The organism is Sandaracinaceae bacterium, assembly GCA_020633055.1.
GTDB lineage: Bacteria > Myxococcota_A > Polyangia > Polyangiales > Houyiibacteriaceae > JADJJE01.
This window is the reverse complement of sequence record JACKEJ010000013.1, coordinates 115344-173014: the sequence shown is the minus strand read 5'-3', so window position 1 is coordinate 173014 and position 57671 is coordinate 115344. Positions and strand designations below refer to the sequence as shown.

Below are 57671 nucleotides of genomic sequence, written 5' to 3'. Positions count from 1 at the left end.
CGCGTGTGCTGTGCCCACGAGTACACCGAGGACAACCTGCGCTTCGCGTTCTCGGTGGAGCCCGACAACGCCGCGCTGGCCGACCGCATCCGCGCGGTGTGGGCGCTGCGGGCGCGGGGGGAGTGCGCCGTGCCGTCCACGGTAGGCGAGGAGCTGCGCACCAACCCGTTCCTCCGGCACCACAGCGCGACCCTGCGCGCGCGCGTGGCAGAGGCCCTGCCGGAGCAGCCACGCGACACGGATGAGCAGGTCTTCGCGGCAACGCGCCTGCTGAAGAACAAGGGGGCCTACAAGGCCGCGGGGGACACGGGCCTGCCGCTCTGAGCGCGCGACGACCCGTGCGCGTCAGGGCGTCGGCGGTGGCGCGTTGAGGCCGCCGCGCACCGTGCGCGCGTAGACCTGGTTGCGCGACACGCCACGCCGCAGCTGGGCGCGCGCCGCGATCAGCTCCGCGTCCACGCGCGTCTGGAACACGCTCAACGGCTGCGCACCGCGCAGGAGCTTGCCGTTCACGAAGATGCTTGGGGTGCCCGTCGCGCCGAGCTGCTGCGCGAGCGCCTGGTCCGCGTCGATGGTCGCGGCGTGGGTGTGGTTGTCGAGCGCCTGGCGGAAGCGCGCCATGTCGAGCCCCAGCTGCTGCGCGTAGCTCTCGAGATCCGCGCGCGTCAGCGCTCGCTGGTTGTCGAACAGCAGGTCGTGGTAGCGGAAGAACATGTCGTCGCCCCCCTGCGCGAACGCCTCGGCCGCGGCCTCGGCGGCCAGCCGAGCGTGCGTGTGGAACGGCAAGGGATTGTGGCGCAGCACCACCCGCAGGTCGCGGCCATACTGCTGCACGAGGGAGTCCAGCGTGGGGCGCAGGCGGCTGCAGAAGGGGCACTCGAAGTCCGTGAAGACCACCAGCGTGACCAAGGCGTCGTTGCGCCCCCGCACGGGCTGCGCGCTGGTGACCGGAACGTTGTAGACCAGGTTCGGGTCGACCGTGTTCCGCGCCCCCGGTGTCGGGGCGGGCTCTGGCGGCGCGGTGCGCCCATCACGGATCAGGCGCGCGTACACCTGTCGCCGCGAGGTGCCAGCGCGCACGGCCGCGCGCGCCTCGGCCAGGCCACGGTCGACGAGCTCGACGAAGGCCGCCTCGGGCTGCGCCCCGACCAGGTGGCGTCCGTTGACGAAGAAGTTGGGGGTGCCACGCACGCCCAGCGCGGCGCCCGCCGAGACGTCCGCCTCCACGCGCGCGCGATGTGTCTCGCGATCCAACGCGCGGTTGAAGCGCGTCATGTCGAGCCCCAGCTGCCGTGCATACCCCTCGAGGTCCGGCCGATCCAGCGCGCGCTGGTTCGCGAAGAGCAGGTCGTGCATGGCCCAGAAGCCGGCGTCGCCGCGCTGTACGTAGGCCTCCACGGCCGCTTGAGCGGCGGGCATGGCGTTCTGGTGGAAGGGCAGCGGCGTGTGACGGAACACCACACGCAGGTCCGCGCCGTAGCGCTGCTCGAGCGCGCTCAGGGTGGGGTTCACGCGCGCGCAGAACGGGCACTGGAAGTCGCTGAAGACCACGATGGTGACCAGCGCGTCGGCTGCGCCACGTATGGGCTGGTCGCGCCCCACTGGCACGCGGTACACGTCGTCGTCCGTCGGCGCCGCGTCAGCGGTTGGTGGAGGCGCTGGGCTCTCCGCTGCGGCCGCCATCGCCAGTCGGTAGATGTCCTGGCGTGTCGCCCCGCGCGAGAGCGCCTCGTTGGCGAGCGCCAGCTCCGCATCGATCAGCTGCGTGAAGGCCGCGAGCGGCTGCGCACCCGAGAGGCGCATGCCGTTCACGAAGAAGGTGGGGGAGCCCGTGGCGCCCACCCGCGTCGCAGCCGCCTCGTCCGCCGCGATCACGGCGTCGTGACGCCCGTCCGTGAGCGCGGCGCGGAAGCGAACCTCGTCCAGCCCGAGCTCCCGTGCGTGCGTCACCAGCGACTCGACGTCCAGCGCCGACTGAGAGCCCAACAGACGATCGTGCATGGCCCAGAACCACGTGGGGCCTCCCTGCGCCAGCGCCTCTTGGAGGGCGCGGGCCGCGTCCCGCGAGTGCGCGTGCATGTCCAGTGGGCGGTGCCGGAACACCACGCGCAGGTCGCTGCCGTAGCGCGTCTCCAGCTCGGCCAGCGTCGGCTGGGCGCGGGCGATGAAGGGGTCTTCCAGCTCGGCGAAGACGACCAGCGTGATGGGCGCGTCTGCCGGGCCGCGCGACGCTGTGCTCGAGGCGTCGACGCGCAGTCGCCCCTGCGCGTGGCTCTCGTAGACCTCGCTCGGGGTGCGCGGCGCGGCTCGCCTGGCGAGGGCGCTCGGCCCACCCAGCGAGGTCGACAGCGCCAGCAGGGTGGCGAGAGACACGACGACGCGCCCAGGACGCGCCCTCGCGAGCCCCGGACGCCTACGCGTGTCCTCCGAGACGTCGGCGTCCCTCGCGGGCGTGGCCTCCGCCGGGCTCACGACGGCTCCCGCGCGCACGACAGCCCCCGCGCTCATGACAGCCCCCGGGCCACGGTCTTGGCCGCGTAGGTGAGGATGCCGTCCGCGCCCGCACGCTTGAACGCCATCAGGCTCTCCAGCATCACCTTCTCGGTGTCGAGGAAGCCCAGCTGCCCCGCCGCGGCCAGCATCGCGTACTCCCCGCTCACTTGATACGCGTAGGTGGGCACCGCGAAGCGCTCCTTCACGCGCCGCACGATGTCCAGATACGGCATGCCGGGCTTCACCATGACCATGTCCGCGCCCTCCTCGAGGTCGAGCGCCACCTCGCGCAGCGCCTCGTCGCCGTTGGCGGGGTCCATCTGGTAGGTGCGCTTGTCGGCGCTGCCCAGGTTCTTGGCCGAGCCCACCGCGTCACGGAAGGGGCCATAGAAGGCGCTCGCGTACTTGGCCGCGTAGCTGAGGATCAGCGCGTCGTGGTGCCCCGCCTGCTCGAGCGCCGCGCGGATGGCCCCGATTCGCCCGTCTTGCATGTCCGATGGGGCGAGCACGTCGCAGCCCGCCGCGGCCTGCACCAGCGACTGCTTGCACAGTGCCTCGACCGTCAGGTCGTTGACCACGTAGCCGTCGCGCACGATGCCGTCCTGCCCGTGGGTGGTGAACGGGTCGAGGGCCACGTCGCAGATGATGCCGAGCTCGGGCACCGCGGCCTTCACGGCGCGCACGGCCCGGCACACCAGGTTGTCGGGGTCGAACGCGTGCTCCCCGTCCGGGGTCTTGTGCGCCGCGTCGATGACGGGGAACACCGCGATGGCCGGGATGCCCAGCGCGTGCGCGTCGCGCGCCTCGCCCACCAGCGCTTCGATGGAGAGCCGCTCCACGCCGGGCATGGAGGGGATGGCCACGCGCTCCGGGCCGTCGCCCGGGTCGTGCACGAAGACGGGCCAGATGAGGTCGGCGGCGGTCAGCGTGTGTTCGCGCACCAAGCGGCGGGACCACTCGTGGCGGCGGGTGCGGCGCGGGCGTGTGTGCGGGTACTGGGGCATGGATTCAGTGCTTTCCGACGAAGTGGAACAGGCGGTCGAGCACGCCGGGGGCGAGCTGGTTGAGGCGCCGCGTGAGGTGGCTGCCGAGGTCCACCAGGAGCAGGTCCTGGTCGCGCTCGAGGCCACGCAGGGCGCTGTCGACGATCTCCTCGGCGCTGAACATGCGCGAGAGCTTGTACACGGGGGGCACCTGCGCGAGGTTGCGCACCATGGGCGTGTCGCCCGGCGGGGGGCACAGCACGCGCACGTCGATGGGCTGGTCACGCAGCTCCACGCGCAGCGCCTCCGCGAACCCGACCACCGCGAACTTGCTGGCGCAGTAGCCGGCCAGCTGCGGGAAGCCGCGCAGGCCCGAGATGCTGGCGACCAGCAGCAGCGTCGCGCGCCCGCCCCGCGCGGCGGCCTCCTCGAGGTGCGGGAGCAGCGCCTGGGTCACGTACACGGTGCCCAGGTAGTTGATGTCCATCATCAGCTCGTAGTCAGCGGGTGACACGTCCGCCGCGGACCCCACGCGCAGCACGCCGGCGCAGTTGGCCAGGTGCCCGAGCGGTCCCACGGCGTCGCGCGCGCGCTGGGCCGCGGCGGCGAGACCGGCGGCGTCGCGCACGTCCACCACGTCGGTGTACACGTCTCCGCCGAGCTCCTGGGCGGCCCGCGTGAGCGCCTCGCCGTCGAGGTCCCACAGCACCAGCCGCTCGCCCCGCTGCGCCAGCCTGCGCGCGAACTCGCGGCCGAAGCCGCTGGCGCCGCCGGTGATGACCCACGCGCCCGCGCAGCGCGCGCGCTTCTCTCTGCTGCTTGCCATGGGCGCACTCTATCAGCGTGACCCGCGGACGCGCACCCGGAGGCGTCGCGGTCAGGCGCCCCGCTCGGACGCACGCGCCCCGGGCACAGCACCCGAGCGGTTCGAACCGCACCGCGATCGTGTTCCAGCTGCGTATGCGCGGGGCTCAGCCGAGCTCGACGCGCACGCCCTTGGCCACGGCCTGTGCCTTCTCGCGCGCCTCCTCCAGCGACGCCCCACGCGCCAACGCGACGCCCAGGCGCCGGTGGCCGCGCACCTCCGGCTTGCCGAACAGGCGCAGCGAGGTGTCGGGGGCGCTCAGCGGCCGCGGGTCCACGTGGAACACGGGCGCGTCGCTGTCGCCGTCCCCGAGGATGACGTGGCTGGCCGACGGACCGTGCTGCGCGATGTTCGGGATGGGCAGGCCTAGGATGGCGCGCACGTGCAGCGCGAACTCGCTCAGGTCTTGCGAGATCATCGTGACCATGCCCGTGTCGTGAGGCCGTGGAGAGACCTCGCTGAACCACACCTCGTCGCCGCGCACGAAGAACTCCATGCCGAACAGGCCGCGCCCGCCGAGCGCGTCGGCCACCTTCTGCGCCATGCGCTCCGCCTCCGCGGCCGCGGCGGGGCTCATGGGCTGGGGCTGCCAGCTCTCGTGGTAGTCGCCCTTGACCTGCCGGTGCCCGATGGGCGCGCAGAAGCGGGTGCCGCCTGCGTGGCGCACGGTGAGCAGAGTGATCTCGTAGTCGAAGTCGACGAAGCCCTCGACGATGACGCGCCCGCCACCACCGCGCGCGCCGCTCTGCGCGTAGGCCCACGCGGCCCCGATGTCGGCGTCGCTGGCGTCCGCCGCGAGCGCGCTCTGGCCCATCCCGGACGAGCTCATCACGGGCTTCACCACGGCGGGGAGACCCACCTCGCCCAGCGCCGCGCGGTACTCCGCCTCGCTGTCCGCGAAGCGATAGCGCGAGGTCTTCAGCCCCAGCTCTTCGGCGGCCAGGCGCCGGATGCCCTCGCGGTTCATCGTCAGCTGGGCGGCCCGGGCCGTGGGGATCACGCGCACCCCCTCGGCCTCCAGGGCGACCAGCGTGTCCGTCGCGATCGCCTCGATCTCCGGGACCACGAAGTCGGGCTTCTCGATCTCGATCACCTCCCGCAGGCGCGCGGCGTCGCGCATGGGGAAGACGTAGCTCGAGTGGGCGACCTGCATGGCCGGCGCGTGGTCGTAGCGGTCGCACGCGACCACGTAGATCCCCAGGCGCTGTGCCTCGAGCGCCACCTCTTTGCCCAGCTCCCCGCTGCCGAGCAGGAGAAGCTTGGTCTGTGTTCGAGTGGTGGCGGTGCCCAGGCGCAGCGAGTCGGTCATGCCCTGGGCTCTACCAGATCACGTGCGGCCCCCGCAGCCAAAACCGCTCCGGCGTGGAGCGCGCGCCAACGGGAGCGCGCGGCGGGGGTCAGGCGGCGCGTGCGTAGTCCGCCGCTTCGAGCGCGCCGCGCAGCTGCGCCCGGCCGCGGTGCAGCAGCACGCGCAGGTGGTTGCGGGTCACGCCCAGCTCCTCCGCCGCATCGTCACGGTCCACGCCCTCGACGTCGACCAGCGTGACGGCCTCACGCTCGCGGCCGTGCAGCGCGTTCAGCTCGCGGGCCACGACGGACATGGCCGCCACGTCGTCCATGTGCGCGACCACGTCCACGCTCTCCACCTCGCCGTGCGCCTCCTCGACGAAGGCCACCTGCGGGCGGTTGCGGCGGTACTGGTCCACGATCTTGCGACGCAGGATGCTGATGACCCACGTGCGCAGCGACGAGCGCCCGGCGAAGCGCGGGAGCGACACCATGGCGGCCAGCCAGGTCTCCTGCACCAGGTCGCGCGCCAGCTCCTCGTTGCTGATGCGCTTGCGGGCGTAGCCCAAGAGGACGGGCTCGAGCTCTCGGATGGTGTCGGCGGTGATGGTGGGCGCGGTGGTGGTCATGGGGCTGTCCCGGTTAGTTGTTGGAACAGCTAATATCTGCGTCAGGACAATGGTTGTGTCAACGAGTATTGTTCGCACAGACGAAAAAAGGCCCCCGCAGGGGCCTTTTCGTGAGTGATTCCGTGTCGGGTGCTCAGGCGAGGCGCGTGAGTAGCGCCGTCAGCGTGGTGACCTCGTCTTCGGTCAGGCCCTCGCTGAGCTTGTCGTGCAGGGCAAGCAGCGGCGCGTCGATGCGCTCCACCAGCTCGCGCCCCTTGGCGCTGAGGCGCGTGCGCACGATGCGCCGGTCGCCCTCGCAGCGGCAGCGCTCGACGAGCTCGGCGTTCTCGAGCCGGTCCAGCAGGCGCGTGATGTCCGGGACCCGTGAGATCAGGCGCTCGCCGATGCGCGAGCAGGACAGGCCGATGCCCGGGTCGTTGACGTACAGGATGCGCAGCACGTTGTATTGCGACGCCGTGATGCCGAACTCCTGGCACAGCGTGTTGGTCTCGCTGACCTGACGATCACTTGCCCGCACCAGCGCCTTGAACAGCTCCACGCGCGGGAGCGGCTCGGGGTGCAGGGCGCTCCGCTCGGGGACGGGCAGCTCGATACATTCGTCGGTCATGTCGAGAGGGAGTCGGCGCGCATGCCGTGCCGTTTCAAGATGGGCCCCTGTAGCTGGTCCGGGGATTCGAGGCCAGCGGTCCGCTGTCGGCCCTGCTCATCGGGCGCCCCGGGCGGCCTGGTTCAGCTCCCGGAAGCCAGGGAGGGCCCGCACGCTCGCGAGGTCCGGGTCGCGCCGAGCACGGGTGAGGCGCTCGCGGCAGCGTGTGCAGCCAGCGCCGGCCTGCCGTTGCAGGTCGCGCAGCAGGTCCAGCGCGCGCTCTGGCTGATCCAAGCGCGCGAGCGCACAGGCGAGGTTGTACCGGACGTTGGCGTCGTCGGGGGCCGCTGCCAGCAAGCCCGCCCAGCCGCGGGCGGCGCTGGCGTAGTCACGCGCGCGATGCGCCGTGAGCGCGAGACGGTTGAAGCGCGCGACCGTCCCGGGCGCGTGGGCCTCGTCCACCTGGGGCGCGGCATCGGGGCTGGCTACCGCGAGGGCTGCAGCAGGGACCGTGGTCAGCAGCCGCGCGCCGTCCAGCCCCCGCGCGACGCCGGGGCGCACCTCCGTCGGGAAGTGACCCATCCCGGGGGCCGCGTCGAAGCCCTTCACCAGCACGACGAGGTTGGCCCCTCCGGGCGAGACCGCGACGCGGACCTCGATGGCGTCGGGGGGCGGCAGCCAAGGCGCTAGGTCCTCGTCGGTCGGCTCTTCTTCCTCGTCTTCCTCCTCGTCGTCGAACCGCTCGGGTGCGCCGACGCTCAGGTCCATGCTCGCGACGCGCTGAAAGCCGGTCGCCGTGCGCACCTCCACGATCAGCGTGTGGGTGAAGCTCACCTCGTCGTCTTCTTCGTCGGCATCGCCCGAGCCGGCTGCGCCCGGTGCCGTCGCCGTCGCGTCGTAGCGCGTCAGGGTGGCGCGGATGTCGTCTGGTGACACGTAGCGTGGCGCGCGAGGGAACACGCGCAGTCGCGGGTGACCCGTGGCCGCGGGCCGGTCGAAGTTGTCGGCGTAGGCCCAGTCCTCGCAGCGTCGTCCGCGGTTGGGGTCGGCCCCCTGCAGGTCGAAGCAGCGCACGGGCGCGGTGCTCTCCGCGCGCCACACCTCGAGGCGATCGAGGGCTTGGCACGACTGCATCCCGTGCCGCTCGACCAGCGCGGCGTCCGTGTCCGTGAACCCCAAGACCTCTGCGTCGTCGCCACCGTCGCAGCATGCGCACGCGTGCGCGCGGTCGGGGGCGGCCAAGCCAAGAAACGAGAACACGACGCTCGCGAACACGAGCGGCTGGAGTGGGGCGGGGCGAACGGTCATGCGCCAAAACTACCAGGGTGTGTGCGCTTTCGGGGCGTCTCGTGTGTCATGTGACGATGTCGGGACACAGCCGCGCGCTCGTGTGAGAGGCTGATACCCTCGCGAGAGGAGTCGCCCCATGCTCGAGACCACCCGCCGCACCGCGGTCCGCCCTTCGCCGTTCTTCCACGTCACCCTCGTCGCGGGCCTGCTGGCTGCGGCGACGTTGCTCGGTGTGGGTCCAGCGCGTGCGCAGCTGTTCGACACGGTCGATCGCAGCATCGCGGCGGGCGTGGCGTCCGCACCCACGCCTGTGAGCGTGGGGCGCGGGGATGGCGCTGGTGGCGTGATCGGAGAGGACACGGGGGCGGGGCGCGCAACGACGATGGCGTTCGACTCCGACGTGCTGGGCCGCGTCCGCATCGCCGTCGCTGGAGGCGGCTGCACAGCGCCCGGCTCCTTCGCCGTCATCTACTTCGACAGCGTCCAAGGTGGCGTCGCGTCGACTCTCGAGCTGACGGACATCGACACGCCCGAGGACGCCGCCATCTCCGGCGGAGGCCTGCTGATGCCGTCGGTCTCGGACCTGGCGTTCGGACCAGGCTTCGACGCGGACTTCGCCATCGCCTTCACCAACACGATGGCCGGCGCCAGCGCGACGTTGGTGGCGCTCTCGGCGGGCGCTCCCCACACGCCCATCGGCTCCCTGGCGGCCACGCAGTCGGTCGCTGGTGTGTGCTCGCGGCTGGAGATCACGGGCCTCACGCTCGCTTCGCTGGGTCTCACCCAGGGGGACTCCTTCGACTGGCTCGCGACGCTGCTCGACGGCGTGAGCGGCGCGCGCACCAACGAGTTCCAAGGGGTCGTGTCGCCGCCGGCCACGAACCCCGGCCTGTCGTCAGTCACGCTCACTCAAGGTGACTTCAATCGCTTCGACAGCGTGGATCGCGTGCTCGTCAACGAGGTCGACTCGGACAGCCCGGGCTCCGACACGGCGGAGTTCGTGGAGCTGTTCGGCGCGGGCGACACCGCCCTCGACGGTGCGCTGATCGTGTTCTTCAACGGCTCGGGAGACGTGAGCTACCGGAGCATCGACCTCGACGGATTCGCGCTGAACGGCGCCGGCTACTTCTTCACGGCGAACCCGGGTGTGGCTGGCGCAGGCATCACCTTCGCGAACAGCACGCTCCAGAACGGGCCCGACGCGGTGGCGCTCTACCTGCTGCCCAGCATGACGAACGGCACCACCGTGAGCAGCGGTGAGCTGGTCGACGCGCTGGTCTATGGGCACACCGCGCCCGCCACTACGCTGATGGTCGACACCCTCACGCCGGGTCAGATGATGATCGCCGAAGGCGGGAGCGCGGCGGAGCGCGAGGCCAAGAGCATCCAGCGCTGTCCCAACGGCGCGGGCGCTCCACGCGACACCAGTGCGTTCCAGATCAGCGCGCCGTCGCCGGGCGAGGCCAACATCTGTGCCTTCTGCGGCGATGGCTTTGTCGACATGGACGAGGAGTGCGACGACGGCACGGGGGTGAACGGCACAGGCAGCTCGTGCTGCAACCTCGACTGTTCGTTCCGGACTGCGGGGGACGTCTGCACCGCCACCAGCCTCGACACCTGCGACGCGGAGGACACCTGCAACGACGCGGGCGTGTGCGTCGACAACGTCCTCGGCATGGGTACGGTCTGCAACATGGCGATGGGGGACTGCGACGTCGCCGAGGTGTGCGACGGCATGAGCCCGAGCTGCCCTAGCGACGCGGTCGAGCCCATGGGCACCGAGTGTCGACCCGCGATGGGGGACTGCGACGTGGCCGAGGCGTGCGACGGGATGAGCGCCGAGTGCCCGGTCGACGTGGTCGCCATCGGCACCACCTGTCGCATCTCGACGGGCGAGTGTGACCCCGCGGAGGTGTGCACCGGCGCGGGCGTGGACTGTCCGGTCGACGGGTTCGCCACGGATGGCGCGCTGTGCGGCGACACGCTCACGTGCAACGGCCAAGACATGTGCATGTCGGGGATGTGTGTGGCGGGGACACCGCCTAGCTGCGACGACAGCAACGCGTGCACGACCGACGCGTGCAGCGAACCCCTCGGGTGCGAGAACACGCCCGTAGCCGACTGCTGCAACGTGGACGGCGACTGCGACGACGGTGATCTGTGCACGGCGGACAGCTGCTCCGGCCCGGGCGGTACGTGCGGCGCGAGCCCCATCACGGACTGCTGCGAGCAGGACATGGACTGCGACGACGCCAACCTGTGCACCTCCGAGACGTGCAACCTGCTCACGAACCGCTGCGAGCGCGCGGCGGTACCCAACTGCTGCACGGGCGCCGCCGACTGTGACGACGCCAACGCCTGCACGGTGGACAGCTGTGACGTCCCGACAGGGACGTGCAGCAACACCGCCGACCCCGGCTGCTGCCTGACCGACGGTGACTGCGGTGACGGCGACACCTGCACGTTCGACGAGTGCGACGTGACCACCAACACCTGCTCCAACGCGCCCGTCGCCGGCTGCTGCGTGGACGACGCCGAATGCGACGACGGGGACGTGTGCACGGTGGACAGCTGCGTGCTGGCGCTGAGCATGTGCTCGAACCTGGGCGTGCCCGGCTGCGGCGTGCCCGACGGGGGTGTACCCGACGGGGGGCTTCCGGACGGCGGCGGGCTCGACCTGGGCAGCCTCGACCTGGGCAGCCTCGACCTGGGCGGCTTCGACGACGGTGGCCCCGCGGACGCCGGAGACACGGACGGCGGCGGAAGCGATCAAGGTGCCGACGAGGGCGTCTCGCCGGTGGACCTGGGTGGGCGCGACCTCGGCGTGCCCGACGCTGCGGGCGTGGACGCTGGCGTGGGCCCCGGCGGCATGTCGGGTGGCGCCTGCGCGGCCGGTCCGGTGCATGGTGCGGGTGCCGTTCCGCTCGTGCTGCTGGTGCTCGGTGGGGTCGTCGTCCGGCGTCGGCGGCGCGGCGGGCGCACCTCCGGCTGACGCCGCGTCAGGCCGTCGGTCCCGTTGGTCAGGGGCTTCCGTCGACCGCGTCGCGCACCGCCACGCGCCAGTCGGTCAGCGGTGGGCGCTGGCCCGCGCGCGCCAGGTGGGCGTCCAGGGCGTCGGTGGGGAACTCCCCGCCGAAGCGGCTCATGCCGTACAGCAGGAAGTATTCGGACGCCCGCCCGCGCAGGACGTCTGTGGGCAGCGGTGGGCGCTTGACGTCGAACGGCAGCTGCGCCGCGGCGGCGTACTCGGCGAGGAGCGCGCGCCACACCACGTGGTGATCGGCGAAGTTGAGCGGACCCTGGGCAGGCCCGGCGCTGACCACGGCCTCGGTCAGGGGCCCCAGGTTGGGCACCCCGATCATGCTGGTGCTCACGTCGCCGGGTCCCGACATGAAGAGCGTCCCCCCGCGCAGGCCGCCGAGCACTGCGGGGGTCGTGAACACGTCGCCCCGCCCGATGACCATCGGCAGGCGCAAGAGGGAGTACGGCAGCCGCGCGTGCTCCACCCGCACCTCCGCGAGGGCCTTCGAGCGCCCGTAGGCCAGCGCGGCGAAGCGGATGCGGTGCGTGCCCTCGACGCGCCCTTGCCCCAGCGCGCGCGCGCCGTAGACGCTGACCGAGCTGATCTGCACGAAGTGGCCGCAACCCTGCGCCTCGCCCCAGCGGAGCATGGCCTCCGTGCCTCCCGTGTTGACCCCGAACATGACGGCGTCGGGCACACGGGGGTTCACCACCCCGGCCGCGTGCACGATCGCGTCGACCGGGCCCCTCGGGAGCACGTCCTCCACGCGCTCACGTGTCAGGTCGAGGCGCACTTCGCCCCGCTCTGGGACGGCGGCGCGCCCGAAGACCTGGGCGACGACCTGATGGCCCGCGGCCCGTAGGTGCTCGGCGATGGCGCCGCCTACGCAGCCATCCGCGCCCGTGACGACGATTCGCTTGCTCGTGACCATGGCTCGGCAACGGTAGTCCACGGCGCTGCACGGGAGGAAGCGCTCAGTTCGCCCTCCTCACGCGTGGTTGGCAGCGGGTTGGACACGTCCGAGGCGCGCTCCCGTCGGAGACAGCAAGGTCGCGAGACGCTCGGCCGTCTGCGCGAGGCGCACGTCGTAGATGCGCGCCCACTCGCTGTCTGGCAGGCGCCCGTGCGCGCGCAGGGCGGTCGCGTCGGCGCGCGCCACCAGCGCCTGCTTCTCCGCCGAGACCGCCGTGGGGCGTGGGATGGAGCCGAGTCGCCTGGCGGCTCGCTCGAGCGCCTCTCGCACTGGCCGCCCGCCTCGGGTGAGGCAGAACGTCAGGATGGCCCACGACAGCTCGGCGTGCGCGCGCTCCTCGCGCGCGATGGCCGTGAGCACCGCGCCCGTGACCGGCTCCTGGCACGCGTCGCGGCACGCGGCCGCCACGTCCGCGTTGTAGTCCTCGAGCAGGCAGCCGTCGTTCAGGCTCTCGAGCGCGAGGTGGACGAACGCGTCGCCGCGGAGCTCGAGCCCGTTCAGCAGCAGCTCGGGCATGCTCTCGACCGAGTGCGAGCGACCCCCGTAGCCCGCCGCCAGCGCGAAGCACAGGCGCGTGTGGGCGATCTCCTCCTGAGCGGCCGTGAACGTGCGCTCGACCAGCTCGGCAGGCGCGCCCACGGCCACCAGCGTCCAGGCGACGCGCGCGAAGGCCGGCACGCTGGCGTGCTCCTTCTGAGCGTCGTGCAGCCACAGCGCCTCGAGCGCGGCCCGCGTGGGTTCGTCGAGCCCGCTCACGTCGGGCGCGTCGCCCTCGGTCCAGTCACTGCCTTCGCGCAGCTCGGGGTGCCGCACGCGTCCACGCACCCGCAGCGGACGGCCCCAGGCGCCGCCGCTCGCGCCCAGCGCGAAGACGCCGACCCCGAGCACGCCCCCGACTACGCCGCCGCCGGAGCCCAGCAGCCCCATGAACGCCATGCCCAGCGCGGTGAACATGGACTCACCCGCGCGGCGCATGCGCACCGCGTAGACGATGCCCGAGATCAGCGTGGCCAGCCCCAGCAGGGTCTGGACCGCGGCCACGATGAAGAACGTCAGCAACGCCATCGCGAGGTCGTCGCCCCGCAGCTGCAGCACCAGCGCGAAGTAGAACACCGCGTTCAACGCGCCGGTGGCCAGGGTGAGGAGCAGCAACACGCGCGTGACGTTCCGCGCACGTAGGACGGAGGGGCTGTCTGTCGGCATGCCCACGATGAAAGCACGTCGAGGCGGTCGGACGCGAGGCCAGCGGATGTCACGGCGACGGGGAAGTCCCCGTCGCCGCCAAGCTCAGGGACCCCGGAGCGCTCGCAGGCCACGCTCCGCGGCGCCGCGAAAGCACGAGTAGCAGTCGCGTGTGCCGAACGTGCCGCACCCTCGCCGTGACGCGTTGACAGTTCGCTCGAGGGACGCGGTGGCGCTCGGGTGGCGCACCGCGACGATCCCATCGACGGCGGCGCGGCGCTCGGTGCAGCCGCTCGCCCCTTCGTATGCGGCGACCGCGGCCACCCAATCCGGCAGGGCGTCTCCGCTTGCCCGCAACGCGCGCGCCGCAGCGCGCCGGTCGCTGGCGCTGTTGGCGTGCAACATCTGTCGCACCAGCGGCGAGGCCACGATCTCGTCCGTGCCCGGGGTCGGATCGGGCGCCTCGGCCACCTCCTCCTCGAGCGCGGCTTCCTCGGCCGCCACCGCTTCGGGGTCGTCGTGCTCGCTCGTGCTGCCCATCGCGTAGCCCAGACCCAGGCCGACCACCCCCACCGTGAGCGCGAACATGAGCGCGACCGCACCCCCCATCGCGAGTCGTTGCCGCCAAACGGCGGGCAATGCATCCTGGCCCGCCACGGGAGCGCTCATCGGGAGGCTCCCGCGCGCGCTCCCCGCGTACGCGATCTCCCGCAGCTGGTCGCGCACCAGGGACGCGCTGGCGGGACGGTCCTCTGGGCGCGCGGCGAGCAGCTGGGCCAGTAGCGCTTCGAGTGCGGCCGGCACGACCTCTCGATCGGCCGGGATGGCGACGCGGGGCGCCGCGGAAGTCAGCTGCTGCGTCAGGATGCCCGTGAAGTCGAGGGCCTCGTCGAACAAGGGCTGGCCGCTGACCATCTCCCACAGGAGCGCGCCCAGGGCGTACAGGTCGGCCGCTGGGGTCACCGCCTGGCCGGCGCCCTGCTCCGGGGCCATGTACCCCGGCGTGCCCATCACCACGCCCACGCGCGTGAGCGTCCGCAGGCGCTCGGGGGCCGGGGTCTCGCGGCCCGCGTTGCGGACACGCGCGATGCCGAAGTCCAGGATGGTGGCGCGGTAGCTGCCGTCGTCCTCCGTGGTGATGAGCACGTTGTCAGGCTTCAGGTCGCGGTGGACGATCTCGTCGGCGTGCGCGGTGGCCAGCGCGTCGGCCACCTGGGCCGCGATCAGGCACGCGCTCTGCCACGGGAGCGCGCCGTGCTTCTCGATCAGGCCGTGCACGCTCGAACCGCGCACCAGCGGCATGACCATGTAGCTGCTGCCGTCGGGGAGCTCGCCGAAGTCCAGCGCGGAGATGATGTTGGGGTGGTCCAGCTGGGCCATCGCCAGCGCCTCGCGCTCGAAGCGCTCCTGCACGACGGCGTGGTCCTCGAACCCGGGCAGCAGGATCTTCAGCGCCAGCCGGTGCCGCAGCCGCAGGTGCTCCACCGCCAGGACCGCACCCATGCCGCCCGAGGCGACCAGCTCGATGACCTTGTAGCGCCCGTCGATCTCGCGCCCGATCCACTCGCTGGCGTCGAAATCGGAGGCGTTTTGCGGCTCTCCGGCTTCGCGCGCGGTCTGCGTGGGGGCGGTGGCCATGGACATCGCGGCCAAGCTTAGCAGCAGTTCGCGCGCGTGACGGGCGCGACCGAGAAATGGTGCGCGAGGTAACGGTCGCCGGCTTGAACTCGGGGGCCAGGGACGCTACCCGTACGCCCGTGAGGTCACGTCTTGCAACTCGATAGCCGAACACTCAGTCATCTCCAGCAGCTGGAAGCGGAGAGCATCCACATCATCCGCGAGGCCGCAGCGGAGTTCGAGAAGCCCGTGATGCTGTACAGCATCGGCAAGGACTCGTCGGTGCTGCTGCGCCTCGCGGTGAAGGCGTTCGCGCCGGGGCGCATCCCGTTCCCGCTGCTGCACGTCGACACCACCTGGAAGTTCCAGGAGATGATCCGCTTCCGCGCGGAGATGCAGAAGCTGTACGACTTCGAGCTCTTGGTGCACACGAACCCGGCGGGAGCGAACGGCGAGATCACGCCGTTCACGCACGGCAGCAACAAGTACACGGGCATCATGAAGACGGACGCGCTGAAGCAGGCGCTGACGCAGCACGGCTTCGACTGCGCGTTCGGCGGCGCCCGCCGCGACGAGGAGAAGTCCCGCGCCAAGGAGCGCGTCTACTCGTTCCGCGACCGCTTCCAGCAGTGGGACCCGAAGAACCAGCGGCCCGAGCTGTGGAACCTGTACAACGGGAAGATCAACCAGGGCGAGAGCACGCGCGTGTTCCCCATCTCCAACTGGACCGAGCTGGACGTCTGGCTCTACATCTACCTGGAGAACATCCCGGTTCCGTCGCTGTACTTCGCGGCCAAGCGGCCGGTGGTGGACCGGCAGGGGACGATGATCATGGTCGACGACGACCGCATGCCCTTCGAGCCCGGCGAGCAGCCGCGCGAGGAGCTGGTGCGCTTCCGTACGCTGGGCTGTTACCCGCTCACGGGCGCGGTCCACTCCGAGGCGGACACGCTGCCCAAGGTCATCCAAGAGATGCTGCTGAACAAGCACTCCGAGCGCCAGGGGCGCCTGATCGACTCCGACGAAGACGGGTCGATGGAGAAGAAGAAGAAGGAAGGCTACTTCTGATGTCCGACTTCCACGAAAAGGACCTCATCGCGGCGGACATCGAGGGCTACCTCGAGAAGTACCGGGGCAAGGAGCTGTGCCGCTTCGTCGCCATCGGCTCGGTCGACGACGGCAAGTCCACGCTCATCGGACGGCTGCTGTACGACACGGGCATGGTCTTCGAAGACCAGCTCGAGGCGCTCGAGAAGGGCAAGCGCCTGGACGACGGCAGCATCGACCTCTCGCTGCTGACCGACGGCCTCACCGCCGAGCGCGAGCAGGGCATCACGATCGACGTGGCCTACCGCTACTTCTCCACCGAGAAGCGCAAGTTCATCATCGCCGACACCCCGGGCCACGTGCAGTACACGCGCAACATGGTCACGGGCGCGTCCACGGCCAACGTGGCGCTGATCCTGATCGACGCGCGCAAGGGCGTGCTCGAGCAGTCGCGTCGGCACGCGTTCGTAGCGTCGCTGCTGGGCATCCCGCACCTCGCCGTGTGCATCAACAAGATGGACCTGGTGGACTTCTCGGAGCAGGTCTTCGAGCAGATCAGCGCCGACTTCCGCGCCTACGCCGAGAGCATGAAGCTCTCGTTCAAGACCATCACCTGCTTCCCGGTCAGCGCGAAGCTGGGCGACAACTGCGTCGAGAAGAGCGCGAACACTCCTTGGTACAAGGGTCAGAGCGTGCTCGAGCACCTCGAGACCGTGCCCGTCGCGCAGGACCGCGACATGGAGCACTTCCGCTTCCCGGTGCAGTACGTCATCCGCCCCAACCTCGACTACCGCGGCTTCGCGGGCGAGATCGCGAGCGGCGTGGTGAAGAAGGGCGACACCCTGGTGGCGCTGCCCTCGGGCAAGTCTTCCAAGGTCAAGGCCATCGACGTGTACGAGGGCGAGCTGGAAGAGGCCTTCACGCCTCAGTCGGTCACCATCCGCCTCGAGGACGAGATCGACATCAGCCGCGGCGACATGCTGGTGCACGCGGACGACCTGCCGCACGTGAAGCGCACCTTCGACGCGCACGTGGTGTGGATGCACGAGACGCCGCTCGACCGTCAGAAGAGCTACCTGATCAAGCACACCACGCAGCACGTGCGGGCGGAGATCCGCGACGTGCAGTTCAAGGTGGACATGGCGTCGCTCGAGAACGTGCCGGCCGAGACGCTGGGCCTGAACGACATCGGGCGCGTGACCCTCGCGTGCCGCCGCGCCGTGTACTTCGACCCGTATCGTCAGAACCGGGCGACGGGGGCGTTCATCATCGTGGACTCGCTCACCAACAGCACGGTGGGCGCCGGCATGATCGTCGGCGAACGGGGCGAGGCTTCACAGGGGCTCGACGCCGCGCTGGCGGAGCTGCGCGCCGGGTCCAGCATGATGCCGAAGACCCAGGTCAGCCCGCGCGAGCGCGTGGAGCGGCTGGGTCAGAAGGGCGCCACCGTCTGGCTCACCGGCCTGCCCGGCTCGGGCCGCTGGACGCTGGCGTATGCGCTCGAGCGGCAGCTGTTCGACCAAGGCCGCGCGGCCACGGTGGTGGACCCGACCGACGCGTCGCTCGAGACCATGATCACGGCCTGCAAGGCCTGCACGGACGCGGGCCTGGTGACGATCTGCGCCTACCCGGCGTACTCGTCGGGCGACCGTGACACGCTGCGTGACCGCATCGGCGCGGACCGCGTGGTGCAGGTCTTCGTCGACACGGACCTCGAGCTCTGCAAGCAGCGCCGCCCGGGCGCCAACTTCGAGGGCTTCACGGCCCCGCAGCAGCCCGACGTCACCGTCGGCCTCGACAAGGTCCGCATCGACGAGGCCGTCAAACTCATCCTCGCAGCGCTCGCGGCCCGCGGGCAGTTCCCCACCTGAACACGTTGGCTCGGCGCAGGTCGCGTCGGCTGCTCGGGCGCCGACGCGCGTCAGGCCGCCGGGACGGCGCTCGGGTTGACCTCATCGGGCGAAGCGTGCAACGTCGCGCACGTTTCGCCCTCCACCGAGCACTACGCTCACGTACGCTCTTCGAGCCCCGGTAACAAGCATCATGGCAGGACAGCTCTTCACCTCCGAGTCCGTCACCGAAGGACACCCCGACAAGGTCTGCGACAAGGTCAGCGACGCTGTCCTCGACGCGCTGCTCGCCCAGGACCCCCGCGCGCGCGTGGCCTGCGAGACCATGGTCAAGACCGGCTACGCCATCATCGCGGGTGAGATCACCTCGAAGGCCGTCGTCGACTACCCGACCATCATCCGCAAGGCCATCCGGGAGATCGGCTACACCAGCTCGGACATCGGCTTCGACGCCGACACCTGCGCCGTCCTGTGCGCCGTCGAGCAGCAGTCGCCCGACATCAGCCAAGGCGTGGACGTGGGCAAGGGGCTCGACAAGGAGCAGGGCGCTGGCGACCAGGGCCTCATGTTCGGCTTCGCGGTCAACGAGACCAAGACGCTCATGCCGCTGCCCATCGACCTCAGCCACAAGCTGACCAAGCGCCTGACCCAGGTGCGCAAGAAGGGCGTGCTCCCGTGGTTGCGCCCGGACGGCAAGAGCCAGGTCACCGTGGAGTACGACGGTGCGAAGCCCGTGCGCATCGACGCCGTGGTCGTGTCCACCCAGCACGCGGAGAGCATCAAGTACAAGGACCTGCGCCAGGCCATCCTGGACGAGGTCGTGCTGCCGGTACTGCCGAAGTCGATGGTGGACAAGAAGACCAAGTTCCACATCAACCCCACCGGGCGGTTCGTCGTGGGTGGTCCCTGCGGAGACGCGGGCCTCACGGGTCGCAAGATCATCGTCGACACCTACGGCGGCATGGGTCGCCATGGCGGCGGCGCGTTCAGCGGCAAGGACCCCAGCAAGGTGGACCGCAGCGCGGCCTACTTCGGGCGCTACGTGGCCAAGAACATCGTCGCGTCGGGCCTCGCCACGCGCTGCGAGGTGCAGGTGGCGTACGCCATCGGCGTGGCGCGCCCCATGGGCGTGTACGTGTCGACGTTCGGCACGGGCGTCATCGACGACGAGAAGATCGCCAAGGCGGTCCGCAGCCTGTTCGACTTCCGCCCGGCGGCCATCATCGAGACGCTGGACCTGCTCCGCCCCATCTACAGCCCGACGGCGGCCTACGGTCACTTCGGCCGCACGGAGAAGACCTTCACCTGGGAGAACACCGACCGCGCCGAAGAGCTCGCCGCGCTGGTGCCCAGCAAGGCTCCCAAGGCCCCCAAGGCGCCGAAGGCAGCGAAGGCCAGCAAGGCCGCGAAGGCCTGAGCGGGCCAGGCGCCGTGGCCGATGGTAACCTGTTGGCGATGACGCCTCCGCCCTCCGGACAGATCGCAGGCTGGGGCCGACACAGTGTCTCGGGCGTCGAGCTGCGCTCCGAGGACCTGGAGTCGGCCAGCCAGCAGGTGCCCCTCTCGCGCGGCCTCGGCCGCAGCTACGGCGACGCCTCGCTGCCCCCCGCAGACGCGCCGCGCGCGCTGAACACCACGCTGGCGGACCGCATCCTCGGGTTCGACGAGGCCACTGGCCTGCTGCATGCCGAGGCGGGCCTCTCCCTCGAGGAGATGAACCGCCTGTTCCTCCCGCGGCGCTGGTTCACCCCGGTCACCCCGGGCACCAAGTACGTCACCCTGGGCGGCATGGTGGCCTCCGACGTGCACGGCAAGGGACAGCACCGACAGGGCTGCTTCGGCCACCACGTCACCGCGCTGCGCATGCGCGTGGCGGATGGGCGGGTGTTGGTGTGCACCCCCGAGCAGCACGCGGACCTCTTCGCCGCGACCATCGGCGGGATGGGCCTCACGGGGCACATCCTCGAGGTCAGCGTGCGCATGCAGCGCGTGCCCTCGCCGTGGATCAAGCAGCGCTCCGAGCGCATCCCCAACCTCGATGCGTTCCTCCGAGGCCTCGAGCGCGCGGCGCATGACTGGCCCTACACGGTGGGCTGGATCGACTGCCTCGCGACGGGCGCCTCGATGGGCCGCGGCAACCTCATCTCCGGGCACTGGGCGCAGCCGGACGAGGCCCCTCCGAACGCACCGCGACCCGCGCGGCGCTTCCAGCTCAGCTTCGACTACCCCAGCTGGGTGCTCAACCGCGCGAGCATCGCCGCTTTCAACGAGCTCAAGTACCGCAGCCAGCTGCGCGCCTCGAGCGAGTCCGTGGTGGACCCCGAGGGCTTCTTCTACCCCCTGGACCGCATCCGGCACTGGAACCGGCTGTACGGCACGCGCGGCTTCACGCAATACCAGTGCGTGCTCCCCCGCGAGGCTGGCCCCGATGCGGTGTACCGGGTGATGGAGACCCTCACCGCGCGTGGGGGCGCATCGTTCCTGGCGGTCATCAAGGACTTCGGGCGCGACGGGGCTGGCATGCTGTCGTTCCCGCGACCGGGCACGACGCTCGCTCTCGACATCCCCCTGCGTGACGGCACCCAGGCGCTGGTGGATGCGCTCAACGAACAGGTCATCCGCGAGGGGGGCCGCATCTACCTGACCAAGGACTCCCTGACGCGCGCCGAGCACTTCCGCGCGATGGACGGCGCGCGCGTGGACGCGTTCAACGCCGTGCGCGACCGCTGGGACCCCGAGCGGCGCTTCAAGAGCGCGCTCTCCGTGAGGCTGCTGGGCGATCGCCTTTCCTGAGCGGAACCCGGTACACTCGCGGCTGGATGCGCACCTGCCCTCGCTGCCAAGAGACCTTCGGCCCGACCTTCATCGGGTGCAAGCAGGTGGGCTGCCCCATGCGGATGCCCATGGATCCCAACCTGGGGAAGACCGTCGGCGGGCGCTATCGGCTGATCTCACGGCTGGGGAGCGGCGGCATGTCCACCGTGTACCTGGCACGTCACGTGCTCATCGAACGACTGGTGGCCGTGAAGACCCTGCGCCGCGACCTGGCCCGGGAGTCCATGCAGCGCGACCGCTTCCTGCGCGAGGCGCGCGCCGTCAACCGCGTGAACCACGAGAACATCGTGGAGATCACCGACTTCGGCGAGACGGAAGACGGGCTCGTGTTCCTGGTGATGGAGTACGTGCCTGGAGACTCGCTGCTGTCGGCCATGGCCAACGGGCCGATGTCCGCGCCCCAAGTGTTGGACCTGGCCCTGCAGGTGGGCAGCGCCCTCGCCCGCGCGCACCAAATGGGCGTGGTGCACCGCGACCTCAAGCCCGAGAACATCCTGCTGGTCCCGCGCAAGGGTGCGTTCCCGCACGTGAAGCTGCTCGACTTCGGCATCGCGAAGATCATGGACGCGCCGTCCCTCACCGGCAGCCAGCAGATCTTCGGCACACCGGGCTACATCGCGCCCGAGTACATCAAGGGCAACGAGCTGGACGGTCGCGCCGACCTGTACTCGTTGGGCGTGATCCTGTACGAGGTCGCCACGCTCGCGCTGCCGTTCGACTACGAGTATCCGGGTGATCTGCTGGTCAAGCACGTGACCGACCCCCCGGTGCCGCCCCGCAAGCGTCGCCCCGAGGTGGACGCGTGCCTCGAGACGCTCATCCTGCGCTGCCTCGAGAAGGATCCGGACGCGCGCTTCAGGGACGCGTACCACTTCATCGAGGAGGTCGGCCGATGTCGGGAGCGCATCGGGGACGAGCACTCGTGGGGCGCCCTGGGTGTGCGGAGCGAGCCACCGGCGTCTTTGGCCGAGGTGGAGTCGAGCGCTGGGGCCGCGAGTGGTCCGCTCGCCTCCAGCGACCCCCACGAACTCCGCGAGGAGGAGCCGACGCGCGCAGGTGCGCGGGTTTCGGAGGCTCGTGAACCGCGCCCGTCAGGGGCCGCGCGGGGTGGCGCCTTCTCTCTGGATGCCACCGTGATCGAAGGTGGGGCTGGTGTGCCCGTGACAGGCGCGCCCGTCGCCGTCGCGCCGAGCGCTCTGGTCCCCGGCGGGTCGCCATCCAGCGGTGTCGCGCCCGTGGTCGGTGGCGCGTCGAGGGGACCTTCGCCGACGAACGTCTCTGAAGGTGCGGCGGCAGGTGCGGCGACCACCTCGGACGAGGGCGAGCACGAGGTCCTTCCGACCCCGGTCCTGAAGACGGACAATCCCCTGCTCAGCACGTTGGTGGGCCCCGCCACGGCGCCCCCTGCGCTGGGGCCGGAATTCGAGCTGGACCAGTTCCTCGACCGCACCGTGGGCTTCGACACCATCGACGACACGGTGGTGGAGCCGGTGGCACCCCGTGGCGGCGCACCGCGTCCGGAGCGACCGCCAACCAGCACGTACACGCGCCCGGCGATCCCCTCCGAGCCGAACGACGTCGCGCTGTCCATCGAGATCGAGCTACCTCCTGGGGTCGAGGTGCCGCGCACGGCCGACAGCGTCGAGAACATCGGGCTCCTGGGCACGCGCCGCTGGCGCGAGCGCTTCACGGCGCTCTCGCATGCGGTAGAGGAGATCGGCGTGCAACAGAAGGTGCCCGTCGGCGTGGCCGAGTGCTTGTCTCAGTCGCGGGAGGCCCTCCAGGAGATCTCCTCGCGGGTCGAGAGCGCCGAAGAGCGCCAGCAGCAGATGGAAGATCTGACGGAGCGCGCGCGGCACGTGAAGGCCGACTTCGGCGCTCAGCAGGACCGTGTGGCGCAGGAGCTCTCGGCGGCGCGGGGCGAGCAGCTCGCCATCAAGCGCCGCTTCGCCGAGCTGGCAGAGGAGCACGAGCAGGCCGCCGAGTCCGAGAACCGTGGCGCCGGGACCCCGGGCCGCGCGCTGGGTCTGCGGCACGCCATTCGGGACGTCGAGGACGCGCTCGGGGTGAAGCAGCGTCAGTGCATGACCCTCGAGGCCGAGCTGCGCGCGGTCCACGCCGAGATGGAGCGGTGGAGCGAGGGGCACGAGGCCGAGCTCGCCGTGCTCGCGGAGCAGAGCAGCAAGGAGTTGGTCCAGCTGGAGGACCTCATCGAGCGGCTGCGCGGCCCCCTCGACCGCGTCGAGGCGTTCGTGCGCAGTGTGTGGAGCAGCTGACAGGTCCGCGCGCCATGCGGGGTGTGGCGTTGGCTGCTACCCTCCCGCTGCATCCCATGACCTCGTCCACTCGCTCCTCCCATCTCGCTCCGCGCGCCATCCGCCGTGCGCCCGCCCGTTGGGTCCTCTCGGTGGCGCTGCTCGCGCTCGTTTCGGGCCTCGCCGTGGCGCCAAACGCCCACGCTCAGCGCGGGAGGCGTCGCCCCGCGGAGCCCGTGGTCGTCCCCGGAGACGCGGCGCGCGTCGCCGCGCAAGGGGCCTTCGCAGCCGGGCAATTTGCGGAGGCCGAGCGGCTCTACGACCAGGCCTACGCCGAGTCGGGCAACCCCATCATGCTCGTCGGGCTGGCCGATGCGCGTGAGCGTCAGGGGAACGCGGCGGGTGCCGTGGCGGCCCTCGAGGAGTATCTGTCATTGCGCAGCGAGGCGCCCGACAGGTCCGCCGTCGAGGCGCGCATCGCCGCGCTGCGCGCGCAGCGTGGTGTGGTGCTGGTCACGGCCGAGCCGCCCGGCGAGGTCTGGCTCGACGGCGAGCGCACCGGGTACGTGACCCCGGTCGAGCTGACGCTGCCGCCCGGCACGCATGCCATCGCCGTCACGCTGCGCGGCGAGCTGGTGGGTGAGCATGCGGTGGAGGTCCCCTACGGAGGCCGCACGACCCTGGCGCTGCTCGAGGGCGCGCTCGCGCCAGCGGACGGTGCGCCCGTCCCTCCCGGCGTCGAGGTCCCCGCGACGGATCACCAACCTGGGACCGACGTACCGGCCGACGCGACCGCGCCGGTCGATCCCCGTGAGCCCACCGACGCCGCGCCCGCGTCGGACCCCGGTGTCTCCCTCGAGGGAGACGGCGTGCCTCTCGAGGAGCCGAGCGCCGAGGACACGGCCGAGCCCGCGAGCAACTATCAGCCGCGTCGGGCGGCGGCCATCACGGCCGGCGTGGCAGCGGGCACCCTCGTGGTGGGCACCGTGCTCGGCTTCATGGCGCTGACCGAGCAGTCCGACTTCGACGATCACCCGACAGCCAGCGCCGCCGACCGGGGCGAGCGCTTGGCCCTCTTCTCGGACGTGATGTTCGGGGTCGCTGGGATCGCCGCCGTCACCTCCATCGTCCTCTACGTCACCGACCGCCGCGCACAGCGGGACGCCGACGCCGACGCCGAAGCGACCCGGTTGCGGCTGACGCCCCTCGCCGGACGACGCGGGGCAGGCCTGGGCGCCACACTCCAGTTCTAGGGATGTCCCGCATGTACCGAACCACTCTCGCCGTGGGCCGCCTGTCGTTCGTGCTGGCCTTGCTCCTCCTGCCAGCGTGTCAGCTGGTGGTGAACTTCGACCGCGACCGCATCGTGGAGGACGCCGGTCTGGACGGCGCCACAGCCGATGGGGCGGCGGCGGACGCGACCCCGGACGCCGAGCCCGACGCGGCCACGGACGCCGGCCAAGGAGACGCGAGCGCCGACGACGCTGGCAGCGCTGACGCGAGCCTGGATGCAGGTGCAGACGACGCAAGCGCCGACGACGCAGGCGCGGATGACGCGGGCGGCGCGGACGCGGGCACGAACGATGCTGGCCAGGATGCGGGCTGACGTGCGCCGCCCCCTCGAGCACGGGCACGTCGCGCGCCCATGAGCGGAGGGCGACAGACGCTGCTGCTGGTCGCCATGTGGGGCGGCGCGCTCATCAGCGTGGCGGCGCTGACGGTCTCACGCATGCGCTCGGGGGACGGCGACGTGCTGCCCGACGAGGTCGTGACAGGGCTCCCGTCGGGTGCTCCCTCGACACCGCTCCCACCGTTGGGTGAGGTCCAGGGGGGGCGCGTGCCCTTCCGCAGCTACCGCGGTGACGCGCGTCACACGGGGCGCACCGCCATCGTGGGGCCGCGCGAGCCGCACCTGCGCTTCGCGTTCGAGACGGGCGGCATGATCAAGTCGCAGGTGGTGGTGGACGAGGCGGGGCGCCTGTGGTTCGGCACGCTCGGCGCCCCAGGGGTCGGGCTCGATGCTCCGCCCCAGCCAGGTGAGCTGATAGCCCTCGACCGACGGGGCCAGGTGCTGCTGCGCCGCGCGCTCGGCGCGGACGTCTACAGCACGCCGCTGGTCACGAGCGACCGTGTGTACGTCGGCTCGGACGCGGACCGCTTCTACGCGTTCACGTTCGCGGGCGAGCGGCGCTTCGAGCTCGAGACTGGCGACGACGCAGACGTGGGCGCGACACTCGGCGCGGACGACCTCGTCTACTTCAGCGCGGGCCGCTGGCTGTGGGCGTTGGAGCGCTCGGGTACGGCGCGCTTCCGCTTCGAGGCGCTCTCCAAGATCTACACGTCACCAGCGATTGCCCCGGACGGGACGATCTACGTGGGCTCCCAAGACGACTACCTGTATGCGCTCAGTCCCACGGGCGAGGTGCGCTGGCGGGCGCGGGCGGGCGACGACATCGACTCGAGCCCGGTCGTCGGGGACGACGGCGCCATCTTCTTCGGCTCGGACGACCGGCGCGTCCACGCGCTCGACCCCTCCGGTCGCGAGCGTTTCTCGGTGGACGTCGGCGGCTACGTGCGTGCCCCAGTCGCGCTGACTCACGACGGCGGGATCGTGGCCGCGGTGATGGGTCCCCGACCGCGCATCGTGTCCCTCGACGCACACACGGGCGCCCTCCGCTTCGCGTTCGAGCTGCCCATGACCGAGTCGCCCGAGATGGGCGTGCTGTCCGGGCCACTGGTAGACGGCGAGGGCTCGATCTACTTCGGCGGGCACGACGACTTCATCTACTCGCTCAGCCGCACCGGGGGCCTGCGCTGGGCGTTCCGCGTGGAGGGGGACGTGGACGCGCCGCCCATGCTGGACGCGGACGGCACGCTCTACGTGGGCTGCGACGACGGCCGGTTGTACGCGCTCGCGGGCAGCCCGGCAGGCGAGGTGCCCGACGCGGGGGTCGATGACGCGGGGGCCGCACGGGCCGAGCCGACTGACGCGGGGGCCGCACTGGCCGAACCGACCGACGCAGGCGCCAGTCAGTCCCCACCGCCCGACACCGCCAACGAACCCTGAGGGGTCACTTCTTCTTGGAGCCGAACAGCTTCGCGAACACGCCGGCCGGCTTGTCCTCCGGGGGAGGCTCGCTGGTCTGTCCACGCATCCGCGCCAGGCGCAGCTCGCGGGCCGCGTCCACGTGCTTGGGGTTCGCCTCCACGATGCGCTCGAAGTGCTTCACCGAAGCGCGTGAGTTGCCCGTGCGCTTGTACAGGAACGCGAGGGTGAGGAGCGCCTGCTCATGCGTGTCCCGCAGCGCGAGCGCCTGCTCGGCGAGCGAGACGACCGCGTCCACACGCGCGTCCCCGTCACGCTGGAACAGGGCCCACGCCTTGAGCGCCAGATAGTCTGGCTCGTCCGGCGACAGCTCGATGCTCTTGTCCAGCAGCGCGATGGCCTGGCCCCACTCCTTGCGGCGCACCAGCACCTCGGCCTTCTCGTACTCGAGCGCCGCCGTAAGGATGGCCGCCAGCTTGCGATCGGCTGCAGGCGAGCCCCCCCCTGCCTGGACGGTCTTGAAGTAGGCGTTGCGCTTCTCCTTGTCCAGCAGCGTCTTCTTCGCCTCCGTGAGGTGCCTGAAGATGGTATCCACGTACGACCGCAGCGAGGCGAGCTCTTGCGGCAGGCGGTCGGGGTGGAAGCGCTTGATCCGCTCCACGTAGGCGTCGTTGATGGCGTCGTCGTCGACCGAGTTGTCGATGCCGAGCATCTGGAAGTAGTTCTCGGTGTCCATGGCCGCGAACCGCTCACGCACCGCCTCCCAGAGTGACTCGTGGGCGGGGCTCAGGCCCGCCGGCGGTGCAGGCGGCCCGCTCGGGGCGTCCGTCATGCTGGCGCGCGCCGGGGTCGCGGGTGCCGCAGGCGGGGGCTCGGTGTCCAGGGTCGGCATGTCCGAGAAGCCCGCAGGGCGGTTGGACGGGGGGGGCGGTGCGAAGCTCGGCAGGGGCGGCAGCGACTTCCCCCCAGACGCGTCTTGGTTCTCCAGCGCCTCCACGGGCGCGGGGGCCAGACAACGCGTGATCGCCAGGAGGTAGAGCGTGCGGGTCGCCACGCGCGCGTCTCCTGACATCTCGATCCACTCGCGGATGGAGCGGTGGCTCGCCTGCACCAGCTCCACGACGGCCTGCTCTTTGGGGATGAGCGCGAAGGCCGCGAGGTCCGTCGTGCGTACGAAGCGGTAGGCCGGCTCTTGCAGCCGCGCCAGCACCTGCTCCATGGTCTCGCGCCGCGCACCGCCGCGCGCCGCTGCGGCGATCATGGCGTACACGTGGTCCTTGCCGAAGAGCACACCCTCGGTGCCCGTGACCAGGTCCTGCTCGTAGAACGCGAACGGCGCGCGGGTCCGGTGGAACACGGAGAGGATCCCGCGCGAGAGATCGGTGGCGGGCTCGATGAGCTTGCCGGCGATGATCTGCCCGCGTCGGAACAGCAGGCGGTCCTGACCTGGCTGACCCTCGTCGTCCGGCCAGACGGCCAACGTGCCCGACATCTCACGCTCGTGGATGGACAGCAGCACGTGCGCGAGCGGCTTCTGCGACAGGTCGCCTTGTGCGATGGGGGTGGGAGCGGTCACGGGTCCGCAGCATACCCGAAAACGGGCCCGGAGCCTGGCGTCACGATGGGTTGGCGGGGCCGTGCAGCCCCCCTGCGGGACGGCCCGACACTCGTCAGTCGAGCGTCGGGCGTCCCAGCTCGAAGAAGCGCTGCGTCTCGGCGGCGACGTGCGCCTCGTGGTCGGTCAGGGCGTGGTCCGCGTCCAGCTCGATCAGCTCGACGTGCGGCAGCGACTCGGCGTACGCGCGCGAGCTGGCGATGGGCACCACGTCGTCGTGCACGCCGTGCAGGAGCAGCGCGGGCATGGACACCTGGGGGCGCTGGGGCAGGGCGCACGCTTCGCGCAAGAACGCCGCGTGGACGGGGACGTGCGCGCCCTCCGCGTTCGGGAACAGGGCGTGGCCGGTCGCCAACCAGCGCTCGATCCCGTCTTCGCCGAGCCGGTCGTGCCAGCGCTGGGCGAAGTCGAACGCGGGCGCGATGAGCACCAGGCGGTCCACCACTTCGGGGCGCTGGGCCGCGTAGACCGCGCCCAGCCAGGCGCCCAGGCTGGAGCCGATGACCCGCCACTTGGGCCCCGTGGGGTCGCGCCCCAGGGTGGCGTCGAGCTCGCGCAGGATGGCGTCTGGGCTCAGCCTGGTGAACGAGGGGCGGTTCAGGTCGGGCAGCGCCAACTCGATGCCGAAGCCCGCGAACATGCGCTCGAGGTGCTTGCCCTTCTTGGAGGCAGGGCTGGAGCCGAAGCCGTGGAGATATGCGTAGCGGAATTCGTAGGACACGGTGCCGTCGGGGGGATGGCGAGCATGACACGAACCCGTGGCCGCGAACCAGACGCGAACCGGGGTTGGCCCGCCGAGGCGGGATGCGGCAGACTCGCCAGTCCATCATGTCGCTGCAGCTCTACGACACGCTCACGGGCCAGAAGGCCCCGTTCTCTCCGGCCGACCCCGACCACGCGCGCATCTATGTCTGCGGTCCCACCGTGTACGACTACGCGCACCTGGGCCACGCTCGCTGCTACATCGTGTACGACGTGCTGACGCGGCACCTGCGCGCCTCGGGCCTGCGCGTGACCTATGTGCGCAACGTCACCGACATCGACGACAAGATCATCAAGCGCGCGGCCGAGCGCGGCGAACAGCCGGACGAGCTGGCGGCCCGCTTCACGGACGCGTTCGGTGAGGACATGGCCCGGCTGGGCAACGCCACGCCCGACGTGGAGCCGCGCGTGAGCGGTCACTTGCCGCACATCATCGCGCTGGTGCAGCGCCTGATCGCGTCTGGCAACGCCTACGAGGTGGATGGCGACGTCTACTTCTCGGTCGAGTCGTTCGAGGGCTACGGCAAGCTCAGCCACCGCGACCTGAGCGCGCACGAGTCGGGGGCCAGCGGGCGCACCGACGCGGAGCAGATGGCGCGCAAGCGGCACCCCGCGGACTTCGCGCTGTGGAAGTCGGCCGAGCGCTCGGAGGTCGGCTGGGACAGCCCCTTCGGCTGGGGGCGGCCGGGCTGGCACATCGAGTGCTCCGCCATGAGCATGGAGCACCTGGGCGAGACGCTGGACCTGCACGGCGGCGGACTCGACCTGGTGTTCCCACACCACGAGAACGAGCTCGCCCAGAGCGAGGCCGCCACGCAGAAGCCGTTCTCCCGGTGCTGGATGCACAACGGCTTCGTCGAGGTGAACAAGGAGAAGATGGGCAAGAGCCTGGGCAACTTCTTCACCGCCCGCGAGCTCTTCCGGCACATCGAGCCGGAGGCCATCCGCATGTTCTCGATGACGGTGCACTACCGCGCGCCCCTCGGGTTCGACGTCGAGGACGAGGGCGGTCCGGCCGGTCCGCGCTTCCCGGGGCTGGAAGAGGCCGAGCGGCGGCTCGAGTACCTGTACAAGACTCGGCAGCGCCTGGCCGAGCTGCCCGAGGCGCGCGTGGTCCCCGGAGGCCAGGCCCCCGACGCGCTGGTCGGGTTCCCCGCAGCGCTCGCCCGCGCGCTCGACGACGACCTGAACATGCCCGTTGCGCTCGCTGCGCTCTCGGAGCTGCTCTCGGCGGTGAACGAGCTGTGCGACGGAGCGCTGCGCAAGAAGGGCAGCGCTCCCCAGGCCGCCGTCGACGCCGCGCTCGCCGGGTTCGAGGCGCTGCGCACGCACCTGGGTCTCGGCTTCCAGGAGCCGCGCGAGGTGCTGGAGCGCGTGCGCGACCGTCGCGCGCAGGCCCGCGGGGTGAGCCGCGAGTGGGTGGAGCAGTGCATCGTCGACCGCGCCACCGCCCGCGCCAACAAGGACTTCGAGGCGGCGGACAAGATCCGCGTGGGGCTCACCGAGGCCGGCGTCGAGCTGCTGGACAGCCCCGCAGGGACCACCTGGCAGATCGTCTAACGGTCGCGGATGGCGCGTGGTCGAGGAGCCGCGGCCCGGCGTGACCCGCTTGACGCCGGGGCGCTGAAGACTAAACCCACCGCATGCTGCAGATCCACGAGCACGGCCGGGCCGGGTACGACCAGACGTTGGCCTCGCTCTCTCGACGCGGCGACGCGGACCTCGAGCGCGTGGAGCCGGCCGTGCGCGCCATCCTCAAGCGCGTGCAGGCCGAGGGCGACGCCGCCATCGTCGCGCTGACGCAGGAGTTCGAGGGGCGCACGCAGGAGGCCATCCGGCTCTCGGACGAGGCCTTCCGCGAGGGCGCGGCCCAGGCGCCGGCCGAGGTGCGCGCGCTGCTAAAGGAGGCCGCCGAGCGCATCCGCCGCTACCACGAGCATCAGCGCGACCCGGGCTTCGCCTACCGCGAGGACGGCGTCGAGCTCGGCATGCGCGTGCGCCCCGTGCGCTCGGCGGCGGTCTACGCGCCGGGCGGCAAGGCGCGCTATCCGTCCACCGTGCTCATGACGGCGGTCCCCGCGGCGGTGGCTGGCGTGCAGCGCATCGTGCTGGTCACCCCCCGCCCGACGCCGGAGATCCTCGCCGCCGCGGAGATCGCGGGCGTCACCGAGGTCATCGACGCGGGCGGGGCCCAGGCCATCGCGGCAGCGGCCTACGGGACCGAGAGCGTGGGGCGCGTCGAGAAGATCGTCGGGCCGGGTAACATCTTCGTCGCGTGCGCCAAGCGCCTGGTGTTCGGGCTGGTGGACATCGACAGCATCGCGGGCCCGAGCGAGATCCTGGTCGTCGCCGACGACGCGGCCGACCCGGAGGTGGTCGCGGCGGACTTGCTCTCGCAGGCCGAGCACGACGAGGACGCGTACGCGCTGCTGGTCACACTCTCTCGTCAGCAGGCGGACGCCGTCTCGGCCGCCGTGGAGCGGCAGCTGGCGGCGCTCCCCCGTCGTGACATCGCCGAGGCCTCCGTGCGGCGCAATGGGCACTGCTTCGTGGTTCCGTCGCTGGCCGAGGCCGTGCGTGTGGCCGACGAGCTCGCGCCGGAGCACCTCAACCTCTCCGTGGCCGACGCCGACGCGGCCCTCGACGGCATCTCGGCCGTGGGTGCGGCCTTCCTCGGCTACCACACGCCCGAGGCCGCTGGGGACTACGCCGCGGGCCCCAGCCACGTGCTCCCCACGGGGGGCTCCGCGCGCTTCGCCAGCCCGCTCGGCGTCTACGACTTCGTCGTGCGCACTTCCGTCATCCGCTACGACCAGGACGCCATCACGCGGCAGGCGCCGCTGCTCGAGGGTCTCGCCCGGCTCGAGGGCCTCGAGGCTCACGCGCGCGCCGTGGCCATCCGCCGCGGTCGCTGAGCGCGCCATCCGGGTGGGGCCGTCAGTCCTCGTCGAACGCGCGCGTCGCGATGAGCGCACGGATGGCGGCGCTGTGCTCATCCGTGAGCTTGCCGAAGCGCACGCCGAACCCGGGCGGGGCTGCGTTCCCGTGCTCGTCCACCCGCGGGCCCGTCGAGCTCCACTGCACGACGCCCGCGAGGATGATCGGGTCCCACGACGTGGGCGAGTCGATGCGCAGCGCCACGGTCGCGCCTTCCGCTGGCGGGCGGGGGGTCTCCACCGAGGCGCCTCGCACCCCGAGGTCGCGCGTGGTCCCCGTGTGCTCGAGCCCGTCACGCGTCTGGAAGGCGACTCGGAGGCTGAGCTCGGCGCGCGGGGTCGTTCGTCCGTGAGACTTGTTCGCCACGGGTCACAGGGTAACACCCCCTCGTAGGTCGTCAGCGCATCGTCGAGCGCCCGACGACGCGTCGCTCCCGTCTTTCGCTTCTGTTTCCAAATCGGACACGTTTTGGCCGATACTCGGCCCCGATGTTGGTGCCACGACCACCGCCGCCGGATCGCAGCGGAGAGCGCATCCGGGGCAAGTACCAGCTGGATTCGCGCATCGCCGTGGGCGGCATGGGCGAGGTGTATCGCGCGACCAACACCCTCGTGGGGCGCGAGGTGGCCATCAAGATCCTCTTGCCCAGCCTGGCGCAGAGCGAGAACGTGCGCGCGCGCTTCCTGCGCGAGGCGCAGATGGCCCACTTCGTGCGCCACGCGCACGTGGTCGAGATCCTCGACATCGACGAGGACGAGCGCGGCTTCCCCTTCATCGTGCAGGAGCTGCTCGAGGGCGAGGATCTGGGCGCCTACATCGACCGTTCGGGGGGGCGCCTGTCCCTCGAAGTGACGCTCGCCGTCATGGTGCCCGTGGCGGAAGCGCTCGGCGCCGCGCACGCGAAGGGCCTCGTGCATCGGGACCTCAAACCCGAGAACATCTTCCTCTCGGGCAACCGCGACGTGCTCATCCCGAAGATCCTCGACTTCGGCATCTCGAAGGTCACGAAAGCGGGCGAGGTGGCTGGAGAGGCGGAGGGGCGCTTGATCGTCGGCAGCCCTACCTACATGTCGCCCGAGCAGATCCGGGCGCCCGCGGAGGTGGATCAGCGCACCGACGTGTGGGCCGTGGGCGTCATCCTGTACGAGTGCTTGGCCGGGCGCCGCCCCTTCGACGCGGCGTCGGTGGCCGACCTGTTCGTCCAGATCTGCCGGGACGATCCCCCGCCCATCGACGACTACGTCCACGATCTCCCACGGGCCCTGCGCGACTTGATCATGGGCTGCCTCAACCGCCGCGCCGACCGCCGCCCGCAGGACGGCGCCGTGCTCGCCCGCGCGCTGCATCGTGTCTCATCGCGGCTGTCGGGCGTGCTGAGCGTCCCCGGAACCATCAGCTCCCGTCCGCCTGTGCCGGTGGTGGTGGGCGGCCGTCGCTCCGAGCGGCCGCTGCCCAGCAAGGCGATGGAGCCCACCGCGCCCGACCTCAGCGAGTACGGCGCGTTCCAGGTGCCCGACGAGCTACGCCTCGACTTCGGCGAGCTGGGTGCCCACGACAACCCGGAGAGCATCGCCAACGCGGTCGCGCAGGTGGCGGCGTCGCGGCCCTCCAACCCCGGCGCGTTCCCTGCCGCCGGTGGGGTGGGCCACGTGCCGACCCGCCCCAGCCGCCCGCTCGACATCGACCCACGCGACCTGGCCCCACCCGCAGGGCGTCGCAAGACCACCTCGGGCACCGCCACGCCAGCGACGGGCAAGGGGCGCCACCCCGCGGCCCCCGCGCGCGAGGCCGTGCGCCCGGGTCGCCCGCCCCGCACACCGGACGTCCCGTCGCTGGGCTCCATGCTGGGCGCCGCCGCGTGGCTCGGCCTCTCCGCGGCGAGCGTGGCCGTCTTCGCGGGAGAGGCGCTCCCGGCCCGCGTGCAGAGCCTGGGGCCGCTGGCAGGGTTCGGGCTGTTGGCGCTGGTCATGGGGCTCGGCGCGGTCGCCATCGGCGTGGGCCTGCGCACGGTCGGCAGCCCGGGGTACACGCTCGGTGTGGTGGGGCTCGGGGGCGTGGGCATCACGGTCGTCACGCTGTTGCTCGGGTTGCGCCACTTCCTCCCCAACCTCCCAGGCATCCGCGACAACCACGCCCTGTTCGTGCTCGCGGGAGCCGCCGCCGTCGCGGTGCTCGCGCTGGGCCTCGGGCTGCGCGGCCTCTTCGGGGGTGTGGACGCCTTCCGCGTGCGGCCGCGGCGGCCTCTGCTGGGGACCTCCGTGTTGCTCGTGTCCCTCGCGCTGGGAGGCAGCGCAGGCTGGGTGTTCTACGCCCTGGGGACGGGCCATCCGCTCGTCCCTCGGGCCATCGCGCCTGCGTTGGCCCCGCTCGAGGGCACCGCCGACGGTTCGCGCGACGGGGAGGACGCGCAGCCCGCGGCGCCTGCGGAAGCCGAAGATGTCGAGCCCGAGACCTCGGACGACGCGGGAGATAGCGAGCCCCAGACCCCCGCCGAGGACGACCCTGGCGCGGACGCCGTGCGCGGTGGGGCGCCAACGGGTCCGACGGGTGCGCGCGAGCCCACGAGGCATCTGGACGGCCGGCCCGGTACGCACGCGCGCGGGGGCGGGCCCATGGAGCGCGCGGGTTCGGCGCGAGCGTTCCCCGCATGAGCTCGCGGCAGATCGAGATGGTGTGGCGCTGCTCGTCGTGCGGGCACCGCAACCTCGGCCGCCACAAGCTCTGCCAGCAGTGCGGCAACCCGAAGGACGACTCCGAGGCGTACGAGATGCCGGGCGACACGGCCGCGGCGGAGACGGTCACGGCGCCGGAGCTGCTGCGCATCGCGCAGTCCGGGCCCAACTGGCGCTGTGGCTACTGCGGCAGTCATCAGCGCCGCTTCGACGGCGCGTGCGCGCAGTGCGGGGCAGCGCAGGAACACGGGCAGGGTGTGCCCGTCGGGCCTCCCAGTCCGGGGTCCAACGCGGCGCGGCTCGCTGCTCCGCGGCCGGGGCCGGCGGGATCCAGCACGCGGGTCAAGGTCGGGGCGGGGCTCGCCGCGTTGCTCACCAGCGTGCTCGGTTGTTGCGGCTTCGGGTCCTGGTTGGCGGGCACGAGCACGGCGGACGGTCCGAAGACACACTACGTCGCGCGCGTCACCGCACGCTCGTGGGAGCGCGTCGTGACGGTCGAGCGCTTCCGGTTCGTCACGCAGGAGGCCTTCGCCGAGAACATCCCGGCGGACGCGCAGGAGCAGACAGCCCTCGGACAGCGGCACCACCACGACGACCAGGTGCCCGACGGCTTCGACACCGAGTACTACACGGAGCGCGTGCAGGACGGCTACGACACCGAGTACTACACCGAGCGTGTCGCCTGCGGGGAGGACTGCGTCGACACGCCCGAGTCGTGCCACGAGGTGTGCTCGCCGAACGGCAACGGCTTCGCCACGTGCACCACCGAGTGTAGCGGGGGCGGTCGCTCGTGTAGCACGCGCTACTGCGACGAGTCGCGCACGCGTCAGGTCCCTCGCTATCGAGACGATCCACGGACGCGTCAGGTGCCCCGCTTCCGCACCGTCCCGCGCACCGCCGAATGGTACAGCTTCCGTGTGTGGCGCTGGGGCGTCGCCCGAGTGGTGCGGGCCGAGGGCCAGGGTGACTCGCCGCCGCGCTGGCCCGCGGACGACGAGATCCAGCTGAACCAGGGGCTCGCGGAGGGCGAGCGCGAGCGAGAGGTCCGCAGCGAGACCTTCGTCGTCACGCTATACGCGGGCGCTCGCGAGTTCGTCACCCGCCCCAACGACGAAGCCTCCTTCGCGCGGCTCGCGTTCGGCAGCGAGCACTTCGTGCGGGCCCCACCGGGCAGTGGCTTCATCATCGAGGGGAGCGCCAGCGGCGCGTCACGCTGAGGGGCGCTCGGGGTGTCCGTCGGAGCACTCATGCCGGAGGCAGGAGCGGCGCCCGGCGTGGGCGTTGGCGATCCCCACGGCGCGGGGCCTGACCAGTCCCGGTCACGGTTCGTTCGCCTGGCGCGAGTAGGTCATGCCGTCCATCTGCAGCGTGTCGCCGCAGTCCTCGAACACGATCCACAGCTCGCGGTCCTGGTCGGGTTGTCCGTCGAACACCGTGTCGAAGAAGCGCACGCGCTGGCGCAGACCGTCGCGCTCGAGCACCTCGTAGCGGCCCGTGATGCGCAGCGGCGGGTAGCCCTCCATCGTGTATGCCTCGCGTGTGAACTCGTACTCCCTGGACATGCCGAGGGGGCGCTCCCCGTTCGGGCCGACGTCGTCCTGGCCCGGGTAGCGCGTGAGTGTGAAGCGCCCCACCAGCGAGACGAGCGACGGGTCGCACGCGTCGGGCGAACCGCCACCCTCGGGAGCGCTCGCGCCCGTCCGAGCGCCGTCCCCTGCTTCCCCCCCAGATGCCGCCCCCTCCGAGCTCTCGTGCGCGGGCGGTCGCGGACCACAGCCGTGCGTCATCACGAGGGTGAACATCAGGGAGAGCGCTCGGGCAGCGAAACGTGCTCGCGTGTGCTTGGGAGCGGGCGGTCGTCGCGTGGTGTCCATGCGCGAAAGGGTACCACTACCGCGTGGGGTGCCATGCACGGAGGGCGCTGATACAGTGCGCCCGTGCTCGACGTCTCCGCCTCCCGATCGCCCTTCGCTCCCTGGCCTGCGCGGGCGATCCTGTGCCTCGCCGTCGCCCTCGTGTTCGGACCCCAGTCCGCCGTGGCGCAGCGCCAGCTGCAGGTGGACGACTTCCGCCCCGCGCACGACACCGACGGCTTCCTCGGCGTGCAGGGCACGACCACGCCGGGACACCTACGCACGAACTTCGGGCTGTTCACCGGCTACACCTTCGGCCTGCTGCGCGTGAACCCCGACTTCACGTCGCAGCAGGTGGTCCTGCGTCATCGCCTTTCGATGGACGCGTTCATGCAGATCGGGCTCGGTGGCCGTCTGGCCCTGGCCCTCGACGTACCCTTCACGCCCTACCAGACGGGAGCCCCCCGCGCCCTCGCCGACGGCGACGAGAGCTTGGACGGGGCGGCGCTCGGCGATCTGCGTGTGACGGCCCGCGCGCGACTCCTTGGCGACGCGGCGGACGGGACCGACGTGCGGGCCGACGGCCCCGGCTTGGCGGGTATGCTGACCGTGACCCTGCCCACGGCGCAGGGCGTGGGCTTTCAAGGGGCACGGCTGCCCGAGGTCGACCTCACGCTCATTGGGGACATCCACATTTTCGGCTTCGGGTTGGGCGCCAGCCTCGGCGCGCGTATCCGACCAGAGCGGGTGCGCGTGGGCGGGCGCGTCCACGGCTCCGAGCTCCACTGGGGGCTCGCCATCGCGAAGCCATTCCAGGCCTATCCCGACCTCGTCGCCCTGCTCGAGTTCCGCGGCTCCAGCGGGTTCACCGGCCGCTACAACTCCCCTACGGAGATCGACTTTGGGTTGCGGCTACGCGCGGGCGCGTTCCACCTCAGTGTCCTCGGGGGTGCTGGGCTGCCGCACCGCGCGGCTGGCGCCCCCTCGGTGCGCGCCATGCTCGGCCTGCGCTACGCCCCGCCGCACCGCGACAAGGACCTGGATGGGATCCCCGATCACCAGGACCTGTGTCCGCTGCTCCCAGAAGACTTCGACGGATTCGAGGACGAAGACGGCTGCATGGACCCGGACAACGACAACGACCTCATCCCGGACGCAGACGACATGTGTCCGAACGAGACAGCGGAGGAGGGGCGTGACGACGACGAAGACGGGTGCACCGACCCCTGACGAGCCCCGTTCAGGTGTCGCACCGAGCCGAGCGGAAAGTTGATATAGTGGCGCTCCGGTCACGTCGCGCTGAATCCTCGTCCTGCGCGCCCCGTCCGAAGCTGCTGATGCGCCCCTCCCCCCGAACGCTGTTTCACGTCGCCGCGCTGTGCGTGGCGTTGCTCGCCGCCGTGAGCGGAGCCCACGCGCGTGTCTCGTCACGCGAGTACCTCGAGCAACAGCTGGCGGAGTCGTCGGACTTCCGCAATCGCACGCAGGCTGCGCTCGCGCTCGGTCGCTTGGCCGACGCCCGTAGCCGCCTGGCGCTCGAGCGCGCGCTAGCGTCCGACAACAACCCTGCGGTGCGCGCAGCCGCCGCGGCGTCCCTCGGCAAGCTCGGGGATCGGCGCGCCATCGGCGCGCTCCGCCGTGCCTCGCATGACGACTCCGCGTCCGTACGGCGGCAGGCCGAGTCCTCCATCGCCGAGCTGCGTGGTGAAGGCGGGGCGTCCACAGCACCGTCCGCCGCGGCGGTCGACTGGCGGCGGGTCCGCCATGTCGTCTCCGTGGGCCAGGTGAGCAACACCTCCAGTGTGGGTGGGTCTGCGCTCGTCGGGCCTCTGCGCGAGGCGGTGATGACTGGCCTGGCGGGTGTACCGGGGGTGGCGCCCTTTGGTAGCGCGGACGCCATCGGTGCGGCGGAGACGCAGCAAATCACCCGCCGCCGCATCCCTCGTTTTCGCGTGGACGCCGTGTTGAACGGGGTGCAGCGCACCGAGCAGCATGGCGAGGTGCGTCTGCGCGCGAGCGTGAACCTGACGCTGTTCGAGGAGCCCTCGCGCAACGTGCTGGGCATGCTCAGCGGTGCGGCCACGGCGGCCGAGCCACTCGGGCAGGGCCGCGACCAAGATCTACGCATGACCACGGCCGCGCTCGGCGCCGCGGTGCGCAGCGCGCTGAACGGGGCCGGAGGGGCGCTGGAGCGCGCGAGTCGCCGCTGACGTCTCGTGTGGCGCCCGCAGCCAGCTTCCTCGCGACTACTTCGTGACGGGCTTGAGGCCCACGCGTCCGTCGCGCACGACGACCTCGAAGTCGATCGACTTGCCGACGTGCTTCTCGCGTAGCTTGGGCATCATGTCCTGAATGCTGCGCTGCAGGGTCTCGTACTTGACGTTGTCCACGCGCTCGTTGTTCCGCCTGCGCGCTGCCACGTAGTCGTCGTAGATGCGCTTCATGCGCACGTCGTCCACGTCCCCGCTGGGAGGGCGCGGCGGTGCGGCCGGACGCGCGGCGCTGGGGGCTGGGGGTGGAGCGGGCCGAGGGGGCGGCGAGGATGGAACGTTCGTGCTGTCACTCGAGCGCCGGCGGCGCTCCGTGGGCTTGCCGAAGGTGGCGACGCGCGGGCCGGCCGGCGTCGCGGCGCTTGGGGGAGCGGGCGAACCGGCCACAGGCCGCGCTGGGCCACCGCTCGTCAGTCCGGCGATGGCCGCGTCCAGCTCTGGGTCGTCGAGCAGGTCGCTCAGGTCCGTGTCCACGTCCAGATCCAGCTCGTAGGCTCCCTTGTCGTCGCGTCCTTCGTCTGCTTCACCCCGCCGCGCTGCCCGCACGGCATCTTTGCGCTTCAGGCGCTGGATGTCGCGCTTGTACGTGCCCTCTTCGATCTGTCGGGTGATGCGGCGCCAGTAGGTCTGCAGCGTGGTGTAGCGCTGCAGCAAGGACTGGTAGCGGAAGCGCAGGTGTGTGCTGCGCGGCTGCTCGCGCCGCAGCAGCTCGAAGATGCGGTCGACCTGCTTGCGGGGCACGGAGGGCTCGATGCGCTCGATACCCTGGAAGTACATCTCGTAGAGGGCTTTGAGGCGGTCGAGGCGGGTCTCGAGATCCTTCAGCGTGACGTCGAACTCAGCGGCTTCCATGGGGGGCTGGCCGCATCATAGCGGCTGGATGCGAAGATTGTCGAAGGACACGTCGGACTCCCAGTTGTTGAAGCCGAAGTGATCATGCCCACGGCCGTACAGGGGTTCGGGGTCGTCCAGGGTGAGCAGGCGCTCCCCGTCCACCTCGACGGTGAGCACGCTCCCGCGTCGCTCGATGACGAAATGATACCGATGGTCGGGCTCCACGCGTCGCGGCGCGCCCACCACGCGGTCCTCTCCGTGCTCGTCCATGCGCGCCAACACGTTCAGCTGGTTGCCCCAGCCGCCGAAGATCACCACGTAGCTGGTCGCGTTGTACGACTCCCCGAGCGCGTGGGACACGCCGTCGCCGAACAGCTCGACCTTGATGTCGTGCGTCGTGCTGGTGGCGTCGAACTCGACGCGCACGTCCCGCGGCAACGTCCGCCGCAGCCACAGCGGGTGGTTGCGCGCCTCACGGATGCGCAGCGCGCCGTCCACGATGCGCCACGCGCCCCCCGTGGTGTTCCAGTCCTGGCCGAGCTGCGTCCGGTCGAAGTCGTCGGAGAAACCCTCGGGCCCGATGCCGGTGTCCCCCTGCGGCGTGCACCCGGGGGCGCAGGACAGCGCCACGGCCAGGGCCGACGCGAGAGGGAACGCGGCGTGGCGCACCAACGGCAGCGCGGGGGCACGGTGCGTGAAGAGGGCGCGCGGGGAAGGGCGGGAACGAGTCACGGCCGAAGGCTGCCCCGGAACGCCTCGGAGGGCCAGCGCAAGCGCCCGGTGTCCACTGGAGCGACGGCAGGAGGCCCGTCCGCGTGCGCCCCGCGTCGCGTCAGACCGCGGCCCGCGCGTCCTCGAGGGCCTGCAGCTCGCGCTCGAGCCGCTCGATGACGGGCTGCACCCCCGCGGCCGACGTCGCCGCCGAGTGCGCTGCGCCGCGTACTTCGGCCATGTGCGCCACCACGCCCGGGTCGAGCTTGTCGGCCTTGTTGAAGACCAGCACGCGCGGCATGCGGTCGAGCTCGAGGCGTGTGAGCAGCTCCTCCGTGGTGGCCACGTGCTCGTCCCAGGCAGGGTCGCTGGCGTCGATCACGTGCAGCAGGAGGTCGGCGTCTTGTGCCTCCTCGAACGTGGCCTTGAACGCAGCGAACAGGTCCTTGGGTAGGTCGCGGATGAAGCCCACGGTGTCGGTCAGCACCAGCTCCCGCCCCGAGGGCAGCCGCATGCGGCGCGCGCGCGTGTCGAGCGTGGCGAAGAGCTTGTCCTCCGCGATGACGTCGCTGCCCGTCAGCGTGTTGAGCAGCGTGCTCTTGCCTGCGTTGGTGTAGCCCACCACGGCGACGACCGCGACGCCGCTCTGGTTGCGCTTGCTGCGGCGCTGCTTGCGCTGCTTGGACAGCTGCTTGAGCTCGCGGTTCAGCCGGTCGATGCGGTCGCGCGCGCGTCGTCGCCCCACCTCGAGCTTGGTCTCACCGGGACCTCGTCCGCCGATGCCGCCCGTCAGGCGCGACAGGGAGTCGTCCTTTTGCCCCAGGCGCGGCAAGAGGTACTTCATCTGCGCCAGCTCCACCTGCAGCTTTCCGTCGTTGCTCTCGGCGCGCTGCGCGAAGATGTCCAGGATGAGCTGGGTGCGGTCCAGCACCTTCAGGTCGGTCAGGTGCGCGATCGCCGCGGCCTGCGCGGGCCCGAGCTCACGGTCGAAGATGAGCACCTCGGCGTCCAGCTGCATGGCGCGGATGACCACGTCGTCGAGCTTGCCGCGCCCCATCACGAGCTTGGGGTCGATGCGCTCTCGCACCTGCACGAGGCTGTCGGCCACCTCCACGCCCGCCGTGCGCGCCAGCTCCTCCAGCTCGCGTAGCGAATCCTCGGCGTTGCGCGCGTGCTTCTTCTCGCACACGTGCATGAGGATGGCGCGGCCGTCCTTGCCCGTGACGGTGCGTGCCTTGCTCGCCCGCGCGAACTCGGCCTCGAGCGCGGGCACGATCTCGGCCGGGTTGGCGTCCAGCTTGGCGATGGGGATCGGACCGAACGTACGGAAGGGTGCGTCGGAGCTGCCCTCGGCGATCGGGATGTTGTGCCCGTAGTAGACCGAGAGCGCGCGGTCCTCGCCCGGCGCGAGGCAGATGGCTGCCACCATGTCGAGGCGCAGGCGTGTCAGGTCCACCAGGTCGTCGCGGGTCAGCGGCTCGTCGTAGAGGTGCGTGTGCACCAGCCGTAAGCCGCGTAGGCGCCCGCTGCCCGCGCGCAGGCGACCCACGTCGGGCAACATCAAGCGTGAGGCGTCCCCGATGATGACGTGGTGGATGCTGCCGGCGCGGTCGGCCAGCACGCCCACCTGGCGGCCCGTCGCGTGGCTGACGGACACCAGGTCGCGGGTGAGCTCGGTGGTGGTGAGCTTGTCGAAGGGCAGGCGGCGCTGGTAGATGCGCTCGAGGGCTTTGGTCTCTCGGGGCGCGAGGCCCGACGTGTTGCCGTGGATTTGCATGCAGGGTCTAGCGCAGCACCGAGGGGTCGAGCTCGAGGCTGATGGGGCAGTGATCGGAGCCCATCACGTCCGTGTGGATCTTCGCGTCGCGCAGGAAAGGCAACACCCCTTCCGACACGAAAGCCAGATCAATTCGCCAGCCCACGTTGCGCTCCCGGATGCCCGCGCGCTGGCTCCACCAGCTGTAGCGCTCGGCCTGCGTGGGGTACCGGTGCCGGAACGAGTCGGTCCAACCGTCGCGCAGGATGGCCCGCAGGGCCTCGCGCTCCTCGGGCAGGAACCCGCTGGTCTTCTGGTTGGTCTTCGGGCGCGCCAGGTCGATCTCCTCCGGGGCCGTGTTGAAGTCGCCCATGACGATCACCCGCCCACCGTTGCGCCGCGCGGGCTCGAGCTGCTCGAACAGCCGCTGCGTGAAGGCCAGCTTGTAGGGGACCCGACTGTTGTCGCGCTCCTTGCCGTTCCCATTGGGGAAGTAGACGTTGGCGATGGTCAGCGCGCCGAGCGTGAGGATCTGCACGCGCCCCTCGCTGTCGTACTCGGGCACCCCGAGCGAGGTCTCGACGCGCTCGAGCGGGTGCCGGGAGTAGAGGCCGACACCCGAGTAGCCCAGGCGCTCGGCCGCGGCGAAGTGCGTGTGGAAGCGCTTCGGCTTGCGCAGCTCGTCCGGCAGCTGCTCGGGAGTGGCGCGCGTCTCCTGGAGGCCCACCACGTCGGCCTGTGCCTTCGCGAGCCACTCGAGGAAGCCCTTCTGGGCACACGCGCGCAGCCCGTTCACGTTCCAGGAGTAGATCCTCGTCACCTTTGCCGGCATGGGCGCACGAAGTAGCAGGCGCCGGGCGCGGGCGCGAGGCTCACGCGCAATCGTCTGACCCGAGCGGAAGTTTGTGGCTACAATCCCGATCAGTCAGTCAGGCGAGCATGGTGACCGCATACAGCCGCGATAGCGATCCTCTGCTGGGCGCGACCATCGCCGAGAAGTACCGTATCGAGGCGCTCATCGCCCGGGGCGGCATGGGGCGGGTGTACCGAGCGACACAGCTGGCGCTCGAGCGCGAGGTGGCGCTCAAGGTGCTGGACCTGCGCTGGCTGGCGCAGTCGGGCAGCAGCGACGCGGTGGTGGAGGATTTCCAGCGGCGCTTCGTGTTGGAGGCGGCATCGGCGGCCAAGCTGACCCACCCGAACACCATCGTCATCCACGACTACGGCGTGGAGGGCGACGCGCTGCTCTACATGGTGATGGAGCTGGTGGAGGGGCGGACGCTCGCCGAGCGCCTCGACCGCGATGGGCCGCTCTCGGCCGAGACGGTCGTGCGCATCATGGCGCAGGTCTGTGGCTCTCTGGCCGAGGCCCACGGGCGCGGCATGGTGCACCGGGATCTGAAGCCCTCGAACATCATGCTCACCCAGCGCGGCAGCCAGCGCGAGTTCGTGAAGGTGCTCGACTTCGGCCTGGTCAAGCAGGGGGAAGACGTGAGCATGACGCGCAGCGGGGCGCTGGTGGGCACGCCCCGCTACATGTCGCCCGAGCAGGTCGCGAACGCCGAGGTGACGCCAGCCAGCGACGTCTACGGTCTCGGTGCCTGCATGTACCACGCGCTCACGGGGCAGCCACCGTTCGACTCCGAGTCCGCCTACGTGCTGATGGCGGCGCACGTCAACACGCGGCCCCCGCCGATGGCCGAGGTCGACCCCAACCTGCACGTGCCGCCCGAGCTGGAGAAGGTGGTGCTGCGCTGCCTCTCCAAGAGCCCGACGGACCGCTACGGGTCCATGGAGGAGGTCTCCATGGCGATGCAGGCTGCCCTCGGGGAGGACTTCACGCTGTCCGGCTCACGCAGCTTGATCCCGAGCGGCTCCACGCCGCTGGGCCGGTTGCCGTCGAAGGACTGGACCGACTCGCTGACGGACACCCGCGTCCGTTTGCACGAGGCGAGCGTCAGCACGGTCGCGCCACCACGGCAACGAGTGGCGCTGGTCCTCGTCCTCGCGGGGCTGGCGCTGTTGGCCCTGGTGCTCGTGCTGCGGAAGGGTCAGGACGCGCTGCCAGAGGAGCCCAACCCGTCCGCGCCCTCGGAGCGGGTCGACGACGACGTGCCCGGTGGCGTGGACCCCGCGAGCGAAGCTGGGCGAGTGGAGGTCTGGATTCGGTCCACGCCCGCGGGCGCCAGCGTCTCGCGCGGCACCGAGGACCTCGGCAACACCCCTGCGCGCCTCCTGCTCGGACCGAACGACCGCTGGTCGCTGACCCTGGCGGCGCCGGGGCACGTTTCACGCACGCTGCGCGTGTCGGCCGCGCAGCCTGAGGTGACCGTGGTGCTCGAGCCGGCACCCGCGCCCGCCGAGGCGGCGGCGGTACCGTCTTCCGAGCCCGAGCGACCGCACCCGGACGGCCCTCGCAACAGCACCGCGCCTGGGATGGCGTCGGCGACGGCGGGGCGCCGCGGCGAAGACGAAGCTGCCGCCACCACGATGACGTCTGGCGAACCATCACCCGCGGCAGAACACCGGACGGACAACCGTGACCCGTGGGACACCCCGTGACGCACCAGCACCCATCGATGTCTCCCGGTCTGGCGCACCTGTCCCTCGCGCTCTGGTTGTGCGCTGCGCCGCTTGCCGCGCAGTCAGCGGGCGGCGATGAGGCGGACGAACCCTCGGCCCACGCTGCAGACGACGCCCGGGCGCGAGAAGCGGACGACGCCCGGGCGCGCGAGCTGTACGTCCTGGGCGACGAGTTCTACGCCAACGGTCGCTACGAGGCGGCCGAGGAAGCGTTCGCGGAGGCGTATCGCTTGTCGGGGCGTCCGCTCTTGCTGTTCAACTTGGCGAACGCCCAGGAGCGCAGCGGGCGCTGGCGCGAGGCGGCCGAGAACCTCCGTCGCTATCGCGCCAGCGCGCCACCGTCCGAGTACGCGGCGCTCGACGCGCGCCTCGGGGCGCTCGTGCGGCGCATCGCGGAGCGGGACGCGGAGAGCCTGAACGAGCCTGTCGTGGTCGTGCAGCACGAATCCTCGGACTTGCCGCGAGGCACACCGCCGTCCTTCCCCCCGCGGGCGCCGCTCCGACCCGAGCGCCTGCTGCTCCCCACAGCGGGTACCCTCGGCGTCGTGACGTTCGTCCTCGCACTCCGCGTGCGAGCAGCGCGCGACGACGTACGGGCGGCGTGCGTGAGTCACTCCGGGCAGCGCCTCTGTCTCCCCGAGGCCCGTCGTCCCATCGCTCAGGACAGGCGGCTCAGCCTCGCGACGGACCTGCTCGCCGTCGCCACGCTCACCACCACGGCGCTCGGCCTGTGGCAACTGGTGCGCTCGCGGCGCGCCCCATCGGTGGACGACCGCACGCTGCGGGTCGGCGCGTCGCGGACGGGTTTCCAGCTCTCACTCGAGGGGGCGTTTTGACACGGGAGCCCTGCGCCTCTCGTTCAAGCTTCGGCCTCGCGGGCGCCGTGCTCGCGTTCGCGCTCGCGGGCTGCACGCTGTCTCGCGTGGAGTACCGTCGCTGCGACGACCACGCGGCGTGTCGCGACACGTTCGGCGTGGGCTTCGCCTGCACGGAAGAGGGGTTCTGCGAACAGCGACTGTCCGCGCGCTGCACCCGCACGCACCCCGTCGACTACTTCGAGAACCCCGAGGCGTACAGCGGATACCTCCCGCTCGGCGTCATCGTGAACCGCTCCCTCGAGGCTCACGAGGCGCGCGCCAACGCGGTCCAGATCGTCGCGGAGCTCGCCAACACCCAAGGCGGCTTCGGTGATCGCGAGCGGGTGGCGGTCGTGGTCTGCACGTCGGAGGAAGACCCGGCGCTGGACGCCGCCACGCCCGCCGAGGCCGTCGTCCAGACCTCGCACTACCTACACGACGTGCTGGGTGCGCCCGCCATCCTCGGTCCCACCTCGTCGGCGCTTTTGCAGGTGGCCTTCGAGGCGCGTGGGGCGCGCGACCTCCTCTTCATGAGCATGTCTGCGACGAGCGCTGCGCTGACGGCGCTCGAGCCGGACGCATCGGACGACGCCCCTGGGCTGCTGTGGCGCACGGCCGTGCCAGACACGTTCCAAGCCCGCGCCATCATCGCGGACCTGCGCGCGCGCGGAAAGCAGCGCGTGGCCGTGGTGCATCAGGACGACAACTACGGGACCGGGCTGGCGAACGCGCTCCGGGAAGGGTTCGTCGGGGCTGGGGAGAGCGCCGTCTTCCAAGCCTTCTCGGCCGACCCGCGGGGTGCCCTCGAGGCCGTCGCGGCCGACGCGACGCTCTCCGAGGTGGTGTTCGTCGGTGCGGTCGATCAGGTGCGCGGGTTCCTGCAGTTCGTCAGCGGCGACCCTGGCTTCAACGGCCGCGCGTTCTTCGTGACGGACACGGCGGCGAGCGTGGATCTGTTCGCCAGCCCAGCCGCGCCCGACGCCGTCTATGCGCGCGTGCGCGGCACGCGTCCCGGCGCGCCGACCGGGAGCGTGAACGGCTTCTTCCGTGGCAGCTACCTGTTCGCGTTCCAACAGGACCCCGACCTTTTCTCCTTCGTGGCCAACGCGTACGACGCCGCCTTCATGGTCGTGTACGGCGCGGTCTGGGCCGCGGCCAACGACGGCTCTTCACGGAGCGGCCGCTCCATCGCACGCGGTCTGCGCCAGCTCAGCGCCGGTGTTCCCGTCGCACTGGGCGCAACGACGTGGCCACTGGCCGTCGCCGAGCTCGAGGCGGGGCGCTCGGTCGATCTCGAGGGAGCGTCCGGCGACCTGGACATCGACCCGGTGAGCGAGGAGCTCACCGGCGACATCGAGGTCTGGACCATCGACACGAGCGTGGCACCACGCATCGTCGTCGACCGTCGCTACTCGGCCGCGGAGCTCAGCGCCCAGTAGCGACCGCGTGCGTGACCACGTGAACGCGCTGCTCGCCTCGCCGGGCCTGGACCCAGCGAGAGGAAGCGAGGGTTCGAAAGCGGGCTGCTAGACGGTGATCGTGACAGCGTGGCTGTGGCCCACCGCGGTGGTCGACGTGATCGTGACGGAGCCCGTGTTGGTCAGCGTCGCGAAGTCGGCCGCCGTGACGGTGACGGAGTGCGTGTGCCCGGCCGACCCTTGGATGTCGTAGGTCTTGTCCGCTGCGGCGGTGACGTCTGCCATCGTGACGTTCGCGACATGTCCGTGGTTGCTCGCGATGGTGACGGTCAGCGACATGCCTGCGTCGCCGCCACCTGTGCTGGGGCTGTCGTCGCCACAGGCGCTGAGGCCGAGGGCGCTCGCGCCGGCGGCGAAGGTGATCTGGATGAAGTGGCGGCGGGTGGTCTGCATGGGACCCAGGCTACCCCAGTTCGCCAACCCGTGGGGCCGCCGGTCGCGCGCTTAAGCGGCGAATAAGCCACGCTATCCGCGCCGGCGACGACGGCGGCGGCGCGGCGGCTCCTCCTCCGGCGCGATGTACGGCGGATCGATGGCCCACTCGGGGACGGGCTGCTCGCGCGCGACGCAGTCGATGGCGTAGAGCGTGGCGGCCTCCGCGAAGAAGTCGCGCGTCTGGATGGCGCCGAGCTTGCCCGAACGCAGGCGGCCCTGGCTGCCCGTGATCAATCGGATCCGGTCTTTCAGGCGCCGCGGCATCGCGATGCGCTCGGCGACCTCCTCCATGAACCACTCGAACGCGGCTGCCTGGTTGCGGGCGCCGTCCAGCGCCTCGTTGAGCGGGCCGAGCAACAGCGCTGACACCATCACCGCCTCGCTGAGCGTCTCCCCGCTCGCGACGCGCGCGTCCACGGCCGAGAGCCGCCGCCAGGTGAGGTCCGCGTCCGGCGCCCTGTCGTCCAGGTAGCCCGCCAGCTCGGGGAGGATCTCGGCGAGCACGCCGAGGTCCCAAGCCAGGTAGAACGAGCGATGCGCCGCGCCTCCGCGCAGGAGGCGGAAGATCTCCTCGAGGATGCGTGGCTTGGCCGCGCGCGACAGCTCTCCGCGGTAGGCCTGGATGGCGTCCAGCACGTCCGCCGCGATGCCCAGGTCCAAGCGCGCGCTGAACTTGATGGCACGCAGGATGCGCACGGGGTCTTCGCGGAACCGCACGATGGGGTCGCCGATCATGCGCAGCAGGTGCCGCTCGACGTCGGCCATCCCGCCCACGTAGTCGATCACCTCCTCGTGCTCGATGTCGTAGAACAGGCCGTTGATGGTGAAGTCGCGCCGGATGGCGTCTTCGAACGGCTCGCCGAAGACGTTGTCCGTGACGATCAGGAGGTCCTCGTCCGGCCGGATGTCGTCGGCGCTGGCGCTTGGCACGAGGCGCGTGGGTTCGTAGTCCGACACCAGCGGCCAGCGGCGCGCGAGGTCGGCGGGCACGCGGTCGATGCGCTGCCCGTGATCGCGCCGGAACGTGGCCACTTCGATGATCTTGCCCCCCGAGAAGAGCACGTGCGCCAAGCGGAAGCGGCGACCGATGACGCGGCAGTTACGGAAGATGCGGCGCACGTCCTGGGGCCGCGCGCTGGTGGCCACGTCGAAGTCCTTCGGCGACTTGCCCAGCAGGAGGTCGCGCACGCCGCCGCCGACCAAGTACGCCTGGTAGCCGTGCTGTGACAGCCGCAGGAGGACCTTCACGGCGTCCTGATCCATGGCCTCGTCTGGGAAGCGCACCTCGTACACGGCGGGCTCGGGCTCGTCCTCGTCGGCTCCGATGCCGCGCAGGCTCGCCGGACGCTCGACAGGCTCGTGATCGGCCTCTTCCTCGTCCCGGTCCCGTGCGCGTTCGCGGCGGCCACGACCTCGGTCGCGCCCGTCGTCTCGCGCCCCGTCGGACGCGTGCGCGCCCCGTGAGGTCCCGTTGGTCTCTTCCGCGTGCCCACGCGCCGCCTTGACCGGGCGCTGACCCTCGGGCTGACGCGGATGGGCGTCGTCGTTCGCCGCCTCGCCGCTGCCGCGTGGCTTGAGCTTGCGCTTGTTGGCCCGCCGCTCGCGGCGCTTGCGCGCTCCGCTCGTCTCTTCGTTGGCTGGTCCTCCGTCGTCCGCCGACGAGGGGCTCGTCCCCTCGGGCTCGTCGGCGGTGGCGCGGTCAACCCTCTGGGTGGCGCGGACCCGCGACGCGCGGGGTGGGGTGTCGCTCTTCGGTCGCGCGCCCTCCGCGTGGTCGTCGGCGGGGCGATCACCTTCCGGTCGATCACTCTGGGGACGCTCGCTTGGGCGGCGCGCACGCTTCCGCGGGCGGGGCTCGGCGCCCTGCCGCTCGCCGCTCGGGTCCTGCGCGGGAGCGTCCGGCGCACCGTCCGCCGCAGCGGGCTTGGGTGGGGCGGCTTCGTTCATGGCCATGGCTGTGTCTGTCCGTACAGGCCGCCCGGGAAGGGGTCGGTGGGAGTCCTCGGCGGCGCGTGGCAGCGCGACGGACGTTGGCGGCCGAATACGAGACGCGCTTCTAGCAGATCGCTGCCCTGCCGGCAATGCGGCGGCGGGGACGTCAGCGCGCCGTGCCGTGCCGGGCCTGACCCGCGCGGGCGAGGCGCGCGTCGCGGCGCCAGATGAGGCTCAGCGCGTTGCCGCCCAGCAGCACGTAGGCGCCCTGCCACTCGAACACGTGCGCCACGTCCACGAAGGGGAGCATGGCCGCGGGCGCCAGCAGCGGGGCGACGAACGCCAAACGCCGGTCGATGACGGTGGCCGTCGCGATGAAGAAGAACACGTAGACGGACGAACTCAGCGCGACCGCGTGCATGGGCGGCAGGCCGAGCAGCATGGCGAACAACCACACGATCCCCGCGCCCACGAAGCACACCGCAAGCAACCAAACCACGCGTCGGTCGATCTGCGTGGCGTGCAGGGTGCGGCGGACGGTCCAGATGACGCCCCCGTAGATGAGCCAGGTCAGCCCGACGTTGGTGAGCAGCGCGGTGTACGTGAGGGGGAAGGCACCCGAGCGCACCACGGCGCCGACCACGAAGAACCAGATGCCCCAGCCGACCGCCACGAACGCGGCGACGTTCGAGCGCACGTTGGCGTAGCGCAGCATGTCCTCGTGCGACCCGAGATCCTCCAACATGGCTCGCTCCCGCGCCATGGCCTGCTCCTGGTCCCGCGCCGCCTCGACTTGGTCGAGCAGGTCCATGTCAGGAACGGGCAGTCGCTCCAGGGCGGCTGCGGCGGCACGCCAGTCTCCAGCGCGCAGGGCCCGACGCACGCTGACCCGGGCGAGCGCATGCTGGGCCTCGCGCGCCCGGGGGTTCTCGGGCCAGCGAAGAAGCGCCTCGTCGAGCCCGAAGCGGCACTCGTTCTCCACACGTCGCATGGCGTGCTGACTCTCCGCGTCGCTCGCAGGGCGCGGGAGATCGTCCGTCAACAGCGCGAGGCGCCGCAGCGACTCGTCCAGCAGGTCGTTCACGTCGCGGTGCTCGATGAAGTGCTCGAGAGCGAGGCGCAGCTCCTCGGCGCTGCCGTAGCGCTCGTCCAACGAGCGCGCCATCGCGCGCTGCAGGATCGCTTGGAGTTCCCGCGGTACGCTGCCAGCGTAGGCCCGCGGCGCGCACTCGTAGGCCTGCTGGAGGGTGTCCACGAGCGTGTCTCCGCGGTTGGGTGCCACGCCGGTCACCACGCGGTGGAGCGTGGCCCCGAGCAAGAAGATGTCGGTCTCCGGGGCGAAGACGCTTCCGAGCCCTGCAGCCTGCTCTGGCGAGAGATAGCCCGGGGTCCCGACGACGGTCTCGACGTCCCGCGCGAGCGGCAGGAAGGGCGCCGAGTCCGCTCGGAACCCCGTCGCGAGCCCCCAGTCCAGCAGATATACCTCGCCGTGCCGCCCCACCATCACGTTGTCTGGCTTGAGGTCGAGGTGCAGCACACCCTGCGAGTGCGCGAAGTGTACGGCACGACAGACGCGCGTGAGGACGCGCAGGTGGAACAGGAGCGGGTCCCGCGGATCGCCGCCGTAGGCCTGCAGCAGCTCGGGGTCCTCCAAGAGCGCGCGCAGTGACACACCATCCACCCGCTTCATGACCAGCAGTGGGTCACCCCGATCGCTGCACAGCGCGTGTACGGGGATGATGTTGGGGTGCTCCAGGTTTGCGCTGACCCAGGCCTCCCGCAGGAACGCCGCGAGGCGCAGCTCACGCTCGGGCGACGCGTCGGGGTGCACCTGCTTCACGGCCACCGCGCGACGCAAGACCACCTGAGTTCCCTCGCGCACCACACCCATCCCGCCGCTGCCGATCACGGCTCCCTGCACCACGCCGCCCTCGTCGGGGTCGCCGAGAGCGTCCAGCTCGCCGCTGCGCAGCGCGTCGTGTGTAAGCGACGTATCCAGGCTGGGGCGTCCGACCGTGCCGCGCTCGTCGGGCACCAAGTCTTCCGGCTTGATGCCATGCGCGCGCCACGCCTTCACGAGCGTGCCCGTGTCCAGCGAGGCGAGCGTGGCGCGGATGTTGGCGCTGGTCTCACGCGCGCTCATGCGGTGGTCTCCGCGGCGCTCGGCTTCCACCAGAGGTAAGCGAGCCCCGTGCCGCCCAGCGGACCGAGGGCGGCCGTCGCCTCGAATACGTACGCCGGGTGCATCGCGCCCACGGTCGCGGGGACCATCATGACGAACGCCACCCACCACGTGCGCGCGTCCAGGATGGCCGCGACGGTCAGGGCCGCGAGGACATAGGCCGCCCCCGCCAGGGCCGCCGCAGAGCGCGGAGGGACGTCCAGTAACCACGCGCCGATCCACAGCACGAGCGTCTGCCCGAACGTGGCGAGGATGACCGTCATGGCCCGCCGGTTCACGGCGGTGCTGGTCAACGAGCGATGCCCTCCAGCCGCGAGGAACGCGAAGAACAACAGCGCGGCCACGCTGACGTTCGCGATGAGCGCGCCGTGCGTGAGCGGGAGCACCCCGCTGCGGTCGAGCGCCCCCGCGCACAGGTTCCAGAAGAGCCACAGCAACCCACCGCCACCCGCGAGACCGATGCGCACGCGCCGGTGGGTGTCCGCGTTCTCGTCGGCGGAAAGGGCCCGGAGGCTCTCGAGCCGCACCACGTCCTCTTCTGCGGCCCGCTCGAGCGCGGTCACCCGCGCCGCGAGGGCGGGGCTCGGGGTGGGGTGGTCCTGCACCGCGGCGCGGCCCGCCTGAACGTCGATGCGCTGCTCGGCGCGCTCCAACAGCCACTCGCACAAGCGAGCGAGCCCGCGAGCGGCGGCGGGCGACTCCGGCCACAGACGGAGCGCCTGCTGGTACGCGAAGCGGCACGCGTCGATGCGCACCTCCACGTCGAGGTCGTCGCTGGCGAGCGCCCCGTCGAGCAGCGTTTCCCGCAGCGCGTCTCCACGGGCCGTCAGCGTCAGCGCCGGGCGATGTGTGAGGAACGCCTCGAGCGCTTGCCGCAAGCTCTCCACGTCCGGGTAGCGGTCCGCCGGGTCGCGCGCGAGGGCCCGTAGCGCGACCTCACGTAGCTCGGCGGGGATGTGATCGCCCAGGGTCGGCGGGGCTGCTTTGTGCGAACTCAGCAGCGACGCCACGACGGGCCCCGGGTGCAGCAGCTCCCCCGTCAGAACCTGATAGAGCACCGCGCCGAGCAAGTACACGTCAGTCGCGGGTGTCAGCGCCGCGCCCACCCCCTCGGCCTGCTCGGGGGAGAGGTAGCCCGGTGTCCCACACACGCCGTCGATGCTCTCGCGCGAGCGCAAGAACGGCGGCGCGCGCTCGGGGTCGAAGGCCGTGGCGAGGCCCCAGTCGAGCAACACCACCTCGCCGTGCGCGCCCACCATTACGTTGTCGGGCTTGATGTCCAGGTGCAGCACGCCGCGTGTGTGGGCGAAGTGCACGGCGCGGCAGACCTCGATCAGCACGTGCAACGACGGGACCCAACGCTCGCCGACGGCGTCCAGCGACGGTCGCCGCGCACGTTGCCCCGGTGCGTCCGGGTCGTGCTCGTCCTCGAGGATGTCGCCCCATACGCGGCCCTCCACGCGCTTCATGACGATCAGGGGCTCGTCCCCTTCACGCGCGAGGGTGTGGATGGGCAGGATGTTTGGGTGCTCGAGCGACGCGGCCACCCAGGCCTCACGGAGCATGGCGCCACGGCCGCTGACGGCGTTCTCGCGCAGGGCACGCTTGACCGCCACCTCGCGTCGCAAGCGGTGCTGCAGGCCGTGCCGGACCTCGCCCATCCCGCCGCGGGCGATGGGCTCGCCGAGCGACACCACGCCCTCCGGCACCCCTGAGAGGGCATCCGGGGGAAGCTCGTCGTGGACGCGCCCGAGGGTCGCGTCCAGATCGCCCCGCTGAGCGCCGATGGTCAGCTCGCGCCAGCGTGCCGCGAGGGTCGGCTCGACCGTGCTACCTGCGAACAGGTCGGCTTCGGACGCGTCGCGGGTCATGGGAACACTCTCTGCGGGGGAGCCGTTCTCGGCGGCGGGGGGCATGGGCTTGGTGAGCTTACGGACCCGCTCGCGCCAAGTCGACGGTTGTCGGCGTGTCGCGGCTCCGGACGTACCGGTCGCTGGGTGCGGCGGCATCACCCGCCAGACGGGTTGGTGTCACGTTCCACGCGCTGCACGCTCCGATCGGCCTCCGGGCAGAGGGCGCTCCTGCCGTGCTCCACCTCGGCCCACCCGGGGGGCGCCGCGTGGTCGGGCGCTTGCGCGAAAGGGCCGTGGACGACTCGCACGGGGCGCGGGAATGGAATACAACCCCGCCCGTGCCCAAGACTTCCCGAGAGATCCGCAACGCCTTCCTGGACTTCTTCGCCGAGCGCGGCCACGAGCGCATGGCCTCCGGCCCGCTGGTGCCCGCCAACGACCCGACGCTGATGTTCGCCAACGCCGGCATGGTGCCGTTCAAGGACGTCTTCACCGGCAAGGACATCCGCCCGTACAAGCGCGCCACCTCGTCCCAGAAGTGCATCCGCATCAGCGGCAAGCACAACGACCTCGAGAACGTGGGCGTGACCGCCCGGCACCACACCTTCTTCGAGATGCTGGGCAATTTCTCGTTCGGCGACTACTTCAAGCGCGAGGCCATCCAGTACGCGTGGACGTTCTTCATCGACGTGCTGAAGCTGGACCCGGCGCGCATGGTGGTGACCGTCTTCGGCGGCGAGGACGGCCTGGCGCCGGCCGACGACGAGGCCGCGGCCATCTGGAAGGACGTCACGGGCTTCCCGGACGAGCGCATCATCCGCTGCGGCGCGGCCGACAACTTCTGGCAGATGGGTGACACCGGCCCTTGCGGCCCCTGCAGCGAGATCCACTACTGCCTCGGCACGGACGAGGTGGACCCGCGCAAGTTCGGCGAGGAGCCCACGCCCGACGGACGCGGCTGGTTCGAGCTGTGGAACCTGGTCTTCATGCAGTTCGACCGCCAGAGCGACGGGCGCCTGGTGCCGCTCCCGGCGCCCAGCATCGACACGGGCGCGGGGCTCGAGCGCGTGTGCGTGGTCGCGCAGGACGTGCTCAGCAACTACGACACGGACCTGCTGCGCCCCGTCGTGGACCTGGCCTCGACCATCAGCGGCAAGCGCTACACCGCGTCGCAGGGAGAGGACGACGTGTCCATGCGCGTCATCGCGGACCACGCGCGCACGACGGCGTTCCTCATCTCGGAGGGCATCTTCCCGGACCGCGTGGGGCGCCCGTACGTGCTGCGTCGCGTGATGCGCCGCGCCATCCGCCACGGCCACCGGCTGGGCATCGGCGAGCCCTTCCTGCACGAGTGCGCGCTGCGCGTGGTCGAGGACATGGGCGACATGTACCCGCAGCTGCGCGAGCGACGCGACCTGATCGCGGACATCACGCGCCAGGAGGAAGAGCGCTTCCGCGCGACGCTGAAGCGTGGCCTGGATCTGCTCGACACCAACAGCGACTGGGCGCAGGTCGGGGGCCAGAAGACGCTGCCGGGTGCGACGGTCTTCAAGCTCTACGACACCTTCGGCTTCCCGGTGGACCTGCAGGAGGTCATCGGTCGCGAGAACGGCTTCGGCATCGACCAGGCGGGCTTCGACGCCGAGATGGCCGCCGCCAAGAAGCGCAGCCAGGGCGGCAAGCTCAACGACAGCGAGGCCGTGAGCAAGGTCTACCACGACGTCGCCAACACCCATGGGCAGACCGAGTTCGTGGGCTACGCGCACGAGGCGACCAAGGCGCGCGTGTTGGCACTGGTGAACTCGGGCGAGCTGGCCAGCGTGCTCGGCACCGTGGACCCCGCCGTCATCGACGCCCTCGAAGAGAGCGACGCGCCCCCGCAGGCCGTGGTGCTGGACAGGACGCCCTTCTACGCCGAGAAGGGCGGGCAGGTGGGCGACCAGGGCGAGCTGCGCGTGGGCGACGCGGTGTTCGTCGTGACCGATACGCGCGCGCCGGTGGACGGGCTGCACGTGCACGTGGGCTACCTCAAGAGCGGCGCGCTGAAGGTCGGCGACGAAGTGGAGGCGGCGCTCGACGTGGAGCTGCGCAACGCTACTCGCCGGAACCACAGCGCCACGCACCTGCTGCACTGGGCGCTGCGCGAGGTGGTCGGGCCGACGGCCACGCAGAAGGGCTCGCTCGTGGGCCCCTACCGCCTGCGCTTCGACTTCAGCGCCACGCGTCCGCTGACGCCCGGCGAGCTGGGCCGCATCGAGGACCTGGTCAACGGCGCCGTGCTCGCCAACGAGGCCATCACCACCGACGAGCTGGCCATGGACGCGGCGAAGGCGGCGGGGGCCATCGGCATCTTCGAGGAGAAGTACGGCGACGTGGTGCGCATGCTGCGCATCGGCCCCTCCCTCGAGCTGTGCGGTGGCACGCACGCGCGGCGCACGGGCGACATCGGGCTGTTCAAGATCCTGAGCGAGAGCGGGTTGGCGGCAGGCGTCCGGCGCATCGAGGCCACCACGGGCCTCAACGCGCTTGCGCACCTGCGCGACCTGACGGGCGAGCTGGACGCGGCGGGCGCGCTGCTCAAGGCGTCGCCGCTGCTGGTGGCCGACAAGGTCAAGAAGCTGATGGACGGCGAGCGTGAGCTGCGCCGCGAGATCGAGCGCCTCAAGCAGCAGCTCATGCAGGGCGGCGCGGGCGACCTGAGCGCCTCGGCGCGCGACATGGGCGGCGTCAACGTGCTCGGCGCGGTGGTGCCCCTCGGCGATCCCAAGGCGCTGCGCGAGCTGGCGGACCAGCTGCGCGACAAGCTGGCCCCCTCGGTCATCCTGCTGGGCTCGCCCACGGCCGATGGCCAGAAGGCTCTGCTCGCGTGCTCGGTGAGCAAGGACGCCATCGGTCGCGCCAAGGCCGGCGACGTGGTCAAGCACGCGGCGGCCATCGTGGGCGGCGGAGGTGGCGGGCGCCCCGACTTCGCGCAGGCGGGTGGCTCCGATCCGAGCAAGCTCGACGAAGCGGTGGCCTCCGTCTTCGCGCTCATGGGATAGTGCGGCATGGTGGCTGGACAGAAGCGCGTGAAGGGCGGCCTCGTGGCTGGCTACCTCGGGACCCTGCGCGCGCGTCAGAAGGTCATCGACCTGGTCACGAAGCTTCGTCCGGGGCAGCCGCGCCTCGAGTTCTACTGGCGCGCGGACGACGCCTACAGTCACGTCATGGCGCAGCTGGTGGCGCGCCTCGTCGAGGCCTACGCGCTGGACCTCGAGGTGGTGGTGGTGCCCGCCGCCGCCGCCGAGGTGGACCCCGAGCCGCAGCTGCGCGCGGCGCACGCGGTGCGTGACGCGCAGGCCCTCGCGAGCTTCTACGACCTGTCGTTCTCGGCGCGCTCGGTCACGCCGCGGCCCGACCGCGTGCGGCGCGCCAACGCCGTCGCGCTGCTGCCCCGCGAGCCGCGCGAGCATCTGAGCGTGCTGCTGCGCGTGGGCGAGGCGCTGTTCGGCGAGGGGGGCGCGGCGCTGTCCGAGCTAACGCGCACGGCCGGTGCGGTGGAGGGCACGCTCGTCACCTCCACGCTGGAGGCCAACTACACCCGGCTGCGCGAGCGAGGGCACTACCAGTCGGCCACCCTGCGCTATGGCGGCGAGTGGTACGAGGGGCCGCACCGTGTGCGCAACCTCGAGGAGCGCCTGCGCGTGCAGCAACCCGACGCGCCGGGCGCGGCGACGGATTCCGTGCTGCGGGAGCGCGCACCCAGCTGGCTCCCGGTCGCCTCACCCGGCACCCCACTCGAGGTGTGGTTCTCGTTTCGCAGCCCCTACAGCTACCTGGCGGTGATGCAGCTCGAGGCGCTTCGGCGGGCCGGTGCGGCGCCGAGCGTAGCGCTGCGGCCGGTGCTGCCCATGGTCATGCGCGGCCTGCAGGTGCCCACGGTGAAGAAGCTGAACCTGCTGCGCGACGCCAAACGTGAGGCCGACCGGCTGGGGATCCCCTTCGGCCACATCGTCGACCCCGTGGGCGCAGGCGCCGAGCGCTGCATGGCCGTCTTCGCGGCGGTCGCTCCCAGCGGCCGGGGCCTCGACTTCGCGGTCTCCGCCACGCGCGGGATCTGGAGCGAGTCGACGGATGTGGCGAGCGATGCAGGTCTGTACGCCGTCGCGGCGCGCGCCGGCATCGAGGCCGCCGAGGTGGACGCCGCGCTCGGGGACATGGCGCGCGGCCTGGCGCTGGCCGACGCCAACAGGATCGCCCTGAACGAAGCGGGCCTGTGGGGCGTACCCTCGTTCCGGGTGGGGGAGTTCTGCACGTGGGGTCAGGACCGACTGCCGCTCGTGCTACACACGCTCGGTCTGCCGCGACCTGCAGACTCCTGAGGGTTACCTCGTCGGGCCGGCCCCTTGGGCTCGTGAGCAGGGCGCGCGGGCGCCTGTCGCGTCGGCGCCCGGTCCGCGGAATCAGCCGAAGAGCTTCTTGAAGAAGCCCTTCTTCTCGCCGCCGTCCTCACCCTCGCCCGAGGTCTCGTCCGTGGGGCGCGGCTCGTCGACCGAGGTCGCCATCGCCTGAGCCATCTCCTCGGCGCTCAGCCCGGGACCGTCCAGCTCGGTGCCCGTTCCATCGCCTTCGCTCGGGCCCTCGTCGATGACGATCTCGAAGTCGTCCACCTCGAGGATGTCCAGCTCGTCGCTGAGGTCTTCGAACGACTCGCGCCCCGCGTCCAAGGCGGCCGCGGGGAGCGCAGGCGGCCGGACGCTGTCCGACGGAACGGGGGGAGGGACCGTCTTGGGTCGCGGTGGGGCAGGCTCTGGCGGTGGTGGCGCCGCAGCGCCCGTCGAGGCATTCGTCGAGCTCGCGCGTCCAGAAGCGGCACCTTCCTCCAGCTCGAGCAGCGTGGCGAGGTCGGCCAGCGCGCTCGGCGCGTCCCCTCCCAACGCAGGGCCCTCGCTGGTGACCACGTCGGACAGCTCCTCCTGCGGTGCGTCGAACGCGTCGGTGC

At 71.4% G+C, this 57671-nt stretch carries 44 protein-coding genes (2 of these 44 cut by a window edge); 21 read left to right on the top strand and 23 right to left on the bottom strand.

Annotation, left to right across the window (positions count from 1 at the left end; all coding sequences use genetic code 11):
* Positions 1-324 carry the final stretch of a hydroxyacylglutathione hydrolase gene (gene gloB, locus H6726_28730; protein ID MCB9661666.1) on the top strand. 546 nt of this gene lie to the left of the window's left edge, so 324 of the gene's 870 nt are visible here — the last part of the coding sequence; its start codon lies off the left edge, out of view; it ends in the stop codon at positions 322-324.
* A 21-nt stretch (positions 325-345) separates the two neighbouring features.
* Here the strand turns inward: gloB and H6726_28725 are convergent, their stop codons facing one another.
* The 7 genes from H6726_28725 to H6726_28695 all read right to left on the bottom strand — a co-directional run bounded on the left by H6726_28725 (position 346) and on the right by H6726_28695 (position 8151).
* Positions 346-2508 carry a thioredoxin domain-containing protein gene (locus H6726_28725; protein MCB9661665.1) on the bottom strand — a complete coding sequence of 721 codons (2163 nt, stop codon included), beginning with the start codon at positions 2506-2508 and terminating at the stop codon, positions 346-348.
* Positions 2505-3497 carry a porphobilinogen synthase gene (gene hemB / locus H6726_28720; protein ID MCB9661664.1) on the bottom strand — a complete coding sequence of 331 codons (993 nt, stop codon included), beginning with the start codon at positions 3495-3497 and terminating at the stop codon, positions 2505-2507. Before hemB ends, H6726_28725 begins: the two co-directional genes overlap by 4 nt.
* A 4-nt stretch (positions 3498-3501) precedes the next feature.
* Positions 3502-4302: an SDR family oxidoreductase gene (locus H6726_28715; GenBank protein ID MCB9661663.1), complete on the bottom strand. Its 801-nt coding sequence runs from the start codon at positions 4300-4302 to the stop codon at positions 3502-3504.
* Positions 4303-4447: 145 nt separating this feature from the next.
* Positions 4448-5650, bottom strand: coding sequence for a formate-dependent phosphoribosylglycinamide formyltransferase (gene purT, locus H6726_28710; protein ID MCB9661662.1), 1203 nt, complete (start codon positions 5648-5650; stop codon positions 4448-4450).
* An 88-nt stretch (positions 5651-5738) separates the two neighbouring features.
* Positions 5739-6257 carry an RNA polymerase sigma factor gene (locus tag H6726_28705; protein MCB9661661.1) on the bottom strand — a complete coding sequence of 173 codons (519 nt, stop codon included), beginning with the start codon at positions 6255-6257 and terminating at the stop codon, positions 5739-5741.
* Between the two features lie 133 nt (positions 6258-6390).
* Positions 6391-6864, bottom strand: coding sequence for a MarR family transcriptional regulator (locus tag H6726_28700; protein ID MCB9661660.1), 474 nt, complete (start codon positions 6862-6864; stop codon positions 6391-6393).
* 96 nt (positions 6865-6960) lie between these two features.
* Positions 6961-8151, bottom strand: a complete 1191-nt coding sequence (locus H6726_28695) for a hypothetical protein (protein MCB9661659.1) — start codon at positions 8149-8151, stop codon at positions 6961-6963.
* Positions 8152-8269: 118 nt separating this feature from the next.
* Here H6726_28695 and H6726_28690 point away from each other — a divergent pair, with 118 nt between their 5' ends.
* A complete protein-coding gene (locus H6726_28690) occupies positions 8270-11125 on the top strand; it encodes a hypothetical protein (protein ID MCB9661658.1) in 2856 nt (951 codons plus the stop codon).
* A gap of 28 nt (positions 11126-11153) precedes the next feature.
* On the opposite strand, the gene H6726_28685 is transcribed toward H6726_28690, so the two are convergent.
* The 3 genes from H6726_28685 to H6726_28675 all read right to left on the bottom strand — a co-directional run bounded on the left by H6726_28685 (position 11154) and on the right by H6726_28675 (position 14954).
* Positions 11154-12086: an NAD(P)-dependent oxidoreductase gene (locus H6726_28685; protein ID MCB9661657.1), complete on the bottom strand. Its 933-nt coding sequence runs from the start codon at positions 12084-12086 to the stop codon at positions 11154-11156.
* 57 nt (positions 12087-12143) lie between these two features.
* Positions 12144-13331, bottom strand: coding sequence for a hypothetical protein (locus tag H6726_28680; protein ID MCB9661656.1), 1188 nt, complete (start codon positions 13329-13331; stop codon positions 12144-12146).
* A gap of 84 nt (positions 13332-13415) precedes the next feature.
* Complete coding sequence (locus H6726_28675) at positions 13416-14954, bottom strand: serine/threonine protein kinase (protein MCB9661655.1); 1539 nt, start codon at positions 14952-14954, stop codon at positions 13416-13418.
* Positions 14955-15080: 126 nt separating this feature from the next.
* Here H6726_28675 and cysD point away from each other — a divergent pair, with 126 nt between their 5' ends.
* From cysD to H6726_28635, 8 genes are all read left to right on the top strand, one after another.
* Positions 15081-15995, top strand: coding sequence for a sulfate adenylyltransferase subunit CysD (gene cysD, locus H6726_28670; GenBank protein ID MCB9661654.1), 915 nt, complete (start codon positions 15081-15083; stop codon positions 15993-15995).
* Positions 15995-17845, top strand: coding sequence for a sulfate adenylyltransferase subunit CysN (gene cysN, locus H6726_28665; protein MCB9661653.1), 1851 nt, complete (start codon positions 15995-15997; stop codon positions 17843-17845). The genes cysD and cysN overlap by 1 nt, the downstream gene beginning before the upstream one ends.
* 172 nt (positions 17846-18017) lie before the next feature.
* On the top strand, positions 18018-19241 hold the full coding sequence (locus tag H6726_28660; protein MCB9661652.1) for a methionine adenosyltransferase: 1224 nt from the start codon (positions 18018-18020) through the stop codon (positions 19239-19241).
* 38 nt (positions 19242-19279) lie between these two features.
* On the top strand, positions 19280-20617 hold the full coding sequence (locus H6726_28655) for an FAD-binding oxidoreductase (protein MCB9661651.1): 1338 nt from the start codon (positions 19280-19282) through the stop codon (positions 20615-20617).
* Positions 20618-20643: 26 nt separating this feature from the next.
* Positions 20644-22935 carry a protein kinase gene (locus H6726_28650; protein MCB9661650.1) on the top strand — a complete coding sequence of 764 codons (2292 nt, stop codon included), beginning with the start codon at positions 20644-20646 and terminating at the stop codon, positions 22933-22935.
* A 56-nt stretch (positions 22936-22991) separates the two neighbouring features.
* Positions 22992-24167 carry a PEGA domain-containing protein gene (locus H6726_28645; GenBank protein MCB9661649.1) on the top strand — a complete coding sequence of 392 codons (1176 nt, stop codon included), beginning with the start codon at positions 22992-22994 and terminating at the stop codon, positions 24165-24167.
* Positions 24168-24235: 68 nt separating this feature from the next.
* Positions 24236-24520, top strand: a complete 285-nt coding sequence (locus H6726_28640; GenBank protein MCB9661648.1) for a BatC protein — start codon at positions 24236-24238, stop codon at positions 24518-24520.
* Between the two features lie 39 nt (positions 24521-24559).
* Positions 24560-25981, top strand: a complete 1422-nt coding sequence (locus tag H6726_28635; GenBank protein ID MCB9661647.1) for a PQQ-like beta-propeller repeat protein — start codon at positions 24560-24562, stop codon at positions 25979-25981.
* A gap of 4 nt (positions 25982-25985) precedes the next feature.
* Here the strand turns inward: H6726_28635 and H6726_28630 are convergent, their stop codons facing one another.
* Together H6726_28630 and H6726_28625 are read right to left on the bottom strand one after the other, a co-directional pair.
* Complete coding sequence (locus H6726_28630) at positions 25986-27536, bottom strand: DnaJ domain-containing protein (GenBank protein MCB9661646.1); 1551 nt, start codon at positions 27534-27536, stop codon at positions 25986-25988.
* 94 nt (positions 27537-27630) lie between these two features.
* Entirely contained in the window at positions 27631-28296 is a 666-nt protein-coding gene (locus H6726_28625) for an esterase (protein MCB9661645.1), read from the bottom strand.
* A 107-nt stretch (positions 28297-28403) separates the two neighbouring features.
* Between H6726_28625 and H6726_28620 the strand changes: the two genes are divergently transcribed.
* Positions 28404-29897: a cysteine--tRNA ligase gene (locus H6726_28620; protein ID MCB9661644.1), complete on the top strand. Its 1494-nt coding sequence runs from the start codon at positions 28404-28406 to the stop codon at positions 29895-29897.
* Positions 29898-29980: 83 nt separating this feature from the next.
* The gene (gene hisD / locus H6726_28615; protein MCB9661643.1) at positions 29981-31252 is read left to right on the top strand and encodes a histidinol dehydrogenase; all 1272 of its coding nucleotides are present in this window, start codon (positions 29981-29983) and stop codon (positions 31250-31252) included.
* 22 nt (positions 31253-31274) lie between these two features.
* On the opposite strand, the gene H6726_28610 is transcribed toward hisD, so the two are convergent.
* Complete coding sequence (locus tag H6726_28610; protein MCB9661642.1) at positions 31275-31640, bottom strand: PilZ domain-containing protein; 366 nt, start codon at positions 31638-31640, stop codon at positions 31275-31277.
* A 122-nt stretch (positions 31641-31762) separates the two neighbouring features.
* On the opposite strand from H6726_28610, the gene H6726_28605 reads away from it, so the two are divergent.
* Both H6726_28605 and H6726_28600 read left to right on the top strand, forming a co-directional pair.
* Positions 31763-33925, top strand: a complete 2163-nt coding sequence (locus tag H6726_28605) for a serine/threonine protein kinase (protein ID MCB9661641.1) — start codon at positions 31763-31765, stop codon at positions 33923-33925.
* Positions 33922-35163 (top strand): hypothetical protein, encoded by a 1242-nt coding sequence (locus H6726_28600; protein MCB9661640.1) that lies wholly within the window; start codon positions 33922-33924, stop codon positions 35161-35163. Before H6726_28605 ends, H6726_28600 begins: the two co-directional genes overlap by 4 nt.
* Positions 35164-35265: 102 nt before the next feature.
* On the opposite strand, the gene H6726_28595 is transcribed toward H6726_28600, so the two are convergent.
* Entirely contained in the window at positions 35266-35820 is a 555-nt protein-coding gene (locus H6726_28595; protein MCB9661639.1) for a hypothetical protein, read from the bottom strand.
* A 63-nt stretch (positions 35821-35883) separates the two neighbouring features.
* On the opposite strand from H6726_28595, the gene H6726_28590 reads away from it, so the two are divergent.
* Complete coding sequence (locus H6726_28590) at positions 35884-37029, top strand: hypothetical protein (protein MCB9661638.1); 1146 nt, start codon at positions 35884-35886, stop codon at positions 37027-37029.
* A gap of 107 nt (positions 37030-37136) precedes the next feature.
* The gene (locus H6726_28585; protein MCB9661637.1) at positions 37137-38009 is read left to right on the top strand and encodes a HEAT repeat domain-containing protein; all 873 of its coding nucleotides are present in this window, start codon (positions 37137-37139) and stop codon (positions 38007-38009) included.
* Positions 38010-38045: 36 nt separating this feature from the next.
* Here H6726_28585 and H6726_28580 read toward each other — a convergent pair whose 3' ends face one another.
* From H6726_28580 to xth, 4 genes are all read right to left on the bottom strand, one after another.
* Positions 38046-38921, bottom strand: a complete 876-nt coding sequence (locus H6726_28580; protein MCB9661636.1) for a hypothetical protein — start codon at positions 38919-38921, stop codon at positions 38046-38048.
* 15 nt (positions 38922-38936) lie between these two features.
* Positions 38937-39572, bottom strand: a complete 636-nt coding sequence (locus tag H6726_28575; GenBank protein MCB9661635.1) for a hypothetical protein — start codon at positions 39570-39572, stop codon at positions 38937-38939.
* A 163-nt stretch (positions 39573-39735) separates the two neighbouring features.
* The gene (gene hflX, locus H6726_28570; protein MCB9661634.1) at positions 39736-41391 is read right to left on the bottom strand and encodes a GTPase HflX; all 1656 of its coding nucleotides are present in this window, start codon (positions 41389-41391) and stop codon (positions 39736-39738) included.
* A 7-nt stretch (positions 41392-41398) separates the two neighbouring features.
* Entirely contained in the window at positions 41399-42202 is an 804-nt protein-coding gene (xth, locus tag H6726_28565) for an exodeoxyribonuclease III (GenBank protein ID MCB9661633.1), read from the bottom strand.
* A gap of 107 nt (positions 42203-42309) precedes the next feature.
* On the opposite strand from xth, the gene H6726_28560 reads away from it, so the two are divergent.
* From H6726_28560 to H6726_28550, 3 genes are all read left to right on the top strand, one after another.
* Entirely contained in the window at positions 42310-43932 is a 1623-nt protein-coding gene (locus H6726_28560; GenBank protein ID MCB9661632.1) for a serine/threonine protein kinase, read from the top strand.
* A gap of 17 nt (positions 43933-43949) precedes the next feature.
* Positions 43950-44789, top strand: coding sequence for a tetratricopeptide repeat protein (locus tag H6726_28555; protein ID MCB9661631.1), 840 nt, complete (start codon positions 43950-43952; stop codon positions 44787-44789).
* Positions 44790-44875: 86 nt separating this feature from the next.
* Positions 44876-46249: a hypothetical protein gene (locus tag H6726_28550; GenBank protein MCB9661630.1), complete on the top strand. Its 1374-nt coding sequence runs from the start codon at positions 44876-44878 to the stop codon at positions 46247-46249.
* Positions 46250-46336: 87 nt separating this feature from the next.
* On the opposite strand, the gene H6726_28545 is transcribed toward H6726_28550, so the two are convergent.
* The 4 genes from H6726_28545 to H6726_28530 all read right to left on the bottom strand — a co-directional run bounded on the left by H6726_28545 (position 46337) and on the right by H6726_28530 (position 52708).
* Positions 46337-46681 carry a hypothetical protein gene (locus H6726_28545; protein MCB9661629.1) on the bottom strand — a complete coding sequence of 115 codons (345 nt, stop codon included), beginning with the start codon at positions 46679-46681 and terminating at the stop codon, positions 46337-46339.
* 72 nt (positions 46682-46753) lie between these two features.
* Complete coding sequence (pcnB, locus tag H6726_28540; GenBank protein ID MCB9661628.1) at positions 46754-48670, bottom strand: polynucleotide adenylyltransferase PcnB; 1917 nt, start codon at positions 48668-48670, stop codon at positions 46754-46756.
* Positions 48671-48821: 151 nt separating this feature from the next.
* Positions 48822-50798: a protein kinase gene (locus H6726_28535; protein MCB9661627.1), complete on the bottom strand. Its 1977-nt coding sequence runs from the start codon at positions 50796-50798 to the stop codon at positions 48822-48824.
* The gene (locus H6726_28530; protein MCB9661626.1) at positions 50795-52708 is read right to left on the bottom strand and encodes a serine/threonine protein kinase; all 1914 of its coding nucleotides are present in this window, start codon (positions 52706-52708) and stop codon (positions 50795-50797) included. Before H6726_28530 ends, H6726_28535 begins: the two co-directional genes overlap by 4 nt.
* Positions 52709-53028: 320 nt before the next feature.
* Between H6726_28530 and alaS the strand changes: the two genes are divergently transcribed.
* Positions 53029-55731: an alanine--tRNA ligase gene (gene alaS / locus H6726_28525; GenBank protein MCB9661625.1), complete on the top strand. Its 2703-nt coding sequence runs from the start codon at positions 53029-53031 to the stop codon at positions 55729-55731.
* 6 nt (positions 55732-55737) lie between these two features.
* Positions 55738-57051, top strand: a complete 1314-nt coding sequence (locus H6726_28520) for a DsbA family protein (GenBank protein ID MCB9661624.1) — start codon at positions 55738-55740, stop codon at positions 57049-57051.
* 81 nt (positions 57052-57132) lie between these two features.
* Here the strand turns inward: H6726_28520 and H6726_28515 are convergent, their stop codons facing one another.
* Positions 57133-57671, bottom strand: partial view of a hypothetical protein gene (locus tag H6726_28515; GenBank protein MCB9661623.1) — the final stretch only. It continues 658 nt past the right edge of the window; 539 of the gene's 1197 nt are visible here — the last part of the coding sequence; its start codon lies beyond the right edge, outside the window; its stop codon occupies positions 57133-57135.

Excerpts from the sequence above, each read along its gene's own strand:
- H6726_28725 (MCB9661665.1), bottom strand. The coding sequence starts at position 2,508 with ATGAGCGCGGGGGCTGTCGTGCGCGCGGGAGCCGTCGTGAGCCCGGCG.
- hemB (MCB9661664.1), bottom strand. The coding sequence starts at position 3,497 with ATGCCCCAGTACCCGCACACACGCCCGCGCCGCACCCGCCGCCACGAG.
- H6726_28715 (MCB9661663.1), bottom strand. The coding sequence starts at position 4,302 with ATGGCAAGCAGCAGAGAGAAGCGCGCGCGCTGCGCGGGCGCGTGGGTC.
- purT (MCB9661662.1), bottom strand. The coding sequence starts at position 5,650 with ATGACCGACTCGCTGCGCCTGGGCACCGCCACCACTCGAACACAGACC.
- H6726_28705 (MCB9661661.1), bottom strand. The coding sequence starts at position 6,257 with ATGACCACCACCGCGCCCACCATCACCGCCGACACCATCCGAGAGCTC.
- H6726_28700 (MCB9661660.1), bottom strand. The coding sequence starts at position 6,864 with ATGACCGACGAATGTATCGAGCTGCCCGTCCCCGAGCGGAGCGCCCTG.
- H6726_28695 (MCB9661659.1), bottom strand. The coding sequence starts at position 8,151 with ATGACCGTTCGCCCCGCCCCACTCCAGCCGCTCGTGTTCGCGAGCGTC.
- H6726_28690 (MCB9661658.1), top strand. The coding sequence starts at position 8,270 with ATGCTCGAGACCACCCGCCGCACCGCGGTCCGCCCTTCGCCGTTCTTC.
- H6726_28685 (MCB9661657.1), bottom strand. The coding sequence starts at position 12,086 with ATGGTCACGAGCAAGCGAATCGTCGTCACGGGCGCGGATGGCTGCGTA.
- H6726_28680 (MCB9661656.1), bottom strand. The coding sequence starts at position 13,331 with ATGCCGACAGACAGCCCCTCCGTCCTACGTGCGCGGAACGTCACGCGC.
- H6726_28675 (MCB9661655.1), bottom strand. The coding sequence starts at position 14,954 with ATGTCCATGGCCACCGCCCCCACGCAGACCGCGCGCGAAGCCGGAGAG.
- cysN (MCB9661653.1), top strand. The coding sequence starts at position 15,995 with ATGTCCGACTTCCACGAAAAGGACCTCATCGCGGCGGACATCGAGGGC.
- H6726_28660 (MCB9661652.1), top strand. The coding sequence starts at position 18,018 with ATGGCAGGACAGCTCTTCACCTCCGAGTCCGTCACCGAAGGACACCCC.
- H6726_28655 (MCB9661651.1), top strand. The coding sequence starts at position 19,280 with ATGACGCCTCCGCCCTCCGGACAGATCGCAGGCTGGGGCCGACACAGT.
- H6726_28650 (MCB9661650.1), top strand. The coding sequence starts at position 20,644 with ATGCGCACCTGCCCTCGCTGCCAAGAGACCTTCGGCCCGACCTTCATC.
- H6726_28645 (MCB9661649.1), top strand. The coding sequence starts at position 22,992 with ATGACCTCGTCCACTCGCTCCTCCCATCTCGCTCCGCGCGCCATCCGC.
- H6726_28635 (MCB9661647.1), top strand. The coding sequence starts at position 24,560 with ATGAGCGGAGGGCGACAGACGCTGCTGCTGGTCGCCATGTGGGGCGGC.
- H6726_28620 (MCB9661644.1), top strand. The coding sequence starts at position 28,404 with ATGTCGCTGCAGCTCTACGACACGCTCACGGGCCAGAAGGCCCCGTTC.
- hisD (MCB9661643.1), top strand. The coding sequence starts at position 29,981 with ATGCTGCAGATCCACGAGCACGGCCGGGCCGGGTACGACCAGACGTTG.
- H6726_28605 (MCB9661641.1), top strand. The coding sequence starts at position 31,763 with ATGTTGGTGCCACGACCACCGCCGCCGGATCGCAGCGGAGAGCGCATC.
- H6726_28600 (MCB9661640.1), top strand. The coding sequence starts at position 33,922 with ATGAGCTCGCGGCAGATCGAGATGGTGTGGCGCTGCTCGTCGTGCGGG.
- H6726_28595 (MCB9661639.1), bottom strand. The coding sequence starts at position 35,820 with ATGGACACCACGCGACGACCGCCCGCTCCCAAGCACACGCGAGCACGT.
- H6726_28585 (MCB9661637.1), top strand. The coding sequence starts at position 37,137 with ATGCGCCCCTCCCCCCGAACGCTGTTTCACGTCGCCGCGCTGTGCGTG.
- H6726_28580 (MCB9661636.1), bottom strand. The coding sequence starts at position 38,921 with ATGGAAGCCGCTGAGTTCGACGTCACGCTGAAGGATCTCGAGACCCGC.
- hflX (MCB9661634.1), bottom strand. The coding sequence starts at position 41,391 with ATGCAAATCCACGGCAACACGTCGGGCCTCGCGCCCCGAGAGACCAAA.
- xth (MCB9661633.1), bottom strand. The coding sequence starts at position 42,202 with ATGCCGGCAAAGGTGACGAGGATCTACTCCTGGAACGTGAACGGGCTG.
- H6726_28560 (MCB9661632.1), top strand. The coding sequence starts at position 42,310 with ATGGTGACCGCATACAGCCGCGATAGCGATCCTCTGCTGGGCGCGACC.
- H6726_28555 (MCB9661631.1), top strand. The coding sequence starts at position 43,950 with ATGTCTCCCGGTCTGGCGCACCTGTCCCTCGCGCTCTGGTTGTGCGCT.
- H6726_28545 (MCB9661629.1), bottom strand. The coding sequence starts at position 46,681 with ATGCAGACCACCCGCCGCCACTTCATCCAGATCACCTTCGCCGCCGGC.
- pcnB (MCB9661628.1), bottom strand. The coding sequence starts at position 48,670 with ATGAACGAAGCCGCCCCACCCAAGCCCGCTGCGGCGGACGGTGCGCCG.
- H6726_28535 (MCB9661627.1), bottom strand. The coding sequence starts at position 50,798 with ATGAGCGCGCGTGAGACCAGCGCCAACATCCGCGCCACGCTCGCCTCG.
- H6726_28530 (MCB9661626.1), bottom strand. The coding sequence starts at position 52,708 with ATGACCCGCGACGCGTCCGAAGCCGACCTGTTCGCAGGTAGCACGGTC.
- H6726_28520 (MCB9661624.1), top strand. The coding sequence starts at position 55,738 with ATGGTGGCTGGACAGAAGCGCGTGAAGGGCGGCCTCGTGGCTGGCTAC.